The sequence below is a fragment of the Nonomuraea montanisoli genome, from assembly GCF_013363975.1.
Taxonomy (GTDB): Bacteria; Actinomycetota; Actinomycetes; order Streptosporangiales; family Streptosporangiaceae; genus Nonomuraea; species Nonomuraea montanisoli.
In genome coordinates, this window is record NZ_JABWGN010000012.1 from 202,603 (window position 1) to 256,535 (window position 53,933).

Here is a 53,933-nt window from a genome sequence, read left to right on the forward strand (position 1 = left end):
GCCGCGGTCCTGCGCCTGCTCGCCGATCTGCCCACGACCAGCGTCCGGGGGCCGGCCAAGGACCCGCTGGGCCGCAGCGGCCTCGCCGTGGACTTCCACAAGGGCAAGGAGTACACCAGGGAGTTCGGTGAGGACGACGAGGTGATCGAGGACCACACGACCATCCTCGACCCCCTGACCGGGGAGATCCTGGCCAGGGTCACCAAGGCGGGAGAGAGCACCGTGGGCCTCGTCAAAGGCGCGACCATGGATGCCGAGGTCTGGACCGCCGAGACGGGCTGGACCGACGACCGCCCGAAGCCGCCCGGGAACTGCCGCCGCGTCTGACGCACGCCACCCGGGCCGGCCGGGGATCCGCCCGCCGGCTCCTGACGTCAGGGCCCGTGCCCGAACCGCACGGTGATGGACAGGCCGCCCTCCGGGCGTGCGCCGGTGGTGAGGGTGGCGTGGTGAGCTCGCGTCACGGCATTGACGATGGCGAGGCCGAGGCCATGGCCGTCGCCGCTGCCGTGACGCTCGGGCGCCAGTCTCTGGAAGGGGTGGAAGAGCCGCCCGATCTGATGGCCGGGGACGACCGGCCCGCTGTTGGTGACCGTGAGGACCGCCTGCGGGCCGGAGGTCCGCGTGATGATCTCCACGTGCCCGTCCGCGTGGTTGTGGCGGATGGCGTTGTCGACGAGGTTGGCGACCAGGCTTTCGATCAATTTCGGGTCTCCGGCGGTCACGGCGGGCGTCAGGTGTCCGGCGAGGGCGACGCCCTTCCGCGTCGCCTGGTCGCGGCGGGAGGCGAGCACTCCTTCGACGACGTGGGCGAGGTCGAGGGTGTCCCAGCGGGTGACGCCGCGCTCGCTGGTGGCCAGGGCGAGCAGCGCCTGGACGAGACGCTCCTGGTGTTCGCCGAGAGCGAGGGCCTCCTGGCAGGCCGAGCGCAGGGTGTCGGCGTCGGCGTCGGGGTCGGCCAGGGTGACTTCGAGGAGGGTGCGCAGACCGGCGAGAGGGGTGCGCAGTTCGTGGGAGGCGTTGGCGACGAAGTGGCGATGGGCGTCGAAGGAGGCCTCAAGGCGGGCGAACAGGTCGTCGAGGGTGTGGCCGAGCTCGGTCAGCTCATCCGTGGGCTCGCCGAGGCCGAGCCGCCGGTGGAGGTCTCCGGCGGAGATGATCCGGGCGGTGGCGGTCATGGCGCGCAGCGGCTGCAGGAACCGGCCGGCGACGTACCAGCCCAGAGCCAGGGCGAGGGGGATCAGCAGGACCAGGGCGACGGCGGACCCGGCGAGGAGCTGGGGCAGGCTGATCCCGGTCCCCGTGCCGGCGGTCGCGCCCGGCGACGGATGGCCCACGGGGACGGCCGCCTCGATGCTGGCGAGCGGGACGTCGACGAAGACGACCACCAGGACCCCGGCGGCGTAGATGCCGGCGGCGTAGGCGAGCGCGAGCCGCGTCCGCAGGGACTTCCTGGCGAGCTTGCGGGAAGTCATGACGGTCCGATGCGGTAGCCGCCCTCGCGGACGGTCTCGATCACGGGCGGGTCGCCCAGCTTGGCCCGCAGCCGGTGCACGGTGTGCTTGACGGCGCTGCTGAAGGGGTCGGCGGCCTCGTCCCACACGCGCTCCAGCAGTTCCTCGGCGGAGATGACGAGGCCGGGCACGGCGAGCAGGCATTCGAGCAGGGCGAACTCCCGGGGGCTCAGGTCGAGGCGCCGCCCGGCGCGGGACGCGGTGCGGCGGGCCGGATCGAGGGTGATGTCCCCGCACGCCAGGGTGGGCGGCAGCGGCGGGGTGGCGCGGCGGGCCAGGGCGCGGACGCGGGCGACCAGTTCGGCGAACGCGAACGGCTTGGGCAGGTAGTCGTCGGCGCCGAGGCTGAGCCCGTCGACGCGGTCCTCGATCGTGCCGGAGGCGGTGAGCATCAGGACGCGGGTCTCGCAGCGGCCGTGCGCGAGTCGCCGGCAGATCTCGTCGCCGTGGACGCCGGGCAGGTCGCGGTCGAGGACCACCACGTCGTAGCGCGTGGCGGCCAGGCGGTCGAGAGCGGCGGTCCCGTCCAGCACGACGTCGACGGCCATGCCCTCGCGGCGCAGCCCGGTTCCGATGGAGCGGGCGAGGATCTCGAAGTCCTCGACGACGAGGACCCTCACCGTCGCTCACCGCCGGTCGTCGTGCGGGCGGAGCGGCCGCCGGGTCGAAGTGCCATGGGTCAACGGTGCCAGATCCCCGGTTCCAGCCGGGTCGCGGCCGCCGCGACCCGGCCGGAACCGGGCGCCGCGTACAACCGTCGGCATGAATTCATCCACGCCTCACCGGTCCGGCCAGGACCGGTTTCGTCAGTTGCTGCGCGCGGAGTGGGCCAGGTTCCGCGCCGGGCGCGGCCGGATGCTCGCCTTGGCGGCCTCCGTACTGGTCACCGTCTCGCTCGGGCTGCTGATCGCCGGGGGCGTCCGCACCACGTGCGTGACCGGGAAGGGCGAGGGCCCCTGCCCCGCCCCGCTGGTCGGTCCCGACGGCACGGCGGTCCAGGACAAGTACTACTTCGTGCACCAGCCGCTCAAGGGGAACGGCGGCATCACCGCCCGGGTGTCGGACATGACGGGGCAGATGCGGCTGCCGGACGCCGTCCCCGGGGTGCGCAACGTCACGGAGGGGGTGGTGCCGTGGGCGAAGGCCGGGCTCCTCGTCCGGCAGAGCCTCAAGCAGGGCACACCGTACGCCGCCGTCATGCTCACCGGAGCACACGGCGTGCGGATGCAGGACAACTTCACCCACGACGTGGCCGGCGGTCCGCACAACGGCCCCCAATGGCTGCGCCTGACCAGGTCGGGCGACACCATCACCGGCTACGAGTCGGACGACGGCAAGACCTGGACCGAGGTCAACACGGTCAGGCTGACCGGCCTGCCGGAGACGGTCGAGATCGGGCTGTTCACCGCCTCACCCGGCGCCCTGTGGGAGTCGGCGGAAGCCTTCGCCCAGGCCACCGCCACCTTCGACCGCATCACGCTGCGGGGCGCGAACGGTCCGTGGCGCCACGACGATGTCGGCGTCGTCATGGAGTCCGACGGCAAGACCCCGCATCACCCGGGCGGGGTCGTCGCGTCCGGCGACAAGCTCGTCGTGACCGGGGGCGGCGACATCGGGCCCGCCACGGTGGACGGCGGTGTGCGCGCCGACCTCATGCTGATCGGCGGGGCCTTGGGGCTGGTCCTGGTGCTCGCGGTGGCGGTCACGTCCTTCACCGCGGACCACCGGCGGGGGCTGACCGGGGCCGAGCGGCATCCCGCGCGGATGCTGGCGGCCAAGGCCGTGGTGGTCGGCGCGGTCGCGTTCGTGGCGGGGCTGGTGACCTCGGGGGTCGTGGTCCCTGTCGGCCTGGCGATGGTGCGCGCCCATCAGAACCCGGTTCAGCCGATCACCCTGGCCACCGAGCTGCGGGTGATCGTCGGCTACGCGGCGCTGACCGCGGCGGCCGCCGTGCTGGCTCTGGGCCTCGCCGCGCTGGTCAGGCGGGGCTTCGTCGCCGTCGGGCTGGCCGTCGCGCTGGTCGTCGTGCCGTACCTGCTGGCGACCTCGGGCCTGGCGCCATGGCTGCTGCTGATCACCCCTGCCGCCGGGTTCGCGATCACGCAGAGCGTCCCCACGTTCGCGCACGTGGACGTGGAGTCGTCCCTGATCGGCGGCTACTACCCGCTCCCGCCGTGGGCGGGTTTGGCGGTGACCTGCGGATACGCCGCCGTCGCCCTCGGGGCGGCGATGGCCGCGCACCGCGGGAGGGCGCGGGGATGACCACGGTTCGACACTTGGGGTTCCCTCAGGGAACTTCAAGCGTTAGGGTCATGGAGTCTCTTCAAGGAACTCCGAAAGGGTCACGCAGATGAGCAAGGTCCTCTCCGCCCTCGCGGTGTCGGTCGACGGATACATCACCGGACGCGACCCGGGCGCCGGGCGCGGGCTCGGCGACGGAACGATGCTGTTCGACTGGTACTTCGACGGCGACACCCCCAGCCAGGTCTTCGACGGGTTCAGGCTGAGCGAGCCCAGCGCCCGGGTCTTCGACGCCCTCGCCGGACGCGTGGGCGCGATCGTCGCGGGCCGCAACACCTACGAGGACTCCGACCACTTCGGAGGCGGCAGCCCGCACCCGGCGGCCCCGGTGTTCGTCGTCAGCCACCGGCCGGCACCCCAGATCAGCCAGGCGCAGACCCTCGTCGCCACCGGCATCCAGGACGCCGTCGCGGCGGCCCGCGAGGCCGCCGCGGGCAAGGACGTCGGCCTGATGGGCGGCGGCGTGGTGACCTCCGCGCTGGAGGCCGACCTGGTCGACGAGGTGGTCCTCCACCAGGTGCCCGTCCTGCTGGGCGGCGGTCGCCGCTTCTTCCAGGAGCTGCCGAGGCACGTGCGGCTCCGCCTGCTGGAGGCCGTCCCGGCCCCCGGCGTGACCCACCTCCGCTACGAGGTCGCCCGATGATCCTCGTCACCTGAGGGCCCCCTTCGAGAGCCACACCGGCTTCGCGCGGGCGACGCTATGCTGCTGCGTCATGCGGGAGAGGCGGCTCGACACCGCTCCGGAGACGCGGCTCGACACGGCTCGCATCCGGGCGGCTCGCCGGGTCATCGACCCGGTCTTCCTCGACACTCCGCTGTACCGCTGCGAGGCGCTGGAGCCCGACCTCGGGTGCGCGGTGAGCATCAAGCTCGAAACGGCGAACCCGGTCCGCAGCTTCAAGGCCCGCGGCACCGAGGTGGTCACGAGCCGGCTCGCCGGCAGTGGCTCGCCGGCCGTGGTGTGCGCCAGCGCGGGCAACCTCGGCCAGGCGCTCGCCTGGTCCGGCCGCGGCCGCGGGCTCGACGTCGCCGTCGTGGCATCCCGCTTCGCGCCCGCGGCCAAGCTGGATCGCATCCGCGCGCTGGACGCCCGGCTGGAGCTGGTGGACGGCGACTTCGACCTCGCCCGCGAGCGGGCGGCCGCCATCGCGCGGCACGACGGCATCCGGCTGGTGGAGGACAGCCTGGACATCGAGACCTGCGAGGGCGCCGCGACCATCGGCCTGGAGCTGGCGGAGTCCGCGCCGTCGTTCGACGCCGTCCTGATCGCTCTCGGCGGCGGGGCGCTGGCCACCGGCGTGGGGCATGTGGTGAAGTCCCTGGCGCCCGGTGTCGAGGTGATCTGCGTCCAGCCGCTGGGCGCGCCGGCGATGACCCGTTCGTGGCGCCGGCGTCGCGTCGTCACCACCGACTCGACCGACACCATCGCCGACGGCGTCGCCGGCCGGCGCCCCATCCCGGCGGTCCTGGACGACCTCCTCCTGGTCGCCGACGACGCCGTCCTGGTCCAGGAGGCGTCGATCATGGCCGGCATGCGGATGCTCCTCCACCACGCCGGCCTCGTCGCCGAACCGTCGGCCGCGCTCGGCATCGCGGCGATCCTCGAGGACCGTGACCGCTTCGCCGGCCGGCACGTGGCCACCATCGTGTGCGGCGGCAACGTCGACATGGACGCCTATCACCGCTGGGTCGGCGCGGCTCCCCCGCTCCGCTGAACCGCGGCCGCGACCAGGGGCCAGGCATCAGTTATGAATCCGTTACCGAAAGCAGGTGATACCAGGGCCTCCGGCGGGGATGGTGGATCTCGAAGTCCAGCAGAGGGCTTCCTCTCACGCGAATCGAGGCGTGCCTCTGCATGGGCTTTTTCTCATGGACGGGGCCGCCGGCACATCTGGGAGAAGCACGTGCCCCTCCTGACCACCACCGCATCCGACCAGCTCACCGCTGAGGACCTCCTCACCCGCCTGGCCGACCCGAGCACCTCCGACCTGGACGCGGCGCGCATCCGCGAGCGTCTGGTGGAGATGCACGAGGGACTGGTGAACGAGATCACCCGCCGCTACCGCTACCGCGGCGAGTCCATGGACGACCTGCGCCAGGCCGCCTACGTGGGTCTGATGAAGGCCGTCAACGGCTACGACCCCTCGCTCGGACACGAGTTCAGGGGATACGCCATGGTCACCGTGCTGGGCGAGGTCAAGCGGCACTTCCGCGACCGCACCTGGGCGGTCCGGGTGCCGCGCGTCTACCAGGAACGCCGCATCGAGATCAACAAGGCCACGGCCGAGCTGACGCAGGTCCTCGGCCACTCCCCGACCGTCGCCGAGCTGGCCGCCAAGCTGGGCATCTCCGAGGAGGACGTGCTGCTGGCGATGGAGGCGTCCACGGCCTACTCGGCGCTGTCGCTGGACGCGCCGGTCGGCGGCGGCGGCGACGAGGACGCGGCCGAGCTGGGCGACCTCCTGCCCGCGCAGGACCAGTCGCTCGACACCCTGCTCGACGCGCACGCGATCAAGCCGCTCATCGACGCCCTGCCGGCGCGGGAGAAGAACATCCTGCTGATGCGCTTCTACGGCAACATGACCCAGTCGGAGATCGCCCAGGAGTTCGGGATCTCGCAGATGCACGTCTCGCGCATCCTGCGTGCCGTGCTCACCAAGCTGCGCGCCGCGTTGACGGCCTGACGCCCGGCCCGCCGGCAAGGACGGCCCGCCGCCCGCTCACTCCCGGCGGGCCACCTTGCCGGTTCACGCCGTATGCGGGGGCGACATTCCGTCCACCGCCATCGACGAGCCCCTGACCGGGTCGACCTGGGTCACGGCCGTCCTCGCGTCCAGTCGCCAGCCCTCGCCGTACGCCGTGGCGAAGGCTTCCTCGCCCAGCGCGGCCCGCCCTCGGCGGGTGAGCTCGCGGACCTGCCGATCGGTGCGGTCGTGAGCGCCGCGCAGCCGGGAGGCGGCGCCGAGCAGGACGGCCGACGCGTGATGCCGCCCCCGTGCCTCGGCCAGCGCGGCCGCGTTCACCGCCACCAGCGCCAGGATCGGCAGGTCCCGGGTCTCCAGCGCCGCCGCGTACGCCTTCACCAGCGCCTGCTCCGCGCCGGCCAGGTCACCGGTCTCCAGGCAGAGCGCGGCCCGTACGGTGCCGGCCAGCGTCCGCGCGTGGTCGCCGGGGAACGGGGTGCCGCCGCGAAGACCGCGTTCGGCGTCGTCGAGCAGTCGCCGTGCCCGCTCCAGGTCGCCGAGCCGCACCCGGAAGACGGCCTCCCACGCGTCGACCAGGAACAGCGTCTCCGGCGAGGCCGCGCGCAGCGCCCGCTCCCGGGCCGAGTCGATCATGGCGATCACCGGATCGGTGTCGCCGCGCCGCAGGTACAGGTCGATCCAGCGCAGGTCGCCGAACACCTCGTCACGGAGGCTGAGCGAGCCGAACTCACCGGCCAGCGACCGGGCCTCGCGCAGGTCGGCCAGCGCGCCGTCGAGGTCGTCGTCGTACTGCCGGAGCTGGGCGCGCATCGGCAGCACGGCGGCCTGGCCCCAGCGGTCGCCCGCCTGCCGGAAACAGGCCAGGGCCCCCTCCACGTCGGCGCGCGTGCTGTCGAGCTCGCCCGCGTTCTCGGCGAGCTGGGCGCGGAACATGCGGGCCAGCCCGGACAGCCACACGTCGTCGCCGCCGGCCAGGCGCTCGATGATCGCGAGCGTGGTCCGCTGTTCCCGGAGGGTCTTCTCCTCCCGGAGGAACGCGAGCGGGAGCGCGGTGAGCGCGCCGTACGGTCCCGGCAGCTCCGGGTACGCCGGCAGCCGGTCGGCCAGCTCGCGCATCCGCGCCCGGTCGTCCGCGGCCTCCTCGGCGGTCGTCCCGGGCCGGGTGCCGGCCCGGTTGGACAGGTGGATCGCGCGGGCGCAGTCGCGCTCGGGACCCGGCTCGCCGCCGGGCACCGCCAGCGCCTCGCCCAGCCAGTAGGCGGCGTCGGACTGACGGCCGGACATCTGCCAGTACCAGGTCAGGTTCAGGGCGAGGGCGACCGCGCCGCGGGCGTCGCCGGTGTCGCACCGCCGGCGCAGCGCGGCCAGCACGTTGTCGTACTCGGCGCTGATGACGCGCATGGCCGCGAGCTGGCCGGCCCCGCGCAGGAGGGGGTCGTAGCGGGCCGTCAGCTCGGCGAAGTAGCCGGCGGCCAGGTCGCGGACGGCGCCGAGGTCGCCCTGCTCGGCCAGGCGGCCGGTGCCGTACTCGCGCAGCGTCTCCAGCATGCGGTAGCGGCCCGGATCGGGCGCGAGCTGCAGCAGCGACCGGTCCACCAGGCCGGCGAGCAGCTCGGGGATCTCGGCGGGCGGCACCGCGGTCCCGGCACAGAGCGCGGCGGCCGAGGCCGGCGTGACGCCTCCGGTCAGGATCGAGACGCGTTCGGCGACCGTGCGCTCGTGCTCGCTCAGCAGCTCCCAGCTCCAGGCGATGACCGCGCGCAGCGTGCGATGCCGGGGCAGCGCGGTGCGGCTGCCGGTGGTGAGCAGCCCGAAGCGGTCGGACAGCCCGTCGGCCAGCTCGGGCAGCGACAGCGTCCGCAGCCGTGCGGCGGCCAGCTCCAGCGCCAGCGGCATCCCGTCCAGCCCGCGGACCACCCGCCGGATCTCGGGCAGCGTCGTCCCGTCCACGTCGAAGCCCGGGCGCACCGCCGCGGCCCGCTCCGCGAACAGGCGCACCGACGCCGCCCGCCGGGCCTGCTCGACGCCGTCGTCCGGCCCGGGCAGCGCGAGCGGTCCGAGCGGCACCAGCGCCTCGCCGTCGATCGCGAGGGGTTCGCGGCTGGTGGCGAGCACGCGCAGCCCGGCGCATCGGGACAGCAGCGCCGTGACCAGGTGGGCCACGGCGTCGATGAGGTGCTCGCAGTTGTCGACCAGCAACAGGCTCTCCCGGCCGCCGAGCCGGTCGACGAGCACGTCCAGGTCGGCGCCCTCGACCCGCGTCCGCGCCTCGAACATCACGCCGCCGCGCGGCCCGATCCCGGCGAGCACGGCCGCGCCGACCTTGGCCGGCTCGGTGACCGAGGCGAGGTCGATCAGCCAGGCGCCGTCGCGGTACTCGTGGCGGTGGCGGCGGGCCGCCTCGACGGCCAGCCGCGTCTTGCCGGCGCCGCCGGGACCGAGGACGGTGACCAGGCGCCCGGCGGCGAGCAGCGTGTCGAGCCGGGCGAGGTCGTCGTCGCGCCCGACGAAGCTGGTCAGCGGCGCGGGCAGGTTGCCCGGCCCGGCCCGCGGGGCTTCCGGGGCCGGGGCGGGCCGCTCGGCGCGCAGCAGGCGCAGGTGGCGCTCGCGCAGGGCCGCGCCCGGGCCGGTGCCGAGGACGTCGGCCAGGGTTTCGCGGACCCGCTCGTACAGGGCCAGGGCGTCGGCCTGGCGCCCCTGGGCGGCGAGCGCGTCCATGAGCAGCGCGGCCGCCCGTTCCTGGACGGGGTGCTCGGCGAGCAGCGCGGTCAGGCGGGCGGCGGCCGCGTCGGCACGGCCCAGGGACAGCTCGGCGTCGGCGAGGTCGGCGACGGCCTCGACCGAGGCGTGAGCCAGCCGGGTGGCGGCGGCGGGCGCCACCGCGACGACGGCGGCGGGCTCGGCGCCGGGACGGTCGCCCCACAGCGCCACGGCCTCGCCGAGCACGACCGCCGCGGCATTCGGGTCGCCGGCCCGCAGGCGGTCACGGCCGGCCGCGGCGAGCTGCTCGAACCGCAGCGCGTCCACGTCGGCCGCGTCCACCTCCAGCCGGTAGCCGCCCGCGACCTGCGCGACGTCGCCCGCCGAGCCGAGGGTCCGGCGCAGCCGCGAGACGAGGGCCTGCAGGGCGTGGGCCGGGCCGGCCGGCGGGTCCTCCGCCCAGATCGCGTCCACCAGCACGCCCGGCTCGACCGCGCGCCCGCCGGCGAGCGCCAGCCGGACGACCAGACCCTGCAGCCGCGCGCCGGGAACGGGCAGATCGGCGTCACCGCGGGCCGCCTGGAAGGCGCCGAGCAGCGTGACGCGAAGCCGCGCATCCCCGTCCATCTCCCGATCTTCTCGCACGCGTCCGTGAGTCCCCAAATCCCGGCCCCCCGGCTCACGGGCGCCACCAGGGGAGGTCAGCGCCGTGTGAGCCCGCGTCAGCGTCATGTGCGCCCCGTGTGAGCGGCCCCCTTCAGTCTTCTTCGTACGTGCCTGAAGAGTCGGAAGGGAAGTTCTCGTGCATGACGTAGTGATCGTGGGCGCCGGCCCGGTCGGTCTGTTCCTGGCCTGCGAGCTGGGCCTCGCGGGCTGCTCGGTCCTGGTCCTCGAGCGGGAGCCGGAGCCCCGCACCCCGTGGAAGGCGGATCCGCTCGGGATGCGGGGCCTGTCCCCCGCGTCGGTCGAGGCGTTCTACCGCCGCGGGATGCTGGACCCGCTGCTGAAGGCGTCGGGCGCCGACGACCGGCCCGACCCGGAGGAAGTCGCGCCCCCTCGTGGCGCGGGCCACTTCGCCGGCATGATGCTCGATCCGGCCGACGTCGACGTCGCCGCCCTGCCGTTCCGGCTTCCCAGCCCGGCGGCGGAGGGCGTGATGACGAACCTCGAAGCGGTCGAGTCCGTGCTGTCCGAGCGGGCGTCCCTGCTCGGCGTGGAGGTCAGGCGCGGCGTCACGGTCTCGGCCCTCGTCCAGGAGGACGAGAGCGTGGTCGTGCGAGCCGGCGAGCAGGAGTACGCCGCGCGCTGGGTCGTCGGCTGCGACGGCGGACGCAGCGCGGTGCGCAAGCTCGCGGGATTCGGCTTCGTCGGCACCGAGCCGCAGTTCACCGGGTACGTCGCGCTCGTCACCGTCGCCGATCCCGGGAAGCTGCGCCCCGGCTTCAACCTGACGCCGACGGGGATGTACCTGCGGACGCCCGCGCCGGGGTACGTCGGCATGCTGGAGTTCGACGGCGGCGCGTTCGACCGCTCGCAGCAGCCGACCCGCGAACATCTCCAGGCGGTTCTGCGCCGCGTGTCCGGCACCGACGTGACGCTGAGCGACGTCCAGCTCGCTTCCAGCTTCACCGACCGGGCGATGCAGACGACGACCTACCGGCAGGGGCGCGTCCTGCTCGCGGGCGACGCCGCGCACATCCACTCCCCCCTCGGGGCCCAGGGGCTCAACCTCGGCATCGGCGACGCCCTGAACCTGGGATGGAAGCTCGCGGCGACCGTGCACGGGCACGCGCCGGACGGGCTCCTCGACACCTACACCCGCGAGCGCCATCCGCTCGGCGCCCAGGCGCTCGACTGGACGCGCGCCCAGGCGGCGGTCATGAGGCCGGACCCGCATGCCCAGGCGATCCAGGCGGTGATCCGCGACCTCATCGGCACCCGCGACGGAACGACCTACGTGTTCGGCAGGACCTCGGGGTCGTCGATCCGCCACGACCTCGGCAGCGAGCAGCCGCTGGTCGGCCGCAACGCCCCGGAGCTCCGTCTCGAGGACGGCACCCGCCTCGGCGACCTGATGCGGGACGGGCGAGGCGTCGCCCTCGACTTCACCGGCGACGGACGTCTGCGCGGCCCGGCGATGGTGTGGGAGGGCCGGATGCGTTACGCGGCCGGACCGGCGCGAGACGACCTCGGGCTGGGTGCCGTGCTCGTCCGGCCTGACGGCGTGGTCGCCTGGGCGGGCGATCGCGACCCCGACCGTGAGGCGTTCGAGCGGGCCGCCGCCCGTTGGTTCGGCGGCCCGGCCGTCTGAAGCAGATCTCCACGAGCAAGGAGCACACATGACGATCAACCTCCGACCGGGAAGCACCGTGATGTTCACCGGCGATTCGGGCACGGACTGCCGGCGGCTGCAGAGCGAACACGGGCTCGGCTTCGGCTATCCGCTGGGCGTCGCCGGCGAGTGGGGGCTCCGGCACCCGGACCGGGCCGTGACCTGGCTGAACTCCGGGGTCGGTGGTGACAAGGTGATGGACCTCGAAGCCCGCTGGCAGGCGGACGTGCTCGACGCGCGCCCGGACGTGGTGTCGATCCTCGTCGGCATCAACGACGTCGGCTGGCACACGTACGACCCGGACGGCCATGTGATCTCCGCGGCGGACTACGCGGCCGGTTACGACCGCCTGCTCGCGCGCCTCGCCGAGGCCGGCGCCGAGCTGATCCTCATCGAGCCGTTCCTCCTGCCGATCAGCGGCACCGTCGAGGTCGGCGCGGCGCACGTCGGCGTCGAGGTCCGGAAGGAGTGGCGCGCCGACCTGGACCCGAAGATCCAGGTCGTGCGCGAGCTGGCCGCGAAGTACGGCGCGCACCTGCTCGCCGCCGACGGCATGTTCGCCGGGCTCGCCGCGACGACCGGGCCGGAGTACTGGTCCGAGGACGGCGTGCACCTGACGCCGGCCGGTCACGCCGCCCTCGCGGCGGCCTGGCTGCGCCTGGTCGCGTGACCGTGCCCGCGACGCGGCGATCAGGTGGGCCGGCGCACCGAGGTCGTGTCGCTCGTCAGCGGTGATCCGTCCGGAGCCACGGGCAGCAGATCGGGTACGCGGGCGCCGTCGCCGTCGACCAGGACCGAATGCGGCTCGCCCGCCTCGAAGGCGTGGCGCTCGCCCCACTGCCGCAGCGTGACGATCACGGCGAACAGGTCCTTGCCCGCCTCGGTGAGCGCGTACAGCCTGCGTCGGCCCGACGGGGCCTCGACCTGGGTGAGCAGGCCGTGCGCGGTCAGCTTGCGGAGCCGGTCGGTGAGGATGTTGCGGGCTATGCCGGTGCGCTGCTGGAAGTCGGTGAACGAGTGGGCGCCGTCCATCGCGTCACGGACGACGAGCAGGCTCCACCGGTCGCCGACCAGATCGACCGTGCGGGCGACCGGGCAGCTCGGGTCCGTCCACGCGGTGCTGCGCCCGTCGGTGTCGTCGCGTGCCATCACCCCTCCAACGAGTTGCGTGATGAAACCATTCTGGCCTACCCTCCGATCAGTTGCAATCTGAAACCAATCGGAGGTGTGTCCGTGAACCGGAGGACGAGGCTGCTGCTGGCGGTGGTGTGCGGGGTCGCGGTGGCGAGCGTCTACGCCGGGCAGCCGGTGCTCGCCCCGATGGGGCGGGACCTGGGCGTTCCGGTCGACTCGCTCGGCTGGCTCGTGGCCGCCGGCCAGCTCGGTTATCTGGCGGGGCTGGTGCTGCTGGTGCCGTTGGGCGACGTGCTCGACCGCAGGCGCCTGATCGCCGGGCACCTCGCCCTGGTGGCCGCGGGGACGGCGGTCACGGCGGCCGCGCCGGTCGCCTGGGCGGCGTTCGCCGGACTGGCCGCGGCGGGCGTGTTCGCGGTGGTGGTGCAGAGCGCGGTCGCGTACACGGCGTCGATCTCCCCGTCCGCCGAGCGCGGGCGCAACCTGGGCGTCGTGACCTCCGGCGTGGTGATCGGCATCCTCGGCGCGCGCCTCGTCGCGGGAGTCCTCGCCGACCTGTGGGGATGGCGGAGCGTCTACCTGGCGCTGGCGGTGCTGGCCGCCGTCCTCGCGGTGCTCAGCCTCGTCCTGCTGCCCGCGGACGTCCGCCCGGACGCGGCTCGGTACGGGCAGGTCCTCCGGTCCTTCGGCGGGCTGTTCACCCAGCCGGTGTTCCTCGGCCGCGGGCTGATCGCGTTCTTCCTGTTCGCCTCGTTCGGCACGCTGTGGAGCGGCATGGCCCTGCCGCTGGCCGGCGCGCCGTGGCATCTCGGCGAGGCGCAGATCGGGCTCTTCGGCGTCGCGGGACTCGCCGGCGCCCTCGGCGCGGCCCGGTCCGGGCGCTGGGGCGACGCCGGGCACACGCGCCGGGTCACCGGCGTCGCGCTCGCGCTCCTGATCGCCTCCTGGGCCGCGATCGGACAACTCCCCTGGTCGTTGCCGCTGCTGGTCCTCGGCGTGATCCTGCTCGACTTCGCCGTCCAGGCCGTGCACGTGAGCAACCAGCACACGCTGACGGCCGCCTATCCCGACCGCCCGAGCACCACCGTCGGCGCGTACATGGTCTTCTACTCCCTCGGCTCCGCCCTGGGAGCGGCCGCGACGACGGCCCTGTTCGACGCCACCGGCTGGACCGGCCCCACCGCCCTCGGCGCGACGCTCGCGCTCTGCGCGCTCGCCACCTGGGCGGTCGGCACCCGTACGGCGGCTCGCGCGCACAGCGCGCCCGTGTGCGCGAGGTGATCTCCGGCAGCCACTCTGTCGTCATGGACGAACACGACGCACAGCCCCTCCCGCCCTCGCCCTCCTCGGCCGAGCTGCTGGGCTTTCCCCCGGACGCGCGGGTGCTCCTCGTCAACTGCGACGACCTGGGCATGCACCACGACATCAACCTCGCGGTGATCGACTCCATCGAAGCGGGGATCGCCACCTCCTGCAGCCTGATGACTCCCTGCCCGGCCGCGCACCACGCCATGCGGCTGCTCCGCCGGCGACCGGAGATCCCCTTCGGCATCCACCTCACCCTGGTCGGCCGGGCGACGGGCGTATCTGCACCAGGTGGTCGCCGGAGTGCCGCTGGCCCGCATCGCCGGGTGGACCACGCCGCGCGAGCTGGACACGATCGAGTGGTACGCCTCGCCCGCCCAGGTGTGCCATGCCTTCGCCCGCCTGTCCGAGCTGCCCGACCAGCGCGTCGGCGAGGCCCTGTCGGTCAACGACGCGGGGCTCGCGCTGGACAAGGCGCAGTGGCCGTCCGTCTGGTACAAGGGCGGGTCGGAGCCTGGAGTGAGCGACCTGGGCCACCTCGCCAGGACGGCGGACGGGCGGTCGTTCGTGGTGACGACCCTGGCACTGGACCCGACGATGCCGTTCGACGCGGCACGGACGCTCTCGGAGCAACTGGGGCTGAGCCGCGGCGCGTTCACACTGGTCAAAGGCTCCTGAAAGTCCAGGGCAACCCGGCGGTCAGGGCGGTGAGCTCGCCGATCCGGAGAAGGCGGGCGGCGAGCGCGTACAGGCAGGCGCCGGTGAGCGTCGCGGCGCAGACGACGGCGAGCGAACCGCCCGGCCCCGTCCCCACCGCCGGCCCGAGTCCCGAAGCGACGACCGCGGCGGCGAGCCCGGCGACGCCCGCGGCCACCAGCATGCGCGCATGGGAGCGGAGCAGGCGACGGCCGTCGATGCGGCCGATCCGGCGCCGCAGCGACTGCGCGGTGATCACGAGTCCCAGGGCGTAGGCGACGGCCGTGCATCCGGCGAGGGCGACGACCATGTCCGCGCCCGGGTGCAGCCGCGCGGCGACCAGGCTGGCGACGAGGAGCGCGGCGGAGACCGCCACACTGATCAGGGCCGGCGTGCGCGTGTCACCGAGGGCGTAGTGAACGCGCAGCATGATCTGGTAGCCGGCGAACGGGACCAGCGCCGGAGCGTAGGCGGCCAGCACGACGCCCGTGAGGTGCGCCGCGCCGGGTGAGGCGTTCCCGTGCGCGAACAACAGAGTGGTCAGCCGCGGGCCGAGCACGACGAGCGCGGCGGCCACGGGAACCAGCACCACGCCGGTCAGCCGCAGGCTCCGGGACAGGTCGGCGGTGACCTGGGACAGGTCGCGTTCGGTCGCCGCCCGGCTCATGCGGGGCAGCATGCCGGTGATCACGGTCACCGCGACGACCGCGTACGGCAGCTGGAACAAGGTGTACGCGTTGGAGAAGACGCTCACCGCGCCCGGCCCGGCCTGCGACGCGAGCCGGTTGACGACGATCAGCGCGGCCTGCGCGGCGGTCACCGACGCGACGGTCCATCCGGCCATCGCCGCGATCCTGCGCACCGCGATGCCGCGCGGGTCGGCGCGCAGGCGCAGCGGGAAACCGGCCCGTCGCGTGACCACCGCCAGGACGACCATCTGGGCGCCGACTCCGGCGCTGGTGCCGATCGACAGCAACAGCGTCTGGCCCTGCGTCAGCGTCTCCATCCGGCCGGTTCCGCCCGCCAGCAGAAACGTCCCGGCGGTGGCGATGACGACCAGGTTGTTGGCCACCGGCGCCCACATGGGAGCGGCGAACCGTCCCCGGGCGTTCAGGATCGCGGCCAGTGCCGCGCTGATGCCGTAGAAGAGGATCTGGGGCAGGAAGATCCGGGTGAAGTCGACGGCCAGCTCGCGCTGGGCGGCCCCGAACCCGGGGACGGTCAGCTCCACGATCAGCGGGGCGGCGACGATCGTCACCAGGACGACCGCCGAGAGCCCGTAGAGCACCAGGGACAGCAGCCGCTGCGTGAACAGCTCCGCGTCGACGTCCTCGTCAGCCGTGACGCGGACCAGCAGCGGAACCAGCACGCTCGCGGCCGCCCCGCCCATCACCAGTTCGTAGACGGCGTTGGGGGTGACGTTGGCGGCGGTGTAGGTGTCGAGCAGGTGCGTGCCGAGCCCGAGAGCGGAGACCAGCGCCAGCGTACGGAGGAACCCGGTGATCCGGGAGACCAGGGTGGCCACCGCCATCGCCCGGCCGGTCCGCTGGAAGCTCGGCTGGTCCGCCATGAAGGAGGCCTCTCTTGTCGGCGATCAACGGATCGATTATGTCCGTGAGATCACTCCTCGGGGCGATTTCCGGCGGAGATGTCATCGCCGTTTGAAGGTTTCCCGGAGCGATGCCAGCGACTTCGCGCGAAAGTTCACACCGAAAGTTCAACGATACCGTTGAAGGCATGGACATCAAGGACACAGCCCGGCCGTTCGACGGCGCGGGAGTCTCGGCCTTCCTGCGCTCGCTGCCCGCCAAGCCCCTGCTGCTCGGCCTGGGCGAAGCCCGGCACTTCGTGGACGAACTGGGCGAGCTGCGCAACGAGCTCTTCCGGCATCTGGTCGAGCACGAGGGCTACCGGTCGTTCGCCATCGAGAGCGACTGCCTCATGGGGCTCGTGGTGGACGACTACGTCACGACGGGCACGGGCACGCTCGACGACGTCATGGAACGCGGCTTCAGCCACAACTTCGGCACCTCGCCGGCCAACCGCGAGCTCGTACGCTGGATGCGGTCGTACAACGAGGAGCACGACGAGAAGCTCAGGTTCTTCGGCTTCGACGCCCCCCTGGAGTACTGGGCGGCGAGCCCGCGCCAGGCGCTCACCGGCCTCTACGGCCTGCTCGACGGCCCGCTCCCCTCCGCTGTGGTGACCGCGGAGACCCTCGACACGCTGCTCGGCCCGGACGACCGGTGGTCGAACGAGGCCACGGCCATGGACCCGTCCCAGTCGATCGGCCAGTCCGCCGACGCGCAGCGCCTGCGGCTGATCGCCGACGACCTGGTGGCGCTGCTGGAGACGCAGGCGCCGCAGATGAGCGCGAAGGACCGGGAGCTGGCGGAGCTGTACGGGCGCACCGCCGTCGGCCTGCTCCGCTACCACTACTGGATGGCCGATGCGTCCCCGGCGCGGTGGACCCGGCTGTCAGCCCTGCGGGACGCGATGATGGCCGCCAACCTGCGCGCCGTCGCCGAGCACGGCCCGGCCCTGGTCTTCGCCAGCAACCTGCACCTGCAGCGGAACAAGACCCTGATGGCGTTCGGCGACCAGCGGCTGGAGTGGTGGAGCGCGGGGGCGATCGCCGCGACGAGCCTGGGCGACCGGTACGCGTTCCTGGCCTCGGCCCTCGGCACGGCGGGCGACGACGCCCCGTCCCCGGACACCGTCGAGGGCATCCTGTCCACGCTCCCCTGGGACCACGCTCTCGTCGACGCCCGCCGCCTGGCCGAGGCCGTCACGGAGCCCGCCCCCCGCGTCTCCCAAGATTTCGCCTATTTCCCGCTGAAGCCGAACCAGCTCGACATGATGGACGGCGTCGTCTTCCTCAAGCAGGTCGTCAGGCTGGGAAAGCTGGGTTGACGGGCGGTCACACGTCCCAGGTGACCGGGAGGCTCTTGACCCCGTAGATGTCCGCGGTCTCCGGGCGCAGGGCGACCTCTTCGGCCGGTACGGCCAGCCGCAGCGTGGGGAAGCGGTCGAGCAGCGCGGGGAGCGCGACGCGCATCTCGACGCGGGCCAGCTGCTGCCCCAGGCACTGGTGGATGCCGTGGCTGAAGGCCAGGTGGCCGCCCTCCTGCCGGCGCACGTCGAGGACGTGGGGGTCGGTGAAGCGCTCGGGGTCGCGGTTGGCGGTGGCGTAGGACAGGACGAGCGTGGAGCCGGCCTTGACGGTCTGGCCGGCCAGCTCGACGTCCTCCAGCGCGACTCGCGTGAGCTGCTTGGCGACGGTGAGATACCGCAGCAGCTCCTCCACGGCCCCGTCGGTGAGCGCGGGCTCGGCGCGCAGCGCCTCCCGTTGCTCCGGGTTCTGGAGCAGGGCGAACGTGCCCAGCGCCAGCATGTTCGCGGTGGTGTCGAACCCGGCCGACAGCAGGATCAGGGCCATGCCCCGCAGTTCCTCATCGGTCAGGTCGCTGTCGAGCAGGTCGCTGAGCACGTCGTCGGTGGGGTTGGCGCGCTTAGCGGCCACCAGCTCGGCGAGGTACTGCTGGGTCGCGGTGTAGGCGGCGATCAGCTCATCGTCGCCGACCTCCCCGCCGAGGAACTTGTCGATGTTCTCCTGGAAGAGGCCCCGGTCCTCGTACGGCACGCCCAGCAGCTCGCAGATGATGACGGCGGGGATCGGCTTGGCGAACGCGGTCACCAGGTCCGCCGACGGCCCGGCCTTCTCCATCGCGTCCAGGTGCTCGGCGGTGACCTGCTCGACGCGCTCGGTCAGCAGCCGCATCCGCCGGACGGTGAACTTGCCCACCAGCGGCTTGCGGTAGCGGCTGTGCAGCGGCTCGTCCATGAGGAGGAACTCGCCGGGCGGCGCCGGGGGGACCTCGATGTCGCCGTAGTCGACCAGCGGGTGGTGGCGCATGAGCTCCTTGCGGGAGCTGAACCGAGGGTCGGCCAGGATCGCCCGCGTCAGGTCGTAGCCGGTGACCAGCCAGCCCTCGTGCCCGTCGGGGAAGGGCAGGCGGCTGATCGGGCCGTGCTCGCGGGCCTCGATCAGCTCCTTGGGCGGGTCGAAGGGACAGCCGGGCTGCCGCTCGGTCGGCAGCTTGGCGACGGTGTGTGCCATGGTCGTTCCTCTCCTCGGCCGGCCCAGGGGCGCTGAGCCGTTCATGACATCACCGTCGCCGACCGCGCTGACACGGGACCGTCGCCGTCCTGACACGGCACCGGCGGACCCGGCGGCGATCACCCGGCCGGCCGCCGCGCGCCGGGCCGGCAGGCCGGTAGCCGCTGTCGTAGGCCCTGGGCGACCAGCCGCCGGAGGTCCGTGACATCGTGGAACACGGGCGAGCGAAGGAAGCACCGAGATGAGCACCATCGGACTGATCGGCAGCGGACTGATCGGCGGCACCGTCGCCCGGCTGGCCGTCGCCGCCGGACACGACGTGGTCCTGAGCAACCGGCGGGGCCCCGAGACCCTGTCCGGCCTGGTCGCCGAGCTGGGCCCGCACGCCCGCGCCGCCACGCCGGCCGAGGCGGCCGCCGTCGGGGACGTCGTGGTGGTGACCATCCCGCTGCGGGCCTACCGCACGGTGCCGGTCGAGCCGCTGCGCGGCAAGGTCGTCATCGACACGAACAACTACTACCCCGAGCGGGACGGCCGCGTCCCCGAGCTGGACGCCGAGACCACGACGACCAGCGAGCTGCTCCAGGCCCACCTGCCCGAGTCGCACGTCGTCAAGGCGATGAACAACATCCTCTTCGCGCACCTCGGCGAGCTCGCCCGGCCCGGGGGCGACGCCGGACGGTCGGTGCTCCCGATCGCCGGCGACGACGCGGAGGCGAAGCGGGCCGTCGCCGCGTTCCTCGATTCGATCGGCTATGACGCGTTCGACGCCGGTCCGCTCGCCGAGGGCTGGCGTTTCCAGCGCGACACGGCGGCCTACGCCGATCCGTACTTCAGCGAGGGCCACAGCCTGGCCGCGACGATGGGGCAGGGAGCCGAGCCGGGACCGGGCCGGCCCGTCACCGCGGACACGATGCGCACCGCGCTGGCGGCGGCGAAGCGGTACCGGGACATGTGACACCGCCGCCAGCGCCCGCGTGTCGCCGGGCTGGTCCGCCCCCGTCCTACAGGCCGTGCCGCGATCCACTTCGACGTCGACGCCGCGGAAGGCCCGCTCGGCCTCGGCAAGGTCCCCGGCGGGCTGACCGGCGCCGAGGTGAACCGGATCGCGCGACTTGCGGGCGCGGCCGACGTGGTGGCCACCACGGTCGCCGATCAGTCCGACGGACTGCCGGTCCGCGCGGCTGTGGGTCGGCTCCCGAGCGCGGGCTCGTAATCGGGCAGGACGAGGGCGGTGTTCGCGGCGCGGCCCTCGCTGCCGGACGGCAGCGCCGCCTGGCCGCGCAACATCGCGTTCCGCGCGTCGAGGCGCTCCCGCGTGCGCGGGGCCACCACGCCGCCGCCCTCCGTGGCGAGGGCCTGGTTCCGCTCCACGAAGTCGCGGACCGTCTTCTCGTACGCCGCGAACGCCGTGACGTGGTCATCGTGGGTGGCCAGCTCGCCGGCCAGGACGTACGCCCCCACCAGCGACACGCTCGACCCCTGCCCTGACATGAACGACGTCGCGTAGGCGGCGTCGCCCACCAGGGCGACGCGACCGGCGGACCAGGCCGGCATGTGGATCTGGCTGACGACGTCGAAGAACAGGTCGTCGGCCGCGCGCATCGCCGCCACCATCCGCGGGACCTCCCACACCGTGTCGGGGAACGTCGAGGCCACGAGGTCGCGCTGCGCCTGCGGGGTGCGGAAGGCCGTGAACGGCGGTTCGTCCCGGGCGAAGGTCAGGAAGCCGTGCATCGGCTCGCCGGGATCGTGCGCGTAGAGGGCGGCGGCCCGGCCCGGAACGTTCCACAGCACTCCCTCGTGCGCGAGGCCGAGGTCGTTGGGCATGGTGAAGCCGGCGAAGCAGAAGCCGAGGTAGCGGTGGTAGCGCTCTTCCGGGCCGAAGGCCAGGGCGCGGGTGTTGGAGTGCAGCCCGTCGGCGCCGATCACCAGGTCGAACGCGCGCCGGACGCCGCTGTCGAAGGTGACCTCCACGTGGCCGCCGCGGTCGTCGAGAGTGGCGATGGAGTCGTCGAACAGGAACTCGACCTTGTCGCGGACCAGGTCGTAGAGGCAGTCGGCCAGGTCGCCCCTGCGTACTTCGAGGTCGAGGCCCTCGGCGCCGCCGGTGAAGGTCTCGGGGCGCAGGCCGGCGAGGACGGTGCCGTCGGCGTCGAGGAAGGTGATCCGGCGGGTGTCCACGTGGAGCCGCCGGAGAGGCGGGAGCAGGCCCATGCGTTCGACGACGTCGCGTGCGGTGCCGCGGATGTCGATGGCGTACCCTCCCCCGCGCAGGCGGGAGGCCTTCTCCACGACGGTGACCTCGAAGCCGTAGCGGTCCAGCCAGTACGCGAGCGACGGACCGGCGATGCTGGCCCCGGAGATGAGAATCGTGCGCTTCATGGGGGATCCTCCCTGGTCAGACCGATGGCAGCAATAGATGCATGCTTTAGGTATCCTTATTGCGGGCGCGGGGCGGCCACGAGCACCGCCCCGAACCCCACCATATAGATACATGTTTTAAGTATGCAACTGGAGCTGCGATGAACGCTGGGCCCGAGAGTCCCGCCGGTGGCGACGACGACCAGGTGCTGGCCGTGATGCCCCACCTCGCGCAGCTCAGCAACGCCATCAGCCGGGGCCGCCTGACCGAGCACGCCATGGAGTCCGCCGGGATCGAGGTGGACCGGCCGGCCTTCTCCGTCCTGGTCTCGGTGCACCTGACCGGCAGGCCGCTGCGGATCAGCGAGATCGCGGAGAAGATGCAGCTCGTCCAGCCGCACGTCACACGGCAGGTCCAGCAGTTGGAACGCCGCGGCCTGGTACGCCGCATCGGCGACCCGAACGACCGCCGCGTCAGCTACATCGAGCCGACCGACCAGGGCCGGGCGGCCGCCGACCGCTACGCGCGCACGCTCATCGGCTGGTTCACCGGCGCCATCTCCCACTGGTCCGAGCAGGACCGCGAAGACCTCGGCCGCCTGCTGGCCCGCTTCGCCGACGACGTCACGGCCCACCTGGCCACCCTGGAGGACACCTGACCGATCGGCGCGCTCGCCGTTCGGCCCGGCCAGGAGCTCACGCCTTCAGCGACGCGACGACCGCCATGGTCGTGTAGGGCAGGGTGAAGCCTCCTCCCGCCGCGTCGACGGCGGCCCCGACGGCTTCCAGCACCTCGGCCAACTGGTCCGGCGAGAGCCGGGTGAGTCCGCCCGTGGTGGGCAGCAGGTCGAGCCATTCGTCGCGGGTGTAGTGCTGCTCCCGGTCGAAGCGCCACTGTTCCGGCTCGCCGAACGCGCCGGCCTGCCGGATGCCCTCGCCGAACGTGGCGAACATCCGCTGGTAGATCTCCTGGGCCGACCTCGGCGGCCCGCCGCCGAACGGCGAGTCGGGCACCACGCGCCGCATCGCGGCGGCCAGCGCCTCCGTGATCGGGGCCGGGGCATCGTACGCGTGGGCGAACACCGCCAGCAGCCCGCCGGGCCGCAGCACCTGAGCCGCCTTGGCCGTGCCCGCGACCGGGTCCACCCAGTGCCAGGACTGACCGGCGACGACCGCGTCGAACGTGCGCCCGGCGGCGTCCCACTCCTCGAACGTGGCCACCTCGACCTCGACCCCGGTCCTGCGGGCGAACTCGGCCATCCGGGCGTCCGGCTCGACGCCCAGCACCTTGCAGCCGGCGGCCAGGAACTGCCGGGCTTCGATGCCGGTGCCGCAGCCGACGTCGACGACGTCGGGGCCGGGACTGGCGGCCACGATCCGCCGCACCAGGTCATCGGGATAGTCGAGTCGGGCCCGGTCGTAGCGCTCGGCGTCTACTCCGAACGACTCGGCCATCTGCCTGGCCTTGTGGGGGGCGTTCACGGGCGGCTGGGGTGGTTCTTGCGACATAGTGGGCATGCGCCCACTCTAGTGGGCGCACGCCCACTAGACAACCGGAACGGCCACCGGGACATGCCGGTACCTTCGGGCAGATGATCAGGAACCGCCCCACCGCACGAGTCGTCCTCGCCGACCCCGAAGATCGCGTGCTGATGTTCCGCTTCATCCCCCCTGCCCCTTGGCCGCGTGAGCCCGCGTGACATCTGCCCGGCGGCGGGATCGAGGCGGGCGAGTCGCCGGTCGAGGCGGCCGTCCGAGAGGTCCGCGAAGAGACCGGGTTCATCCTCGAACCCTTGGGCGTGGGCGAGCCGGTGGCCGTGAACGCGGGCGAGTGGTCCCTTCGAGGAAGCCGCTACTACACCGTGCACACGTACTTCTTCGCCCGGGTCGCCGAGGCGGACGCCTCCGGGACCAGGGACGACGGGTTCGGGCACCGATGGTGGACCCGGGACGAGCTCGACGCGACCACGGAGCGGATCTTTCCGCCCGGGCTGGCCGTCCTGCTGAACGACCTGTTCCAAGGAGTACGGCACGAGCGGCCCGTCACTCTCGACTGGTGAAGGGCCGTACGGCGCGCCCCCGTCATCCCCCCGATCGGACCGTGCGGTTCCAGTCGATGTGGTGGCGGAACATCCAGCTCATCTTCTCCATCTCCTGAGGGTCGTCGGCCTTGCGGAGGATGAACGGGAGGGCCAGGTCGCGGAGTGCGCGCCCGACAACGCCCTGCTTCTTGGTGTTGTTCATCCCGGCGCCCCACTTGACGATGCGCTCGACGCGTTCCCGGCGCAGCGCCTCGTAGCGGTCCAGCGCGGCGGGCACGGTGGGCAGGTCGCGCAGGCACTGAGCCAGGACGACCGCGTCCTCCGCGGCCATGGACGCCCCCTGCCCCGAGGACGGGGAGACCGCGTGGGCGGCGTCGCCGATCACCACCATGGCGCCGTCGTGCCAGGTGGGGACGGTCGGGAGGTCGTACTGGTTGGTCAGGCCGAAGTCGCCGGCGGTGTCGCGGACGATCTGCGCGGCCGGGCTGTCGTCGACGGCCAGCAGCTCGACCAGCCGAGCCCTGAGGTCGGCGGTGGTCAGCCGGCGCAGGTCGGTGCGGGACGGCTCCCGGCTCGCGGGCGGGTTGGCGAACCACCACAGCTCACCGTCGGGGGCGACGGTGTAGCCGAAGAAGCAGTCCCGGCCCCAGACCATCACGTAGTCGCCGGGCTCGGCGTCGACGTCCGCTGTACGGGTGAAGCCGCCGGTGTTGCCGAGGCCGGTGTAGCGCGGGCCGGGGTTGGCCGGGTCGATGGCGGTGCGGGCGACCGAGTGGACGCCGTCCGCGCCGATCAGCACGTCCCCTTCGGCGCTGGTGCCGTCGGCGAAGTGGGCGCGGACGCCGCCGCCGGGCAGTCTCTCGGCGCGGACCAGGCGCTTGCCGTGCTGGATGGGGATGCCGCGGTCGGCGACCAGCTTGTACAGGCCGCGGTAGAGGTCGGCGCGGCGGATGGTGTGGGTGCCGGCGCCGTCGTCCGGCATCGGGCCCAGCGGGACCGAGCCCAGGCGCTTGCCGCTGCCGCTGCGGAACTGGATGTGGCCGCTGGGGAAGCCCGCCTCCAGCACGACGGGGTGGGCGTCCACCGCGCGCAGCGCGTCCACGCCGTTGACGGCGACGGTCAGGTAGACGCCGTGGGTCAGGCCCGCGCTCTCGTCGTACGCCTCGAAGAGCTCGGGCGCGAGGCCGGCCTTCTGCGCTGCCAGCGCCGCCACGGTCCCCGCGACCCCGCCGCCGATGATCAGAACACGCATCGTGCACCTCCATTTATTTCGTTCGGCCGTACGAAACATAAGTCCGCGCAACGATGGGCGTCAAGTGGTTCGTTCGACCGAACAAAGTAGGTACTCTGGCGTCATGACAGACCGGGACGAGCTGCTGGGCCGGCTTTTCACGGCGGGGCGCGAGCTGAGCAACGCGGCGGTGATGTTCCACACCGCCCTGGCCGCGCACCAGGGCCTCACCGCCACCGAGGAGAAGGCCCTCGACCTGCTGGAGCGCCTCGGTCCGCTGACCGCGCGGCAACTGGGCGAGCGCTCGGGGCTGGCTCCGGCGTCGGTGACCGGGCTGATCGACCGCCTGGAGCGCAAGGGGTTCGCCCGCCGCGTCCGCAACCCCGAGGACAAGCGCAGCGTCCTGGTGGAAACCGTTCCCGACCGCCTCGCCGCGCTCGCTCCGCTGTTCGACGACTACGTGGCGTCGCTGACGGAGCTGGTCACCCGTTACGACGATCGGGAGCTGGCCGCGATCGTCGACTTCCTCGGCGAGGCCGCCGCCCGCCAGCGGCAGTCGACCCACCGCCTGCTGGACGGCTAGGCGGGCGCCTCACCGGCGAGAACGCGTCGTCCCCACCCCCGGCGCCCGCGCCGGAGGTGGGGCGACGGCCGGGCAGACGGTCCCGGGCACCCGCGTTCCCGGGAGAAGGACTACGGCCGGACCGGCTTGACGGAGCTCGTCTTGTTGTCGAACCCGTTGTTCGTCAGGTCGCTGTCCGACGACCGCGGCCTCGCCGCGTAGCCGTAGGCGCCGGAGCAGTTGGCGCTGTCGTAGAACTGCACCCTCGCGCCCGAGGGGTTGCGCATGGAGCTCGCCTTGTTGTTCAGGCTGAGCGACCGCACGCACACGTTGTAGTCGCCGAAGACGAACTCCTCCTCGGCGCCGCTGTAGTCGTCGTGCTCGTACAGGCAGAAGTCGCTGGCACAGGAGCTGGCGAGCCGCCCGGCGTCGGCCTGGGCAGTGGAACCGACCCCGATCAGGCTGGTCAGAGCCAGCGCCACGACACCGGCCCTGCGCATGGTCTGTCGCTTCATATCCACCTCGTCGTTCGAAGATCGTAATCGGCGCAAGATCCTAGCTGTCCGGTGTGCGGCTTCGGCGCGGAATCGGCCGAGGGGCCGGTCAGCCGCGGGCGAGGACGGCGCGCGCGGCCGCGAGCTGCTGGTCCTTGGTGGCCCGCAGCGCCCGGAACGCGGCCGGGTGAGCGTCGACGGCATCGTCCTGGATGCGTCTCTCCACGGCGGCCCAGGCGGGGACGAGGCCGGTCCTCTCCTTGCACCGCACGTCCGCCCGCGCGGCGCGGATCTCCTCCTGGGAGGCCGGGCCGTCGGTCATCCACCGCCGGTCGGTGATGGCGGCGAGCGGATCGGCGTACTGCCGGCCCTGCTCCCGCATGCACGCGCTCCAGGCCCGGAACACCCGGACGACGCGCGGATCCCGCTGGGACTGGGCGAAGGTCTCCGAGATGAGCCGGTTGAACAGGGCCTCGTCGACCTGCGGGGTGCCCTGCTCCAGGTGCGAGCGCGCCTGTTCCAGGCAGCCGTCCTTCTCGCCGTACGCGGCCCGCTGTTCCTCCGCCGACAGGCGCCGCGCACGGCTGTCGCGCGCGGCGGCGCGCCGGGCCACGGTAGGACGGTCCGGCGGGGAGTGATAGCCGAAGAGGCGGGCCACCTCCGGCTCGACGACACCGTAGCGACGGCGGTTGGGCGGCTCCAGGTCCTCCGCCGCGCTCCGCGGCAGCACTTCCCACGCCATGCCCCGCCGCCGCATGCAGTCGCGGACGAGGATCTCCTCGGCGCCCTCGAGGAGGCTGATGTCCGCGGTGGAGAAGTTGTACCGGTCGAACGGGATCGACAGCTCGCGCGCCTCCACTCCCGGCGGCGGCACCGCGACCCGCGTCGGCGCCTCCGTCGTCGCCGCCGCCGAAGTCGTCGCCCCGGTCGAAGTCGTCGCCGGCGTCGAACAGGCGGCCGTCGCCGCGGTCAGGAGGACCCCGACCGCTCCCCACAGCCGAAGCCGCACGCAGACCTCGCTTCCATGGCACCGGGATCGCTGAAGATCATAGTCATGGCCGGGAGATCCGCGATGATCCGGTCAGCCGGCCGACACGGTCACGTCTCCGGAGTCGGCGGTCACCGAGATCTTGTGCGGTGAGGAGTTGTCGTCCTTGACCGAGACGTGCTCGTCACCGGAATCCACCCTGGTGCTCACGTCATAGCTCCCGTCGGGAACGGTGAGCACGGCGTCGCCCGAGTCGACCGACAGCTCGACACTGTCGGGCGCGACCGCGTACCGCAGGTCGATGTTGCCCGACTCCGCCTCCGCGAGAATCCTCTTGCCGCCCAGGCCGTTGCCCTTGATGTCGCCGGAGTCGGCCTTGAGGTCCAGAGGACCGGTCAGTGACCTGAGCGTCAGGTCGCCCGAACCGGCGTCCAAGTCGACCTGCAGCCCCTTGGGGATCTCCACCTGGTAGTCCACCCCGCAGGAGCCCCACGACCTCTGGCAGTCGTAGTACACCGACAGCGTGTCGCCCGCCACCTTGTGCTCGGCCCGCGGCTTGTCGTTGCTCCAGTGGAGCGTCTCGGTCACGCTGACATACGCCACGTCCGACTCGGTGACGGCCACATCACCGCTCCCGCTCCTGAGATGGAGCTTCTGCACCTTGTCCTTGACCTGGTAGGTGACGGTGTCCTTGTGCGCAGGGCCGGCGATGCCGTCCAGGCCGCACCCCGTCAGCAGCACCGCCGAGGCCAGCAGCCCGCCCGCAATCGCAATGATCTTCATGGTGGTCCATCATGTCCGGCGGCACCCGGGCCTGCATCAGGGATGCCCCCGACGGCTCCCCGAGGGAACCCTCAGCCGCCGCTCAGGCGGGAAGCCGTCATCCCCCGACATGCATGCGGACTGTAGCCGCCGTGCAAGCGGCATCTGCTCGACTACCCCATCGGAACGGACGAGGCCGGCCCACCCGGGTCCGCCCATCAGCGTGAGGATGAAGGATGGCATCGATCGTCTTCGGGGCATTCGCCGTCATCGGACTGATCGTGGCCGTGGTGCTGTTCCTCGTGTTGAGGCGGAAGCCGCACACCCGGGCCGGGGCGTACGTCAGCGCGGCGTTCGTCCTCCTGGCCTCGGGGATGCTCGCCATGGGCTCCATCTCGTTCGCGAGCCTGGAGTCGGCCGGGCTGCGGACCTTCACGCCGGAGGAGCGCGCCGCGGCGGTGCGCTGCGACGCGGCGGTCCTGGGGGCCGAGCAGACGTCCAACAAGCTCAACGGACGCTACGTCTGGCTGTTGCGGCTCCGCGTGGCCCCGCAGACCGGCAGCCCGTACGAGATCGAGCGCACGGCCCGGCTCACCTCCTCCATGGGGGAACGCCTGGAGCGGGGCGATGCCGTGCTCTCCTGCCTGGTGGACCCCGCCGACCACACCCGGATCGAGATCGCGGACCTGGCCTGAGCCCACCGGATCACCTACGCTCCCGCCAGGTCCCGGCCAGCGCGAGGAAGGCCGCGTTCTCCTCCGGCAGACCCACCGTCACCCGTACGCCCTCCCCCGGGAACGCCCGCACGATGACCCCGTCGCCGTGGCAGTGCTCGGCGAAGGGCGCGCTGTCCCGCCCGAGCGGCAGCCACAGGAAGTTGGCCTGGGATCGCGGCACGTCATAGCCGAGGGCCCGCAGCTCAGCGGTGACGCGGTCGCGCTCCGCGACGGTGAGGGCGACCCGCCTGTCCACCTCGTCGTGCTCCCCGAGCGCCGCGATGGCCGCCTCCTGGGCGAGGGCGCTCACGCTGAAGGGCGTCTGCGTCTTGCGGACCTGGGCGATGATCTCCGGCGGCCCGACGCAGTAGCCGACACGCAGCCCGGCCAGCGCGTACGCCTTGGAGAAGGTCCTGAGCACGACGACGTTCGGCCGGTCGCCGAAGAGCGCGAGCGCGTCCGGCACGACGGACGGGTCGGCGTACTCGTGGTAGGCCTCGTCGACGGCGATCAGCACGTTCCCGGGCATCCGGTCCACGAAGGCGCGCAGGGCGGCCTCGTCGACGGGCGTGGAGGTGGGGTTGTTCGGGTTGCAGACGAACACCAGCCTGGTCCGCGGGGTGACGGCCGCCGCCATGCCCGCGAGGTCCTGGACGTGGTCGCGCAGCGGCACCCGTACGGGGACTCCGCCCGCCACCGTGGTCAGGATCGGGTACGCCTCGAACGACCGCCACCCGAAGACCACCTCGCTGCCCGGCTCGCACACCGTGTGCAGGATCTGCCCGCACACCTCGGACGAGCCCGCGCCCACGGCGATGCGGTCGGGGCTCACCCCGTGCCGCGCGGCCAGCGCCTCCAGCAGGCGGGTGGCCCCCATGTCCGGGTACCGGGACAGGCCGCCGGTCAGCTCGGCCAGGCGGGCGGCGACGTTCGGCAGCAGTCCGTACGGGCACTCGTTGCTGGCCAGGACGACGGCCCCCGGCGACTTGCGTCCCGGCACGTACGACTGGAGGTCGAGCAGGGACGAGCGTACGTCGACCACCTGATCTCACTTCCTTTCCATGGGTTCGTGGGCCGCCGCGCTAGACGTGGGCGACCAGGACGGCGGGGTTCTCCACGCAGTCGGCCACGAAGCGCAGGAAGCCGCCGGCCGCGCCGCCGTCGCAGACCCGGTGGTCGAAGGTGAAGGACAACTGGGTGACCTTGCGCGGCACGACCGCGCCGTCCGTCACCCACGGGCGGTCGATGATGCGGCCGACGCCGAGGAGCGCCGCCTCGGGGTGGTTGATGATCGGGGTGGATCCGTCCACGCCGAAGACGCCGTAGTTGTTGAGCGTGAACGTGCCCCCGGTCAGCGCCGCCGGAGGCAGCGCGCCCTCGCGGGCCAGGCCGGTGAGCCTCGTCAGCTCGGCGGCGAGCTGCGCGGTCGTCATCAGGTGCGCGTCGCGCACCACCGGCACGACCAGGCCGCGATCGGTCTGGGCGGCGAAGCCGAGGTTGACGTGACCGTGCCGGACGATCTCGGCGCGGGCGGTGTCGACCGAGGAGTTCAGCTCGGGGAAGCGGACCAGGCCGGCCACGCAGATGCGGGCCAGCAGCGCGAGCAGCCCGATGCCGAGGTCCGGGCGGTCGCGCCGGAGCGCGTCCTTGACCGCGAGCAGGCCGGTGGCGTCGGCGTCCACCCAGGTCGTGGCGTCGGGGATCTCGGTGCGGCTGCGGCTCAGCTTGTCGGCCACCGCCCGCCGCAGTCCGCGCAGGGGGATGCGCTCGGCCCGGAGCCCGGCGCTCCCGGTCGCGCCGGACGCCGCCTCGGCCGCGCGCGCCGCCGTCCCAGGCGCGCCCGACGCCGACAGCGGGGCCGTCGGGGCGGTGGTGTGGTCGGCGACACCGCGGTCAGAGATGGTGCGGTCAGAGATGGTGCGGTCGGCGATGGCACGGTTGCCGATGGAACGGTCGGCGATGGCGCGTTCGACGTCGCGGCGGAGGATCACACCGCGGGGTCCGGTGGGGCTGACCTCGCTGAGGTCCAGTCCGTGCTCCTGGGCGATCCTGCGCACGAGCGGTGAGATCACCCGAGGCGCGTGTGGCCCGTTCGGTGTCCGGCCGGCGCTCTCGGGAGCCGGCCGCGAGTCACGCCCGCCGGGCGTCTGGCCGGGACTCTCGGGAGCCTTCGGGGAGGCGCCGCGGCGGCGTCGGCCGGTGCGGGCGTGCCCGGTGCCGTAGCCGATGAGGACATTTCCGGATCCGGCGCGTTCCTCTTCCCGGTAACGGGCTGCCGCCGGGTCCTCGTCCCCAGGAGACCCGGCGTCCGCCGGGCCGACCTCGATGAGCGGCTCCCCCACCGACAGGACGGCCCCCGCCGGGGCGTTCAGGCTCAGCACCGTCCCCGCGTACGGGACGGGCACCTCCACCGCCGCCTTGGCGGTCTCGACCTCCACCACGATCTGGTCGATCTCGACGGTGTCCCCGACGGCGACCTTCCAGTCGACGATCTCGGCCTCCGTCAGCCCCTCGCCCAGGTCGGGCAGGCGGAACACGTTCCGCGTCATGACGCCTCCCCGGCCAGGTGCAGCAGATCGGGCTCGTCGTCGAACTGGAGCCGGTCCACCGCGTCCAGCACGCGGTCGGCGTCCGGCAGGTGCGAGTGTTCGAGGATCGGCGGCGGGTACGGGATGTCGAACCCGGTGACACGCAGCACCGGCGCCGCCAGCGAGTGGAAGCATCGCTCCTGCACGCGGGCCGCGATCTCCGCGCCCACCCCGGCGAACCCCTGGGCCTCCTGGATCACCACGCAGCGCCCGGTCTTGCGCACGGAGGCCACGACGGTCGCGTCGTCGAACGGGACGATCGTCCGCAGGTCCACCACCTCCAGGTCGCGGCCCTCCCGGGCCGCGGCCTCGGCGGCCTCGAGCGCCACCGGGACGGTCGGCCCGTAGGCGACCAGGGTCGCGTCGCCGCCCTCGCGCAGCACCGCCGCCCGGCCGAACCCCGCCGCGCGCCGGTCCCCGGCCGAGGTCTCGCCCTTGGACCAGTACAGGCGCTTGGGCTCCATGAAGATCACCGGGTCGGGGTCGGCGATGGCGTCGCGCAGCAGCCAGTACGCGTCGTCGGCCGTCGCGGGGGTCACGACCTTCAGGCCGGGCGTGTGCGCGTAGTAGGCCTCGCTGGAGTCGCAGTGGTGCTCGACGCCGCCGATGCCGCCCGCGTACGGGATCCTGATCACCATCGGCAGCGACAGCCGCCCGCGCGTCCGGTTGCGCAGCTTGGCCACGTGCGAGGCGATCTGCTCGAAGGCCGGGTAGGCGAACGCGTCGAACTGCATCTCGATCACCGGCCGGAAGCCGCCCATGGCCAGCCCCACGGCCAGGCCCACGATGCCCGCCTCGGCCAGCGGCGTGTCGAAGCACCGCTCCTCGCCGAACTCCTTGGTCAGCCCGTCGGTGATGCGGAAGACGCCGCCCAGCGGGCCCACGTCCTCGCCGAAGACGAGGACGCGCTCGTCCTCGCGCAGCGCGTCCCGGAGGGCGGCGTTCAGCGCCTGCGCCATGCTCAGCGTGGTCATCTCAGTCCTCCAGTTCGGACGCAAGGAGGGCCCGCTGCTCGCGCAACTGGGGCGTGGCCTCGGCGAAGACGTGCTCGAACAGCTCGTACGGATCGGCCTCCGGGTCGGCGTTCATGTCCTCACGCACCCGGGCGGCGAACTTCTCGGCGGCCTCGTGCGCCGCCTCGACGGCGTCCGCGCCGAGGACGCCGCGCCCGCGCAGGTAGGTCTCCAGGCGGGCGAGCGGGTCGGCCGCCTCCCACTGCTCGACCTCCTGCTTCTCCCGGTAGCGGGAGGCGTCGTCGGCGTTGGTGTGGGGGTCCATGCGGTACGTGTGCGCCTCCACCAGGAAGGGGCCGCCGCCGGTCCGCGCGTGCTCCACGGCCGCGTCGAGGACGGACAGCACCGCGACCAGGTCGTTGCCGTCCACCTGCTCGGAGCGGATGCCGTACCCGATGCCCTTGTACGCGAGCGCGGGCGCGGCGCTCTGCTTGGCCAGCGGCACGGAGATCGCGTACTTGTTGTTCTGCACGAAGAACACGACGGGCGCGTGCAGGACCGCGGCGTAGTTCAGCGCCTCGTGGAAGTCGCCCTCGCTGGTACCGCCGTCGCCGATGAAGGCCATGACCACGCCGTCCTCGCCCTTGCGGCGCAGGGCGTCCGCCATGCCGACCGCGTGGATGGTCTGGGTGGCCAGCGGGGTGCACTGGGGCGCGACCCGGGTCGCGGCGGGGTCGTACCCGCAGTGCCAGCCGCCCCGCAGCAGGGTCAGCACCTCGACGGGGTCGAGGCCGCGCGAGACCAGCGCCACCGAGTCCCGGTAGGTCGGGAACAGCCAGTCGTCCTCGCGCAGCGCGAGCACCCCGGCGATCTGGCAGGCCTCCTGCCCGCGGCTGGACGGGTAGACCGCCAGGCGCCCCTGCTTGGTCAGCGCGGTCGCCTGGCGGTCGAAGCGGCGGCCCACGACCATCCGGCGGAACGCCTCCAGCAGCCGCTCCTCCTCCGGCACCTGGTAGCCGGTGGGCGGCTGGACGGCCGTGCCGTCCTCGGCGACGAAGCGCACCGGCACGGGTGAGGGCAGAAGGACGTCGACGGACATGCGACGCTCACTTTCTCTGGACGTTTGTCAGGGAAAGCGTCCGCGCATGGAGCCAGACGTTCAAGACATCAGGCATGATGAGCGACAAAGAGGTTGAAACCCGGATTTTGGAGGGCCAATTGTCGTTCAACGACGGCGCCGGAGAGGGGCCGGCGGGACATTCGGCCGCACCCCTGGACGGGGTGGACCGGTCGATCATCGCCGAACTGCGGCGGGACGGCCGGATCTCGATGCGCACCCTCGCCGAGCGCGTGCACGTCTCCCGGGCCAACGTCTACGCCCGGATCACCCGGTTGATGGACGCCGGGGTGATCACCGGCTTCACGGCGCGGGTCGCCCCGCACCGGGCCGGCCTCGGGACCAGCGCGTACGTCTCGCTCACCATCGAGCAGAACTCCTGGCGCGCGGTGTCGGCCCGGCTCCGGGAGACCCCGTACGTCGAGCACTTCTCCCTGCTCGGCGGCGACTACGACGTCCTGGCCCTGGTCAGGACCCCGGACAACGCGACCCTGCGACACGTGGTGCTGGAGCTCATCCAGGACATCCCGGGCGTGCGCGCCACCCGGACGTGGCTGGTGTTCGAGGAGGCCCGCGGCGCGGGAGCCGAGTGAGCGGCCAGCGCGCCCGGAGCGCCGCGTACTCGCCGAGCAGCGCCTCCAGGCGCCGCACCATGAACGTGTCGTACTCGTGCATCTCGGACATGCGGGCGCGCTGCCGCGTCGCCGGCCATGCCCGCCTTCCTCGCCTGGGCCATTAAACTCGCGTGGCGAGCATAAAGGGCGGGCCGGGCGCATAGGATCGGCGACATGGCTTTGAGGCTTGTTCATCTCGCGCTGGACGCCGGGGACGACTCGGCGCTCGGCCGGTTCTGGGCGGAGGCGCTCGGCTGGGACGTCGCCGGCGACGAACCCGGCGAGACCGACGTCCAACCCGAGGGCTTCACCTATCCCGACCCCGTCGCCGTCTGCCTGGCCGTCCTCGCCGTGCCGGAACCCAAAACGGTGAAGAACCGCGTGCACATCGACCTCGCCACCACCTCCGCGGCCCACCAGGCGGACCTGGTCGCGCGCCTGCGGGCTCTCGGCGCGACGCCGGTCGACGTGGGCCAGGGCGACGTCCCCTGGACGGTCCTCGCCGACCCGGAGGGCAACGAGTTCTGCGTGCTGGAGCCTCGGGAGATCTACCGGGACACCGGGCCGATGGCCGCGGTGGTGGTCGACTGCGCGGACCCGCGGGCCATGGCCCGGTTCTGGGGCGAGGCCATGGACTGGACCGTGCACGAGGTCACCGACGATCAGGCGACGCTGCGCTCCGCCAAGGCGGTCGGGCCCTGTCTCGAATTCCTCCGCACGCCCGGCGCGAAGACCGTGAAGAACCGCCTCCATCTCGACCTGCGACCGTACCCCGGCGACGACCAGGCGGCGGAGGTGGCCCGGCTGAGGGCCCTCGGCGCCACCGACCTCGACGTCGGCCAGGGCGACGTGTCGTGGACGGTCCTCGCCGACCCCGAGGGCAACGAGTTCTGCGTCCTCACCCCACGCTGAGCCGCTTCGGCGTCGACGACGAGATCGCGGCCCCGCGGCAGAAACGGCGGAGGGCCCGACGGGTCGGGCCCTCCGCGGTTCAGCGTCCCTCGAAGGCGGGTTTGCGTTTGTCGAGGAACGCCTCCACCGCGCCCGCGTGGTCGGCGGTCAGCCCGAGGCGGGCCTGGGCGTGCGCCTCGGCGGTGAGCGCCGCGCCGAGGTCCTGGTCCCAGGCCCGCGCGATCAGCCGCTTGGACTCGGCGTAGGCGGCGGTCGGCCCGGCGGCGAGCCTGGCCGCCAGCTCACGCGCCACCGCCCCGACCTCCTCGCGCGGGACGACGCGGCCCGAGATCCCCCACTCCACCGCCTGCCGGGCGCCGAACGACTCGCCGAGCAGGACCAGCTCCTTGGCCCTGGCCTCGCCGACCGCCCGGACGAGCGTCAGGGACAGCCCGGAGTCGCAGGTCAGCCCGATGGCCGTGAACGCCGTGGCGAAGACGGCCTCCTCCGCAAGCACCCGCAGGTCGCAGGCCAGGGCGAGGGCCAGGCCGGCGCCGACGCAGGTGCCGTTGACGGCGGCGACGACCGGCTTGCCCATGGTGGCCAGCAGCCGGATGATCGGCGCGTAGTCCTCCTCGACGGTGTCGAAGGCGTGCCCGGCGTCCGAGCGGAGGGCAGCCGCGTGCTCGGCGAGATCCTGGCCGACGCAGAAGGCACTGCCCGCCCCGGTCAGCAGCACGGCGCGGACGGCGTCGTCGGCCGCGACCTCCTCCAGCGCCCGGCGCAGCGCCGTCTTCAGCGCGCCGTCCAGCGCGTTGCGGCGGTCCGGGCGGTCGAGGGTCAGCACGGCGACGGCGCCGTCATGCTCCAGCAGGAGGGACGCGCTGTCCACCTCAGCCCTCCTGCTCGGCCATCGGCCAGGTCTTGGCCACGAGAGTCAGCACGTCGTACGTGGCGACGGCCTGGCCGTCCTGGTTGGCGACGACGGCGTCCCAGCGGACCTCGCCGTAGTCGGCCGAGCTGCGCGGGGTGATCTGCTTGACGGTCAGCTTCACGTCGATCGTGTCGCCCGCCTTCACCGGGGTGAGGAAGCGCAGGGAGTCGACGCCGAAGTTGGCCAGGACCGGTCCGGGCGCCGGGTCCACGAAGAGCCCGGCGGCCAGGGACACCACGAGGTACCCGTGGGCGACGATGCCGCCGAACAGCGGGTTGCGCGCCGCCGCCTCGGCGTCGGTGTGCGCGTAGAAGGTGTCGCCGGTGAACTCGGCGAAGTGCTCGATGTCGTCGAGCGAGACCGTGCGCGGCGCGGAGGCGATCGTGTCGCCGATCCGCAGGTCCGCCAGGGACTTGCGGAACGGGTGGACGCCGGACTCGCCCCGTGTGGCGCCCGTGGTCCAGCGTCCGGTGACCGCGGTGAGCAGGTCCGGGGAGGCCTGGACGGCGGTGCGCTGCATGTGGTGCAGGACCCCGCGTACGCCGCCGAGCTCCTCGCCGCCGCCGGCCCGGCCGGGGCCGCCGTGGACGAGGACGGGCAGCGGCGAGCCGTGCCCGGTGGACTCCTTGGCGTCGTCCCGGTCCAGGACGAGGACCCGGCCGTGCCAGGGCGCGAGCCCGAGGACGACCGAGCGCGCGACGTCCGGGTCGTGGGTGGCGACCGAGGCGACGAGGCTGCCCTTGCCGCGCGCCGCGAGCGTGACGGCCGCGTCCAGGCCGTCGTAGGCGAGCACGGTGGCGACCGGCCCGAACGGCTCCACGTCGTGCGGCTCGGTGGCGCCGGGACGGGCGCGCAGCAGCAGCGGGGTCATGAACGCGCCGCGCTCGGCGTCGCCGTCGAGCAGGGAGGCGCCGGCCGGCTCGCCGAAGACGACCTCCGCGCCGGCCCGCAGCGCCTCGACGGCCTTGCGCACCTCGTCGCGCTGCCCGAGGCTGGCCAGCGCGCCCATCCGGACGTCCGGGTTGCGCGGATCGCCGACGGTCACCTTCGACAGGCGCGCGGCCAGCGCCTCGACGACCTGGTCGGCCATGGCCGAGGGCACGAGGACCCGGCGGATGGCGGTGCACTTCTGGCCCGCCTTGACCGTCATCTCGGTGACGACGCCCTTGACGAACAGGTCGAACTCCGGGTCGTCCGGCCGCACGTCCGGCCCGAGGATGGAGCAGTTCAGCGAGTCGGCCTCGACGCCCAGCACGACGCCGCCGTCCAGCACGTTCGGGTGGCGGCGCAGGATGCCCGCGGTGTGCGCGGAGCCGGTGAAGGCGACGGAGTCCTGGACGGTCAGCTCGTCGAGCAGCCCGCCGGCTCCGCCCGAGACGAGCTGGAGCGCCCCCTCGGGCAGGATGCCCGACTCGATGATCAGCCGTACGGCCAGCTCGGTCAGGTACGCGGTCTGGCTGGCCGGCTTGACGATCGTGGGCAGCCCGGCGAGGAAGGCCGGGGCCAGCTTCTCCAGCATCCCCCAGACGGGGAAGTTGAAGGCGTTGATCTGCACCGCGACGCCCGGCCGCGAGGTGTAGAGGTGCTGGCCGACGAACGTGCCGCCCTTGCTCAGGCGCTCCAGGCCGCCGTCGAGGAAGACGGTGTCGTTCGGGAGCTCGCGCACGCCCTTGCTCGCGTAGCTGAACAGCGTGCCGATGCCGCCGTCCACGTCGATCATCGTGTCGCGCGAGGTGGCGCCGGTGCGCACCGACAGCGCGTACAGCTCCTCCTTGCGCGCGGTCAGGTGCTTGGCCAGCGCCTTCAGCAGGGCGGCCCGCTCGTGGAAGGTCAGGGACCGCAGCGCGGGCCCGCCGGTGTCGCGGGCGTGGCGCACCATCGCGGCGACGTCCAGCCCCCGGCTGGAGATCCGCGCGACCTCCTCGCCCGTGGCGGCGTCGAGCAGGGGCTCTCCGTCGTCGGCCGCCCGGAACCATCGTCCGGCGGCGTAGCTCTCCAGCAGCGCGCTCACGCTGACCTCTCCTCTCCGCGGGGACCTTGCGCAGGAGCCCCGACACGTGCCACCGTATTACTGACCGAGCGATAAGTAAATAAGACGCCACGCCTGGGGAGGTAAAGATGACGACGACACCGGTGGAACCCGAAGCACTCGAAGCCGCGTTCGAGGCGACCATCGCGCGCCACGACCGGATCGAGCCCCGTGACTGGATGCCGGACGCCTACCGCCGGACGCTCGTACGCCAGATGGCCCAGCACGCGCACTCCGAGATCATCGGCATGCAGCCCGAGGGCGCGTGGATCGGCCGCGCGCCGTCCCTGCGCCGCAAGGCGATCCTGCTGGCCAAGGTGCAGGACGAGGCGGGGCACGGGCTGTATCTGTACTCGGCGTGCGAGACGCTGGGCGTCTCCCGGGCCGAGTTGACCGAGCTGCTGCTGACCGGGCGGCAGAAGTACTCCTCGATCTTCAACTACCCCACGCTGTCGTACGCCGACGTGGGGACGATCGGCTGGCTGGTCGACGGCGCCGCGATCTGCAACCAGGTGCCGCTCTGCCGCACCTCCTACGGCCCGTACGGCCGCGCCATGATCCGCATCTGCAAGGAGGAGTCCTTCCACCAGCGGCAGGGCTACGAGCTGCTGATGACGATGATGCGCGGCACCGACGCCCAGCGCGAGATGGTCCAGGAGTCGGTGAACCGGTTCTGGTGGCCGTCGCTGATGATGTTCGGCCCGCCGGACGCCGACTCCCCCAACAGCGCGCGGTCGATGGCCTGGGGCGTCAAGCGCAACTCCAACGACGAGCTGCGCCAGAAGTTCGTGGACATGACGGTCCCGCAGGCCGAGGCGCTCGGGGTGACGCTGCCCGACCCCGAGCTGCGCTGGAACGAGGAACGCGGCCACCACGACTTCGGTGAGCCCGACTGGGAGGAGCTCGCCGCCGTCATCCGGGGCGACGGGCCGTGCAACGCGCAGCGCATGGCGCACCGCCGGGCCGCGCACGAGGACGGCGCCTGGGTGCGCGAGGCCGCGTCGGCCTTCGCGGAGCGGGCGGGCGCGCGATGAGCGCCGACCGGCGGGAGTGGCCGCTGTACGAGGTGTTCGTCCGCGGCAAGCGGGGCCTCAACCACGTGCACGTCGGATCCCTGCACGCCGCCGACGACGCGATGGCCGTACGGCACGCCCGCGACGTCTACACCCGGCGCAACGAGGGCGTGAGCATCTGGGTCGTCCGCGCCGACGCCATCACGGCCTCCAGCCCGGACGAGAAGGACCCGATGTTCGCGCCGAGCGGCGACAAGGTCTACCGGCACCCGACGTTCTACGACATCCCCGACAACGTCCCGCACATGTGATCGGTTGGCCATCATGAACGACGAATACGCCGGCGACTCCTCCCAGTGGGCCTTCGGCACCGGCTTCGAGGACCCCCTGGCCGGGGTCGACACCACGGTGCCCCAGGGCGTGGACCCCGCCGAGCTGGCCGCGTACTGCCTCATGCTCGGCGACGACGCGCTGATCATGTCGCAGCGCCTGTCGGAGTGGTGCAGCCGCGCGCCCGACCTGGAAGAGGACATCGCGCTGGCCAACATGGCGCTCGACCTGCTCGGACAGGCCCGCCTGCTGCTGGCCCGGGCCGCCGCGGCCGACCCCGGCGTGGTGCCCGCCCTGCCCGAGGGCTCGCCGGTGCCCGCCGAGGACGCGCTGGCCTTCTTCCGCGACGCGGAGCAGTTCCGCAACGTGCGGCTCGCCGAGGTGGAGAACGGCGACTTCGCGCACGTCGTCGTCCGGCTGCTGCTGTTCTCGGTGGCCCGGCTCGCGCTGCTGGAGCGGCTGCGCACGAGCCCTGACCAGGTGCTGGCGGCGGTGGCGGCCAAGGGCGTGAAGGAGATCACCTACCACCGCGACTGGGCCGGACGCTGGTTCCTCACCCTGGCGCAGGGCACCGAGGAGTCGCGGCGCAGGCTGGAGACGGCGCTGGAGGCCCTGTGGCCGTACCAGGCCGAACTGCTCGCCCCGCACACCGGTTTCGGCGTGGACCCCGCCACCCTGCGCGGCGAGGTGGACGTCGTCCTCGACCAGGTCTTCGCCGTCAGCGGCGTCGAGCGGCCCGGCGACGCGCCGCCGTCCGACGCCGGCCGCGAGCCGATCGGCGGCACCGGCCGCGAGCTGCCCGGCGGCACCGGCCGCGACGGCGCGCACACCGCCGCCCTCGCCCCACTGCTCGCCGAGATGCAGGTCGTCGCCCGCGCCCACCCGAGCGGGCGCTGGTGAACGCCAGGGACCGGGCCGCCGAGGTCGCCCGGCAGGTGCGCGACCCCGAGATGCCCATGCTCACCCTCGCCGACCTCGGCGTGCTGCGCGACGTCGAGCTGGACGGCGGCGGGGAGGTGGTCGTGTCGATCACCCCGACGTACACCGGCTGCCCCGCCATGGCGACCATGCGCGACGACCTCGTCCACCGGCTGCGCGAGGCCGGGTTCGACCGCGTCGAGGTGCGGATCGTCCTGGACCCGCCCTGGTCGAGCGACTGGATCAGCGAGCGCGGCCGGGCGGCGCTGCGCGAGGCGGGGCTGTCGGCGCCCGGCCCGGCCCCCCGCCGGACCGGACCGATCCCGCTCACGCTCGGCCCGGCCAGGAGCGCCCCGCCCTGCCCGCGCTGCGGGTCGGCGGCGACCCGGCTGACCTCCGAGTTCGGGGCGACCGCCTGCAAGGCCCTCTACCGCTGCACCGGCTGCCAGGAGCCGTTCGAGCACGTCAAGGAGATCTGACATGCCCTCTTTCCACCCGCTCACCGTGGCGGCGGTGGACCACCTGTGCGAGGACGCCGCGGCGATCACCTTCGCCGTCCCGGACGAGCTGCGCGAGGCGTACGCCTTCCGCGCCGGGCAGTCGCTCACCCTGCGCCGCTTCGTGGACGGGCGGGAGGAGCGCCGCTCGTACTCGATCTGCGCGCCGGCCGGGGCGCAGCCGCGGATCGGCGTCCGCGAGATCCCGGACGGGCTGTTCTCATCCTGGCTGGTCCGCGAGGTCGCGCCGGGCACGCGGATCGAGGTCCAGACGCCGACCGGCTCCTGGCAGGCCGACCCCGCCATGGGCGAGCGGCACCTGTGCGTCGCCGCCGGATCGGGCATCACCCCGATGCTGTCGCTCGCCTCCACCGTGCTCACCCACCCCGAGGCCCAGGTGTCGCTGCTGTACGGCAACCGCACCAGCCGCACCGTGATGTTCGCCGAGGAGCTGGGCGACCTGAAGAACCGGTACGGCTCCCGGCTCCAGGTGGTCCACGCGCTCTCGCGTGAGCCGCGCGACGTCGAGCTGTTCTCGGGGCGGCTCGACGGCGACCGGCTGCGCCGCCTGCTGACCGAGCTGGTGCCGGTCGAGGTGTTCGACCACGTCTGGCTCTGCGGACCGCTGGCGATGATCCAGCAGGCGCGTACGGTGCTCGCCGAGCTGGGCGTTCCCGCGTCCCGCGTGCACGTGGAGCTGTTCTACGTCGACGAGCCGCCGCCGCAGCCGCGACGGGCGGCCGACTGGGCGCCGCCCGGCGCGACCAGCGAGCTGACGGTCGTGCTCGACGGCCTCCGCACGACCTCGACGGTCTCGCGCGGGACGACGCTGCTCGACGGCGCCCAGGCGGCGCGCGCGGACCTGCCGTTCGCCTGCAAGGGCGGCGTCTGCGGGACGTGCCGCGCGGTCGTGCGGGACGGCGAGGTGGACATGCGCCGCAACTACGCCCTGGAACAGCCCGAGCTGGACGCCGGGTTCGTCCTCACCTGCCAGACGTTTCCGGTCGGCGAGCGCGTCACCGTCGACTACGACGCATAAGGAGCCCTACACATGCCCGAATCCTTCGTCGTCTCCGGCGTGCGGACGCCGATCGGCCGCTACGGCGGCGCGCTCGCCCACGTCCGGCCCGACGACCTGGCCGCCCTCGTCGTGGGCGAGGCCGTCGCCCGCGCGGGGATCGCCCCGGAACTCGTCGACGAGGTGGTGCTCGGCGCGGCCAACCAGGCCGGCGAGGACAATCGCAACGTCGCCCGGATGGCCCTCCTGCTGGCGGGCCTGCCCGACTCGGTGCCCGGGTTCACCGTCAACCGGCTGTGCGCCTCGGGGCTCACCGCGGTCGCCACTGCACGGGCCATGATCGCCGCCGGTGACGCCGACGTGGTGGTAGCGGGCGGGGTGGAGTCGATGACCCGCGCGCCGTGGGTGACCGAGAAGCCGGCCAAGGCGTTCGCCAAGCCGGGGGCGTCGTTCGACACCTCGATCGGCTGGCGCTTCACCAACCCGCGCTTCGACGCCGCGACGACCGCCTCCATGCCGCAGACCGCCGAGACCGTCGCGCGCCGCTGGGGCCTGGCCCGGGAGGAGCTGGACGCGTTCGCGCTGCGCTCCCACGAGCGGGCCGTCGCGGCGGCCAAGGAGGGCCGCTTCACCGGGGAGATCGTCCCGGTTCCCACCGGTGAGGGCGTCGTGGACGCCGACGAGGGGCCCCGGCCGGACACGAGCCTGGAGCGGCTGGCGCGGCTGCGCCCGGTCAACGGCCCGGACGGGGTCGTCACCGCGGGCAACTCCAGCTCGCTCAACGACGGCGCCGCGGCCGTGGTCGTGGTCAGCGACCGCTTCCTCGAACGGCACGGCCTGACGCCCCGGGCGCGGCTGGTGGCGGCGGCCAACGCCGGGGTGGCACCGGAGATCATGGGCGTCGGCCCGGTCCCCGCGACCCGCAAGGCGCTCGACCGCGCCGGCTGGACCGTCGACGACCTGGACGCCGTGGAGCTGAACGAGGCGTTCGCCTCCCAGTCGCTGGCCTGCGTCCGGGATCTCGGGCTCGACCTCGACCGCGTCAACGCCGACGGCGGCGCGATCGCCCTCGGGCACCCGCTGGGCGCGTCCGGCGCCCGGATCCTCGTCACCCTGCTCGGCCGGCTCGAACGCTCCGGCGGGCGGCGCGGCCTGGCGACCATGTGCGTCGGCGTCGGCCAGGGCAGCGCTCTCCTGGTGGAGCGCCCATGACCAGCCTGATCGTCGAGGAGGCCGAGGACCGGGTGGTGTGGCGGCTCAACCGCCCGGAGGTGCGCAACGCCATCGACCGCGAGCTGGTCGCCCGGCTGCACGAGGCGTGCGCCGCCGTCGAGGAGAACCCGCGCGTCGTCCTGCTGACCGGCGAGGGCACGACGTTCGCGGCCGGGGCGGACATCGCCCAGCTTCGCGAACGCGGCCTGTACGACGCGCTGCGCGGCATCAACTCGAAGATCTTCGAGCGGATCCACCGGCTGCCGATGCCGACCGTGGCCCTGCTCGACGGGTACGCCCTGGGCGGCGGGGCCGAGCTGGCGTACGCCTGCGACTTCCGGATCGGCACGCCGGGCACCCGGATCGGCAACCCGGAGACGGGCCTCGGCATCATGGCGGCGGCCGGGGCGGCCTGGCGGCTGGCCGAGCTGGTCGGGGAGCCGCTGGCCAAGGAGATCCTGCTGGCGGGCCGCGTGCTGACGGCCGAGGAGGCGCACGCCGTACGGCTGCTCAACGAGGTCGTGGAGCCGGAGGAGCTGCTGGCGGCCGGGCATCGGCTGGCCGACCGGATCGCCGCCCGGGCGCCGCTGGCGACCCGGCTGACCAAGGCGGTCTTCCACGCCCCCCGGGCCGCGCACCCGTTCATCGACGACGTGGCTCAGGCGGTCCTGTTCGAGACGGAGGAGAAGCACATGCGCATGACGGCATTCCTGGAGCGGCGATCATGAGCCTGCCACGGACGGTCGGCGTCTTCGGCGGCGGGCGGATGGGGGCCGGGATCGCGCAGGCGTTCCTCACCGCGGGCAGCCACGTGATCGTCGTCGAGAACGGCCCGGAGGCGGCCGAGAAGGCCCGGGGCCGGGTGAGCGACGGCCTGGCCAAGGGCAAGGCCGACATGGGCGCCCTCACGCGGCTGCGCACCACCTCGGACCCCGGCGAGCTGGGCCCGTGCGAGCTCGTCATCGAGGCGGTCCCGGAGGACGCGGCGCTCAAGGCCCAGGTGTTCGCCCTGGTCGAGAAGGCGGCACCGGGCGCGGTGCTGGCCTCCAACACCAGCAGTCTGTCGATCGGCGCGCTGGCCGCCGGGCTGGCCGCGCCGGAGCGCTTCCTCGGGCTGCACTTCTTCAACCCCGTCCCGGTCAGCGCGCTCATCGAGATCGTCACCGGGCCGCGTACCGATCCGGCGCTCGTGACGCTGGCCCAGCAGTGGGCGGCCGAGCTGGGCAAGACGCCGATCACGGTCGCGGACTCGCCGGGCTTCGCCAGCAGCCGGCTGGGCGTCGGCCTGGCGCTGGAGGCGATGCGGATGCTGGAGGAGGGCGTCGCGAGCGCGGCCGACATCGACACGGCGATGACCCTGGGCTACCGCCACCCGATGGGGCCCCTGCGCACCACCGACGTGGTGGGCCTGGACGTGCGGCTGGCGATCGCCGAGCACCTGGCGCGCGAGCTGGGGCCCCGGTTCGAGCCGCCGCGCATCCTGCGCGACCTGGTCGCCGCCGGGCATCTCGGCCGCAAGACGGGCCAGGGCTTCTACACCTGGTGAGACCCCTCAGACTCGGGTCTCGTGCCGGGCCAGGCCGTCGAAGGCGATGGCGGTGACGGCGTCGGCGACCATCGCCCGGTCGTAGGCGCCGTCCGGCCGGTACCACTCGACCAGCGAGTTCACCATGCCGAACAGCAGCCGGCTGACCAGCGTCGCCGGCACGTCGTCACGGAGCGCGCCCTCCGCGACGGCGTCGGTGACGAGCGCGGCGAGGCGGTCGTCGAGCCAGCGGCGCCGCTCCAGCGCCGCCAGCTCGACCTCGCTGTTGCCGCGTACCCGCAGCAGGAGCGTGACGGAGGGCTGGTGCGCCACGAGGACCTCCACGCTGCGGCGCACCACCTCGCGCAGCCGTTCGTACGCGCTGCGGCCGGCCTGCTCCCGGAACGCCTCGGTCACGACGGCGGTCAGCTCGTCGAGCGCGTCGTCCAGGGCCTGGCCGAGGAGCTGCTCCTTGCCGGTGACGTGGTGGTAGATGGCCGGCTTGGTCAGGCCCAGCTCCTTGGCCAGGTCGCCCATGCTGGTGGCGTCGTACCCCTTGCGGTTGAACAGCTCCACCGCGGCGCGCAGGACCGCTGCCTGGTCGTGGCCGGGACGGCCACGCCCGCGGCGCGGGGGCGGTTCGGCAGGCTGGCTCGTCACGAAAGCAGCATCTCACAACGGATCAGGCACTCTTCCACGCTCACCCGCTGGACGTGGCCGGTCACCGAGGCCCGTCACCCGGCCCCAGGGTGACGTGCGGGGACAGCGCGCGGAGGAAGTCGGCCGCGTCGAAGATCTCGCCGGCCGAGGCGACGCCGGTCGTCCTGGTGCGTCCCGTCAGGATGCGGTCCACCGCCTCCACCACGAGCGGCGCGGTGACGGCGTAGATGTCGCGGCCGCTCGCCACGGCGCGCCGTTCGCTGCCGCCGGAGCGCACGACGACGTCCACGAGGAACGTCTGCTCGGACCGTCCCCGCTCGTCGGACGGGGCCGGCGTGGGCGTGTCCGGGGCCAGCACGTCCTTGGCCGCCTCGACCGTCATGTAGGTGCGCACCTCCGGGATGGACAGGTGGCTGGGAACGGTGACGACGTCGGCCATCGTGAACTCGCCGATGACGGCCCGGGGCCCCGTCGGGCCGGGGAAGGGCCACTCCAGGGTCGGCGGGGCGTCATGGCGGTGCTCCAGCCGGCCGTTCGTGAACACCAGGCGCCGGCCGCCCCGCCGCTGCCGGGAGACCGCGCCCGAGGCGCGCGTCCCGGGCGTGGGGTGCCAGCTGTTCAGCGCGTACGCGACGTGCGCCTCGTCGGCCGAGCTCCAGTCGCCCATCGCGGCGGTGACCAGCAGGTCGCCGAGGCCGCCGTAGAAGGCCATCGCGGGGACGATCACGGCCCCGGCGGCGCGGGCGCGGTCCGCGAAGTGCGTGAAGGTGTCGGCGTTGGCCTCGATCTCGGCCGCCACGTCCACGTACGGGATCCCGGCGCGCAGCGCCGCCTCGATCACCGGGGCGGTCGTCGTGGCGAAGGGCCCGGCGCAGTTGACCACGGCCGCCGCGCCGGCCAGCGCGGCGTCGAGGGAGCCGGGGTCGTCCACGGACGCCTGGCGGATCTCCAGCCCGGGTTCGGACGCCGCCAGCGCCTTCAGCTTCTCGGCGTCCCGGCCGGACGCGATCGGGACGAACCCGCGCTCCCGCAGCTCCGCCACCACGAAACGCCCGGTGTGCCCGTACGCGCCGAACACCGCCACCGTCAGTCCCGATGCCATGTCTCTCTCCCTGTCCTCACCTGTACTGCGTTGCCGACAATCCTGGCGAGGACCGGATCCCGCCGCGAGTGTCTGGAACGCCATGATGCGTACAATTCCGGACATGGACACTGTCGCGCTGGCCGTCACCGACGGCATGCTGCACTTCGAGCTGTCGCTGGCGTACGAGGTCTTCGGGACCGGCCTGACCGGCGCGGCGGACCGCCGCTACGACCTCGTGGTCTGCGGACCGGGCGCCGTGCGGGCCGGCCGGTTCCTGCTGGAGCCCGACCACGGCCTCGACCGGCTCCCGCGGGCCGACACCGTGATCGTCCCGGGCTGGGCCGATGTCGACGTCGATCCACCCGCCGACCTGGTCGACGCGGTGCGCGCGGCCCACGAGGCGGGCGCGCGCGTGGCGTCCCTCTGCACGGGCGCGTTCGTGCTGGCCGCCGCCGGCCTGCTGGACGGCAGGCGGGCCACCACGCACTGGGCGCACACCCGTGACCTGGCCGAGCGCCACCCCGAGGTGGAGGTGGACCCGGACGTCCTGTACGTGGACGACGGCAGCGTGCTCACCTCCGCCGGCAAGGCCGCGGCCATGGACCTGTGCCTGCACCTGGTCCGCCTCGACCACGGCTCCTCGGTCGCCAACGCGGTCGCCCGCCGCCTGGTGGTGCCGCCGCACCGGGACGGCGGCCAGGCCCAGTTCGTCACCGCCCCGGTGCCCGCCCCGGACAACCATCCGCTCGCCGAGCTGTTCCCCTGGGTGATCGAACGGCTGGACCAGCCGCTGACCGTGGAGGACCTGGCCCGCCGGGCCCGGATGAGCGCGCGTAATCTGAGCCGCCACTTCAGCGCGGTGACCGGCACCAGCCCGCTGCAGTGGCTGCTGACGCAGCGGATCCGCCATGCCCAGGAGTTGCTGGAGACGACCGACGACAGCGTCGAGGCCATCGCGGCGGCCACGGGCATGGGCACCGCCACGACGCTCCGCCGGCATTTCGGCCGTACGGTCGGCGTGCCGCCGGACACCTACCGCCGCACCTTCCGCTCCCGGCAGGACGCCCGCCGCCAGGCGGACGCGGCCCGTCCTGTCCGCAGCCAGGCGGACGCGGCCCGCCCCGTCCCCAGCCAGGCGGACGCGGCCCGTCCCGCGCCGGACGGTGGATGACCCGCCGTCGAGCGGACGCGCCGGATCCCCGGGGACGCGCTCAGCCGGCCGCGCGCGAGGTGTCCCGAGGTTCGGCGGCGGCGCTGGCGCGGGTGGGGCGCGGCAGGGTGAGCGTGATCAGGAGGCCCGTGATCATCGCGGCCGCGGTGAGCAGGACGACGACGAACTCGCCGTCGGCCGTGGCGGCGCGCAACGCCTGGCCGGTCCTGCCCGCGGTGCCGAGGTCGGCGATGACGGTGAAGACGGCCAGGCCGATCGCGTTGCCGATGTTGAGCGCGGTGGAGGCGATGCCGTTGGCCACGCCCTGCTCGTGGGCGGCGGTGCCGGTGGCGGCGGCGATCCACATGGCGGTCCAGACGATGCCCTGGCCGAGGCCGGAGACGACCAGGCCCGGCACCAGCAGGCCGTAGCCGGCCTCGGCGTCGAAGCCGAGGGCGAGGACGGCGGTGCCGGCCACGCCGACGGCGAAGCCGATCAGCAGCGTGGTGCGGGTGCCGTCCGGGTGGCCAGGCGTTCGCCGCTCTGGGTGCCGGCGGCGATGGCCAGGGAGGGGATGAGGAAGGCCAGCCCGGTCTGCAGGGCGCTGTAGCCGTGGATGCTCTGCAGCAGCACGGTCAGGAAGTACGGCAGGACGCCGAAGGTGGCCATGTAGAGGAAGGTCACCAGCATGCCGACGGTCAGGCTGCGGTTGCGGAAGAGCCGGAAGGGCATGAGCGGGTCGGCGCTGCGGGCCTCGACCAGCGCGAAGATCGCCAACAGGGCGGCGGCCGGCAGGAACGCGCCGGCCACCAGGGGGCTGCCCCAGCCCAGTTCCGGCCCCTCGACCAGGGCGAAGACCAGCAGGGTCGATCCGGCGGTGACGCTCAGCGCCCCCGGCATGTCGAACCTGCGCCGCTCGCCCCTGGCGGGGTCACGCGGGATGACGGCCAGGGCGGCCAGCGCGACCAGTGCGGCCAGGGGGACGTTGACGAAGAAGACGGCGGGCCAGCCGAAGTTCTGGGTCAGCAGGCCGCCGAGCAGCGCGAGCGTGGAGGGCAGCAGCAGCGCGCCGCCGATGCCCTGGACGGCGCGGGCGACGATGATGACGACGGGGCCGACCCATCACTGGCGGGTGCTGCGCGACAGCGGCGTCATCCGGCAGCGCCCCTCGGGGCGGGAGAACCTGCTCGTCCTGCGGCGCGAGGATCTGGACGCCCGCTACCCGGGGCTGCTCGACGCCATCCTGTCCGGCGCCCGCGCCGACGACGCCCTGGAGCACGGCGGCTGACGAGCGCCGCCCGACGAGCGTCGCCGGAAGGGGCATGTGACGCCCGTCACACCGGAACCGTGACAGGCGGCCCAGGAGCGCGAGCCCGGCCGCGCCCATGCTGGCGGGCATGGAACGCATCACACCCCACGCGGTGGCCCTCAGCGGCCTGCGCAAGAGCTACGGCGACCGGACCGCGGTCGCCGGGATCGATCTGCTGATCACGCCCGGCGAGGTCGTGGCGCTGCTCGGGCCCAACGGCGCGGGCAAGTCCACGACCGTCGACATGCTGCTCGGCCTCACCCCGCCGGACTCCGGCGCCATCACCCTGTTCGGCGAGGACCCGCACCGGGCGGTCGCGGGCGGCGTCGTGGGCGCGATGCTCCAGGAGGTCACACTGCTGGAGGACGCCACCGTGCGCGAGATCCTCACCATGATCGCCTCGATGCACCGCGCGCCGATGCCCGTGGCGCAGGCGTTGCGGCTGGCCGGGATCGGCGACCTCGCGGAGCGGCGGGCGGCCAGGCTGTCGGGCGGGCAGACACAGCGCGTACGGCTGGCCATGGCGCTGGTGCCCGACCCCGGCCTGCTGGTGCTGGACGAGCCCACGGCGGCGATGGACGTGACGGCGCGGCGCGAGTTCTGGCACGCGATGGGCGAGTTCGCCGCCACCGGCCGGACCGTGCTGTTCACCACCCACTACCTGGAGGAGGCCGAGGCCCACGCCGACCGGGTCGTGCTGATGCGGGACGGGACGATCGTCGCCGACGGGCCGGTGAGCGCGGTCATGGCGCGGGTGGGCGGCCGGACGGTGACCGCGCTCGTCCCCGGGGCGCGGCCGGCGGAGCTGCTGGCGCTGCCCGGCGTGGTGGACGCGGAGCCCGCCGGCGACGGCCACCGGGTCGTGTTGCGGTGCTCCGACTCCGACGGCGCGCTGCGCGCGTTGCTGGCCCGCCATCCCGGCGCCGGCGACGTCGAGATCCGCTCGGCGAGCCTGGAGGAGGCGTTCGTGCTGCTGACGGGCGCGGGCCTGGCCGGCGAGGGGGTGGCGGCGCGATGAAGGGCGGCTACCTGCGGTTCGAGGTCAGGCGGGCGGTGCGGGACTCCAGGTTCCTGGTGTTCGCCGTGGCGCTTCCGGTGGGCCTGTTCGTGCTGCTGTCGCACCTGTACCAGAGCCAGGGGGCCACGCCCGCGTACCTGATGGGCGGGCTGGCGGCGTTCGGGGCGTTCAAGGCGGCGCTGGACACCGGCGCGCGCACGGCCGTGGAGCGGGGCGCGGGCTGGCAGCGGCAGCTTCGGCTGACCCCGCTGTCCGGCGCGGGCTACCTGGTGGCCAAGGGGGCGGTGGCGATGTTGGTGGCGCTGCCGCCCGTGGTGGGAGTGGCGCTGGTGGCCGCGCTCACCGCCGACGTGCGCCTGACCGCCGCCCCGTGGGCGCTGACGGTGCTCGGCATCTGGCTGGGCACGGTGCCGTTCGCGCTGCTCGGGCTGCTCGTCGGGCAGCTCTGCTCGGCGCGCAACGTGCAGACCTACCAGGGCGGGGTGCTGATCCTGCTCAGCTTCGTCGGCGGGCTGCTGATCCCGGTCGACGCCTTCCCGCCGGTGCTGGCGGGAGTGGCCAGGGTGCTGCCCAGCTACTGGCTGGCCGAGATCGGGCACGGCGCCGTGTCCGGCTCCGGCGGGTCGGGCGCGGCGCCGGCGGTGCTCGCCGCGTACACGGTGGTGCTGGGCGTGGCCGTCATCGTGCGCTACCGGCGCGACGGCGCCCGCGCCTGATCGTCCCTAGGCTGACATCATGCGACGTGCGTGGCCCTCGTGGCGTCCGCAGCGCGGCGAGTCCCGGCGGTGGCGGTGGGCGCGCGGCCTGGCGGTGCTGGCCGGGCTGGTGGTCTGGCCGTTGTGGGAGGCGTTCCGGCCGGGGCGCGGGCCGCTGGCCGCCGTGCTGGCGCTGGCGTACGCCGCGAGCTGGATCGCCGTCATGGCGTACGGCGTGACCTGGACTCCCAGGACCCGGATCGCGGTGCTGCTCTGGCTGCTCGCCCTCGGCGTGGCCGTGCCGGCGGCCCACGGCGGCGACCCGCTGGTCCTGCGGGGCTTCACCCTGAGCGCGGCCGCCTGGGTGCTGCCCACCGTCTGGGCGCTGCTGCTGGCCGGGGCGGCGGTGGTGATCCGGCTGGGCACCCTGTACGGCGCGGCGGGCAGCCTGTCGTGGGAGCTGGTCCCGCGCGCGCTGGAGGAGATCGTGACCCCGGTCGCGGTGATGCTGCTGATCCGCCTGCTCGTCCAGCTCGGCCAGGCCAACAGGGAGATCGAGGCGCTGGCCACCGCCGCCGAGCGCGAGCGCCTGGCCCGCGACCTGCACGACGTGCTCGGCCACAGCCTCACCACGATCACCGCCAAGGCGGGGCTGGCCCGCCGCCTGCTGGAGCGCGGCGCCGACCCCGGGCAGGCGCTCGCCGAGGTCCGCGACGTGGAACGGCTCTCCCGGCAGGCGCATGCGGAGATCCGCGCCACGGTGTCGGGCTCCCGCAGGTCGTCGCTGACGGCCGAGCTGGTCGGGGTGCGGGCCGCGCTGCGGGCGGCCGGCATCGCCGCCGTGCTGCCCGGGGGCGTGGACCAGGTGCCCGAGGATCTCCGGGAGCCGTTCGCGTACGTGCTGCGCGAGGGCGTCACGAACGTCATCCGGCACAGCGGCGCCACCCGCTGCGAGGTCACCCTGACCGGAACCTGCCTGGAGATCCGCGACAACGGCCACGCCACGGCCGTCACCGGCAGCACCACCGCCGCCGTCGCCGGATCGACGGGCAACGGCCTGGCCGGGCTGGCGGAGCGGCTCCGCGCGGTGGGCGGCCTGCTGGAGGCGGGCCCGCTGCCGCAGGGTGGCTTCCTGCTCCGGGCGAGCCGCGCGTGATCAGGATCCTGCTCGCAGACGACCAGGCACTGGTACGAGGGGCGCTCGCCGCGATGCTCGCGCTCGAACCCGACCTCGAGGTGACCGCCCAGGCCGCGACGGGCCAGGAGGCGCTCGAAGCGGCGCTGCGCACCCGCCCCGACGTCGCGCTGATCGACGTGCAGATGCCGGGCATGGACGGACTGACCCTGACCGAACGCCTGCGCCGGGCGTTGCCGTCGTGCCGGGTGGTCATCTGCACCACGTTCGGACGGCCCGGCTACTTCACCCGGGCGATGCGGGCCGGCGCGTCCGGGTTCGTGGTGAAGGACTCCTCGCCCGAGCACCTGGTCGACACGGTGCGGCGGGTGCACGCGGGCCTGCGGGTCGTGGACCCGGCGCTGGCGGCCGAGTCGCTGACCAGCGGGGCCAGTCCCCTGACCGCCCGCGAGCGCGACGTGCTGCGCGTGGCGCGGCGCGGCGGGACGGTCTCGGAGATCGCCAGGGCGCTGAGCCTGTCCAACGGGACCGTGCGCAACCACCTGTCGGCGGCCATCGGCAAGGTCGGCGCCGCCACCCGCACGGAGGCCGCGCTGATCGCCGAGGAACGCGGCTGGCTGTAGCGCCGGACGAGCCGGATCGTCAGGAATACCCTGCACATCATGATCACATCGAATGCGCCCGGGGAGCCTGATCCCGTTCGAGGAGGCTCCTTCTACGACGCGCCCCACGTGCTGGAGCGCTACCTGCGGCACCGCCACAGCGGGGTGCGCAGCCCCAACCACGTCATGGAGGAGCCGGCGTTCCTCGACGAACTGGGCCCGGTCGCCGGCCTCCGCGTGCTGGACCTCGGCTGCGGGGACGCCGCCATCGGCCCGCCCCTGCTCGCGGCGGGCTGTCGCGGCTATCTCGGCATCGACGGCTCGACCGAGATGACCCGGGCGGCCGCTGCCACCCTCCGAGGCACCCCGGGCCGCGTGGAACGAAGGGACATCGAGACGTTCTCCGCCCCGCCGCACACCTTCGACCTGGTCATCTCCCGCCTCGCGCTGCACTACGTCGCCGATCTCGACCCCGTGCTGGCGGCCTGCCGGCGGTCGCTGTCGCCGGGCGGGCGGCTGCTGATCACGGTCGTCCACCCCGTCATCACCTCCCACGAAGCTCCACAGGCCACGAAGGAGGCACGCACCGACTGGGTCGTCGACGACTACTTCAGCACCGGAGCACGCCGGCGCGACTGGATGGGCGACACCGTCACCTGGTATCACCGCACCGTCGAGGACTACGTCACCGCCCTGACCCGCGCCCGCTTCGCCGTCACCGCGCTGCGCGAGTGCGCTCCCCGCTCCGATCGTTTCGACGGTGACACGGCCGAGTTCGCACGTCGCGCGCGTGTCCCCCTGTTCCTCCTCCTGGCCGGCTCACGGACATGAGCCGCGCCACCGCGTCACCTGCGCCGCGCTCCGTGTCAGCGGGCTGTGCGGACCGGCAGGATGACGGCGAGGGATGGTCGGGTCCGTGGTGCACCTGCTGGTCCGCGACGCGCATCTCGGTGGCGGTCAGGCGATGTCGCCCGGTGCCGAGGTTTGCGGTTGTAGAGAGGGAAGGCGCCGCTGGAGACCTGGACGCGGATCCGGTGACCGCGCCGGAAGAGGTAGGCGGTCGGTGTCAGGGTCACGTTGACGCAGGTTGAGTGGCACGCAGCGACAGCCGGGCCTCACCGTTGGTGGTATCGAATGTGAGGACTTCGCAGGTGATGCGCTCTCCCATCGAGACGATCTCGGACGGGTCCTCGAAGCTGCGCCAGGACAGCTCGGGCATGGTGATGAAGCCGACGCCGGGGAAGACGGGGTGCTTCGGCCCGTCGTCCAGAGCGACGAAGACGCCGAAACTCTCGATGGCCGCCACGATGCCGGACAAGCCTCTGGGCGTTCCTCAAGGCGTCGATCGGGAGAGCAGGACCCGCCTGCCCTGCGACTGCCAGGAATGATCAAGGGAGCCGATGACACCGACTGCAGTGGCAACGAAGCCATCGAGGAGCACCGTTGCCCCCGATCGCGTGACGTCGGCCACGGTACCGGCGAGGGTGTCGCCAACGTTCACGGTCGCCATGAACGCGGCAAGGGCCTGATCGTCTTCCACTGTCCCCGTGATTCCCAGGCTCTCAGGCGGGACTCGATGGCGCAGTGGCGTCGATCCCGCGTAGCCACTGGCCGATGATGAGGTAGTCGGCCTCGGTGAGGCCGGTGTGTGGGTCGACTCGGTGAAGGAGCGCCGGCCCTGGATGGTGCGCGGAGACCCATGCGCGATCTTTGGCGGTGACTTCGTCGTCGATCCAGGCGAAGGGGCGTCCTGCTGCCCAGGTGACGAGGGTGCGGATCTTCCAGTGCAGGCCGTCGCGTTCGTCCTGCCGCTCGGTCTCGGGCTCGTCCGGCCAGGTCACGATCGCCAGCGCGGGCAGCCCGAGGCGGGGTGCGATGCACTCGTTGGCGTCGTTCATCCAGCTGGTGGCCCAGACCAGCTCGCAGGGCAGCGTCTTCAACCGGGCTCCGTGGTCGGGATTGATCCTGGCCAAGAGCGGATTTGCTTCTGCTTGCGGCGGCGAGACGGTCTGGTAGGTCAGATAGTGCTGCGACGGAGCGCCGAAGGGAATGAGTGGTCCGTCGACGTCGAGGAAGAGCAGTGGACGCTGTGCGGATCCGGTCACGGCTGCACGATATCCGGAGTGGTGGAAGCGCCAGTGAGTCGTCCGGCCGTCTTGCGGATGCCGGGCATTCCGAGGTTGACGGTGCTCGTGCGGACAGCCGCTTCATGGGCGAGCCGGTCGATGCGGTTGGCGTGGATTTCTTCCGAGCACAAGGGGTTCCATCGTCGCGTCCGCGGCGAGCGGCTCGTACCGTCCACCTCCCCCCGGAATGGTCATCGACCTGCGGCGGGAGCGTCACCGCATCGTGGAGGCGATCAGCGGGCTCCGGACGTCCCAGCGGGCACTCGAGGCCATGCTCACCGCCGCCCTCCGGCAACCCGAGGACATGCGGCTGCGGGGAGTCCGGCTGGTCAACGCGACGGGGGTCCGCTGCCGGGCCGACCTCGAGCGGGCAGGCGGGTCAGTCGTCGATGGCCTGGTAGAGGGTGGTCCAGAAGTCGTGGATGGCACGCGCCGAGTCCGGGGTGGACATCCCGGTCTGGGTGAGCAGGATGCCGACGAGCCGGTTTTCCGGGTCGGCGTAGGTCGTGGTGCCGGCGCCGCCGTCCCAGCCGAACTGGCCGACGGGCG

60 protein-coding genes and 1 pseudogene (2 of these 61 only partly in view) are annotated in these 53,933 nt (G+C 73.2%); 33 read left to right on the forward strand and 28 right to left on the reverse strand.

The genetic code is table 11. From position 1 onward, the window contains the following. On the forward strand, positions 1–327 hold the 3' portion of the coding sequence (locus tag HTZ77_RS30620; RefSeq protein WP_175593177.1) for a hypothetical protein. 702 nt of this gene lie to the left of the window's left edge; the window shows 327 of its 1,029 coding nt (coding positions 703–1,029); the start codon falls outside the window, past its left edge; it ends in the stop codon at positions 325–327. A 47-nt stretch (positions 328–374) separates the two neighbouring features. On the opposite strand, the gene HTZ77_RS30625 is transcribed toward HTZ77_RS30620, so the two are convergent. Further along, positions 375–1,475: a sensor histidine kinase gene (locus HTZ77_RS30625; protein ID WP_175593178.1), complete on the reverse strand. Its 1,101-nt coding sequence runs from the start codon at positions 1,473–1,475 to the stop codon at positions 375–377. Then, positions 1,472–2,134, reverse strand: a complete 663-nt coding sequence (locus HTZ77_RS30630) for a response regulator transcription factor (RefSeq protein WP_175593179.1) — start codon at positions 2,132–2,134, stop codon at positions 1,472–1,474. Before HTZ77_RS30630 ends, HTZ77_RS30625 begins: the two co-directional genes overlap by 4 nt. A 142-nt stretch (positions 2,135–2,276) precedes the next feature. Here HTZ77_RS30630 and HTZ77_RS30635 point away from each other — a divergent pair, with 142 nt between their 5' ends. The 4 genes from HTZ77_RS30635 to HTZ77_RS30650 all read left to right on the forward strand — a co-directional run bounded on the left by HTZ77_RS30635 (position 2,277) and on the right by HTZ77_RS30650 (position 6,499). Beyond that, positions 2,277–3,776 carry a DUF1349 domain-containing protein gene (locus tag HTZ77_RS30635; RefSeq protein WP_175593180.1) on the forward strand — a complete coding sequence of 500 codons (1,500 nt, stop codon included), beginning with the start codon at positions 2,277–2,279 and terminating at the stop codon, positions 3,774–3,776. Positions 3,777–3,864: 88 nt separating this feature from the next. Continuing rightward, positions 3,865–4,458, forward strand: coding sequence for a dihydrofolate reductase family protein (locus tag HTZ77_RS30640; RefSeq protein ID WP_175593181.1), 594 nt, complete (start codon positions 3,865–3,867; stop codon positions 4,456–4,458). Between the two features lie 70 nt (positions 4,459–4,528). Continuing rightward, a complete protein-coding gene (locus HTZ77_RS30645) occupies positions 4,529–5,530 on the forward strand; it encodes a threonine ammonia-lyase (RefSeq protein ID WP_175593182.1) in 1,002 nt (333 codons plus the stop codon). Positions 5,531–5,719: 189 nt separating this feature from the next. Beyond that, on the forward strand, positions 5,720–6,499 hold the full coding sequence (locus tag HTZ77_RS30650; RefSeq protein WP_328808856.1) for a SigB/SigF/SigG family RNA polymerase sigma factor: 780 nt from the start codon (positions 5,720–5,722) through the stop codon (positions 6,497–6,499). A gap of 63 nt (positions 6,500–6,562) precedes the next feature. Here HTZ77_RS30650 and HTZ77_RS30655 read toward each other — a convergent pair whose 3' ends face one another. Then, positions 6,563–9,847: a BTAD domain-containing putative transcriptional regulator gene (locus HTZ77_RS30655; protein ID WP_175593184.1), complete on the reverse strand. Its 3,285-nt coding sequence runs from the start codon at positions 9,845–9,847 to the stop codon at positions 6,563–6,565. A gap of 175 nt (positions 9,848–10,022) precedes the next feature. Between HTZ77_RS30655 and HTZ77_RS30660 the strand changes: the two genes are divergently transcribed. Together HTZ77_RS30660 and HTZ77_RS30665 are read left to right on the forward strand one after the other, a co-directional pair. Next, complete coding sequence (locus tag HTZ77_RS30660; RefSeq protein ID WP_175593185.1) at positions 10,023–11,531, forward strand: FAD-dependent monooxygenase; 1,509 nt, start codon at positions 10,023–10,025, stop codon at positions 11,529–11,531. A 28-nt stretch (positions 11,532–11,559) separates the two neighbouring features. Next, on the forward strand, positions 11,560–12,222 hold the full coding sequence (locus HTZ77_RS30665; protein WP_175593186.1) for an SGNH/GDSL hydrolase family protein: 663 nt from the start codon (positions 11,560–11,562) through the stop codon (positions 12,220–12,222). Positions 12,223–12,242: 20 nt separating this feature from the next. On the opposite strand, the gene HTZ77_RS30670 is transcribed toward HTZ77_RS30665, so the two are convergent. Further along, positions 12,243–12,701: a winged helix-turn-helix transcriptional regulator gene (locus tag HTZ77_RS30670; protein ID WP_175593187.1), complete on the reverse strand. Its 459-nt coding sequence runs from the start codon at positions 12,699–12,701 to the stop codon at positions 12,243–12,245. Positions 12,702–12,785: 84 nt separating this feature from the next. Here HTZ77_RS30670 and HTZ77_RS30675 point away from each other — a divergent pair, with 84 nt between their 5' ends. The 3 genes and pseudogenes from HTZ77_RS30675 to HTZ77_RS30685 all read left to right on the forward strand — a co-directional run bounded on the left by HTZ77_RS30675 (position 12,786) and on the right by HTZ77_RS30685 (position 14,669). Further along, entirely contained in the window at positions 12,786–13,967 is a 1,182-nt protein-coding gene (locus HTZ77_RS30675; protein WP_175593188.1) for an MFS transporter, read from the forward strand. A 23-nt stretch (positions 13,968–13,990) separates the two neighbouring features. Continuing rightward, positions 13,991–14,266 (forward strand): annotated as a pseudogene (locus tag HTZ77_RS48815) (ChbG/HpnK family deacetylase); the annotation flags it as partial. 16 nt (positions 14,267–14,282) lie between these two features. Next, on the forward strand, positions 14,283–14,669 hold the full coding sequence (locus HTZ77_RS30685) for a hypothetical protein (RefSeq protein WP_175593189.1): 387 nt from the start codon (positions 14,283–14,285) through the stop codon (positions 14,667–14,669). Here HTZ77_RS30685 and murJ read toward each other — a convergent pair. Next, the gene (gene murJ / locus HTZ77_RS30690) at positions 14,656–16,257 is read right to left on the reverse strand and encodes a murein biosynthesis integral membrane protein MurJ (protein WP_205303944.1); all 1,602 of its coding nucleotides are present in this window, start codon (positions 16,255–16,257) and stop codon (positions 14,656–14,658) included. The two genes, HTZ77_RS30685 and murJ, sit on opposite strands and share 14 nt — an antisense overlap. A gap of 167 nt (positions 16,258–16,424) precedes the next feature. Here murJ and HTZ77_RS30695 point away from each other — a divergent pair, with 167 nt between their 5' ends. Next, positions 16,425–17,600, forward strand: coding sequence for an erythromycin esterase family protein (locus tag HTZ77_RS30695; protein WP_175593190.1), 1,176 nt, complete (start codon positions 16,425–16,427; stop codon positions 17,598–17,600). A gap of 7 nt (positions 17,601–17,607) precedes the next feature. On the opposite strand, the gene HTZ77_RS30700 is transcribed toward HTZ77_RS30695, so the two are convergent. Then, on the reverse strand, positions 17,608–18,807 hold the full coding sequence (locus HTZ77_RS30700; protein WP_175593191.1) for a cytochrome P450: 1,200 nt from the start codon (positions 18,805–18,807) through the stop codon (positions 17,608–17,610). A 241-nt stretch (positions 18,808–19,048) separates the two neighbouring features. Between HTZ77_RS30700 and HTZ77_RS30705 the strand changes: the two genes are divergently transcribed. Beyond that, entirely contained in the window at positions 19,049–19,765 is a 717-nt protein-coding gene (locus tag HTZ77_RS30705) for an NADPH-dependent F420 reductase (protein WP_175593192.1), read from the forward strand. A gap of 197 nt (positions 19,766–19,962) precedes the next feature. Here the strand turns inward: HTZ77_RS30705 and HTZ77_RS30710 are convergent, their stop codons facing one another. Continuing rightward, entirely contained in the window at positions 19,963–21,192 is a 1,230-nt protein-coding gene (locus HTZ77_RS30710) for a Rossmann-fold NAD(P)-binding domain-containing protein (RefSeq protein WP_175593193.1), read from the reverse strand. 140 nt (positions 21,193–21,332) lie between these two features. On the opposite strand from HTZ77_RS30710, the gene HTZ77_RS30715 reads away from it, so the two are divergent. Beyond that, entirely contained in the window at positions 21,333–21,830 is a 498-nt protein-coding gene (locus HTZ77_RS30715; protein ID WP_175593194.1) for a MarR family winged helix-turn-helix transcriptional regulator, read from the forward strand. A 37-nt stretch (positions 21,831–21,867) separates the two neighbouring features. Here the strand turns inward: HTZ77_RS30715 and HTZ77_RS30720 are convergent, their stop codons facing one another. Beyond that, a complete protein-coding gene (locus tag HTZ77_RS30720) occupies positions 21,868–22,689 on the reverse strand; it encodes a class I SAM-dependent methyltransferase (protein WP_175593195.1) in 822 nt (273 codons plus the stop codon). A 185-nt stretch (positions 22,690–22,874) separates the two neighbouring features. On the opposite strand from HTZ77_RS30720, the gene HTZ77_RS30725 reads away from it, so the two are divergent. Continuing rightward, positions 22,875–23,231, forward strand: a complete 357-nt coding sequence (locus tag HTZ77_RS30725; RefSeq protein WP_175593303.1) for an NUDIX domain-containing protein — start codon at positions 22,875–22,877, stop codon at positions 23,229–23,231. Positions 23,232–23,253: 22 nt separating this feature from the next. Here HTZ77_RS30725 and HTZ77_RS30730 read toward each other — a convergent pair whose 3' ends face one another. Next, on the reverse strand, positions 23,254–24,465 hold the full coding sequence (locus tag HTZ77_RS30730) for an FAD-dependent monooxygenase (protein ID WP_175593196.1): 1,212 nt from the start codon (positions 24,463–24,465) through the stop codon (positions 23,254–23,256). 103 nt (positions 24,466–24,568) lie between these two features. On the opposite strand from HTZ77_RS30730, the gene HTZ77_RS30735 reads away from it, so the two are divergent. Next, positions 24,569–25,027 (forward strand): MarR family winged helix-turn-helix transcriptional regulator, encoded by a 459-nt coding sequence (locus HTZ77_RS30735; RefSeq protein ID WP_175593197.1) that lies wholly within the window; start codon positions 24,569–24,571, stop codon positions 25,025–25,027. A 110-nt stretch (positions 25,028–25,137) separates the two neighbouring features. On the opposite strand, the gene HTZ77_RS30740 is transcribed toward HTZ77_RS30735, so the two are convergent. The 3 genes from HTZ77_RS30740 to HTZ77_RS30750 all read right to left on the reverse strand — a co-directional run bounded on the left by HTZ77_RS30740 (position 25,138) and on the right by HTZ77_RS30750 (position 27,271). Beyond that, on the reverse strand, positions 25,138–25,521 hold the full coding sequence (locus tag HTZ77_RS30740) for a peptidase inhibitor family I36 protein (RefSeq protein WP_175593198.1): 384 nt from the start codon (positions 25,519–25,521) through the stop codon (positions 25,138–25,140). Between the two features lie 88 nt (positions 25,522–25,609). Then, positions 25,610–26,509, reverse strand: coding sequence for a hypothetical protein (locus HTZ77_RS30745; protein ID WP_205303946.1), 900 nt, complete (start codon positions 26,507–26,509; stop codon positions 25,610–25,612). Positions 26,510–26,581: 72 nt separating this feature from the next. Further along, entirely contained in the window at positions 26,582–27,271 is a 690-nt protein-coding gene (locus HTZ77_RS30750; protein WP_175593199.1) for a DUF4097 family beta strand repeat-containing protein, read from the reverse strand. A gap of 215 nt (positions 27,272–27,486) precedes the next feature. Between HTZ77_RS30750 and HTZ77_RS30755 the strand changes: the two genes are divergently transcribed. Beyond that, a complete protein-coding gene (locus tag HTZ77_RS30755; RefSeq protein WP_175593200.1) occupies positions 27,487–27,945 on the forward strand; it encodes a hypothetical protein in 459 nt (152 codons plus the stop codon). 10 nt (positions 27,946–27,955) lie between these two features. Here HTZ77_RS30755 and hisC read toward each other — a convergent pair whose 3' ends face one another. The 4 genes from hisC to pdhA are packed head-to-tail and all read right to left on the reverse strand — an operon-like array spanning position 27,956 to position 32,606. Then, complete coding sequence (gene hisC, locus HTZ77_RS30760; protein WP_175593201.1) at positions 27,956–29,008, reverse strand: histidinol-phosphate transaminase; 1,053 nt, start codon at positions 29,006–29,008, stop codon at positions 27,956–27,958. Between the two features lie 40 nt (positions 29,009–29,048). Beyond that, the gene (locus HTZ77_RS30765) at positions 29,049–30,515 is read right to left on the reverse strand and encodes a dihydrolipoamide acetyltransferase family protein (protein WP_175593202.1); all 1,467 of its coding nucleotides are present in this window, start codon (positions 30,513–30,515) and stop codon (positions 29,049–29,051) included. Next, complete coding sequence (locus HTZ77_RS30770) at positions 30,512–31,528, reverse strand: alpha-ketoacid dehydrogenase subunit beta (RefSeq protein WP_175593203.1); 1,017 nt, start codon at positions 31,526–31,528, stop codon at positions 30,512–30,514. The genes HTZ77_RS30765 and HTZ77_RS30770 overlap by 4 nt, the downstream gene beginning before the upstream one ends. Before the next feature lies 1 nt (position 31,529). After that, positions 31,530–32,606: a pyruvate dehydrogenase (acetyl-transferring) E1 component subunit alpha gene (gene pdhA, locus HTZ77_RS30775; RefSeq protein ID WP_175593204.1), complete on the reverse strand. Its 1,077-nt coding sequence runs from the start codon at positions 32,604–32,606 to the stop codon at positions 31,530–31,532. Between the two features lie 119 nt (positions 32,607–32,725). Between pdhA and HTZ77_RS30780 the strand changes: the two genes are divergently transcribed. Together HTZ77_RS30780 and HTZ77_RS30785 are read left to right on the forward strand one after the other, a co-directional pair. Next, positions 32,726–33,217 (forward strand): Lrp/AsnC family transcriptional regulator, encoded by a 492-nt coding sequence (locus HTZ77_RS30780; RefSeq protein ID WP_235995420.1) that lies wholly within the window; start codon positions 32,726–32,728, stop codon positions 33,215–33,217. Between the two features lie 195 nt (positions 33,218–33,412). Further along, positions 33,413–34,150 carry a VOC family protein gene (locus tag HTZ77_RS30785; RefSeq protein WP_175593205.1) on the forward strand — a complete coding sequence of 246 codons (738 nt, stop codon included), beginning with the start codon at positions 33,413–33,415 and terminating at the stop codon, positions 34,148–34,150. Between the two features lie 79 nt (positions 34,151–34,229). On the opposite strand, the gene HTZ77_RS30790 is transcribed toward HTZ77_RS30785, so the two are convergent. Both HTZ77_RS30790 and paaZ read right to left on the reverse strand, forming a co-directional pair. Beyond that, positions 34,230–35,021, reverse strand: a complete 792-nt coding sequence (locus HTZ77_RS30790; protein WP_175593206.1) for an enoyl-CoA hydratase/isomerase family protein — start codon at positions 35,019–35,021, stop codon at positions 34,230–34,232. 1 nt (position 35,022) lies between these two features. Further along, entirely contained in the window at positions 35,023–37,074 is a 2,052-nt protein-coding gene (gene paaZ, locus HTZ77_RS30795) for a phenylacetic acid degradation bifunctional protein PaaZ (RefSeq protein ID WP_175593207.1), read from the reverse strand. A gap of 107 nt (positions 37,075–37,181) precedes the next feature. On the opposite strand from paaZ, the gene paaA reads away from it, so the two are divergent. From paaA to HTZ77_RS30835, 8 genes are read left to right on the forward strand one after another with little or no spacing between them, the layout of a single operon-like run. After that, positions 37,182–38,126: a 1,2-phenylacetyl-CoA epoxidase subunit PaaA gene (gene paaA / locus HTZ77_RS30800; RefSeq protein WP_175593208.1), complete on the forward strand. Its 945-nt coding sequence runs from the start codon at positions 37,182–37,184 to the stop codon at positions 38,124–38,126. After that, positions 38,123–38,416 carry a 1,2-phenylacetyl-CoA epoxidase subunit PaaB gene (gene paaB, locus HTZ77_RS30805; protein WP_175593209.1) on the forward strand — a complete coding sequence of 98 codons (294 nt, stop codon included), beginning with the start codon at positions 38,123–38,125 and terminating at the stop codon, positions 38,414–38,416. The genes paaA and paaB overlap by 4 nt, the downstream gene beginning before the upstream one ends. Before the next feature lie 13 nt (positions 38,417–38,429). Further along, positions 38,430–39,335, forward strand: a complete 906-nt coding sequence (gene paaC, locus HTZ77_RS30810; RefSeq protein ID WP_175593210.1) for a 1,2-phenylacetyl-CoA epoxidase subunit PaaC — start codon at positions 38,430–38,432, stop codon at positions 39,333–39,335. Then, the gene (paaD, locus tag HTZ77_RS30815; protein WP_328808859.1) at positions 39,332–39,832 is read left to right on the forward strand and encodes a 1,2-phenylacetyl-CoA epoxidase subunit PaaD; all 501 of its coding nucleotides are present in this window, start codon (positions 39,332–39,334) and stop codon (positions 39,830–39,832) included. The genes paaC and paaD overlap by 4 nt, the downstream gene beginning before the upstream one ends. A 1-nt stretch (position 39,833) precedes the next feature. Next, positions 39,834–40,889: a 1,2-phenylacetyl-CoA epoxidase subunit PaaE gene (paaE, locus tag HTZ77_RS30820; protein WP_175593211.1), complete on the forward strand. Its 1,056-nt coding sequence runs from the start codon at positions 39,834–39,836 to the stop codon at positions 40,887–40,889. 12 nt (positions 40,890–40,901) lie between these two features. After that, entirely contained in the window at positions 40,902–42,080 is a 1,179-nt protein-coding gene (locus tag HTZ77_RS30825; protein ID WP_175593212.1) for a thiolase family protein, read from the forward strand. Further along, positions 42,077–42,808, forward strand: coding sequence for an enoyl-CoA hydratase/isomerase family protein (locus tag HTZ77_RS30830; protein ID WP_175593213.1), 732 nt, complete (start codon positions 42,077–42,079; stop codon positions 42,806–42,808). The genes HTZ77_RS30825 and HTZ77_RS30830 overlap by 4 nt, the downstream gene beginning before the upstream one ends. Next, entirely contained in the window at positions 42,805–43,626 is an 822-nt protein-coding gene (locus HTZ77_RS30835) for a 3-hydroxyacyl-CoA dehydrogenase family protein (RefSeq protein WP_175593214.1), read from the forward strand. Before HTZ77_RS30830 ends, HTZ77_RS30835 begins: the two co-directional genes overlap by 4 nt. 6 nt (positions 43,627–43,632) lie before the next feature. On the opposite strand, the gene HTZ77_RS30840 is transcribed toward HTZ77_RS30835, so the two are convergent. Together HTZ77_RS30840 and HTZ77_RS30845 are read right to left on the reverse strand one after the other, a co-directional pair. Next, entirely contained in the window at positions 43,633–44,265 is a 633-nt protein-coding gene (locus HTZ77_RS30840) for a TetR/AcrR family transcriptional regulator (RefSeq protein WP_175593215.1), read from the reverse strand. A gap of 61 nt (positions 44,266–44,326) precedes the next feature. Continuing rightward, positions 44,327–45,367: a saccharopine dehydrogenase family protein gene (locus tag HTZ77_RS30845; RefSeq protein WP_175593216.1), complete on the reverse strand. Its 1,041-nt coding sequence runs from the start codon at positions 45,365–45,367 to the stop codon at positions 44,327–44,329. Between the two features lie 103 nt (positions 45,368–45,470). Between HTZ77_RS30845 and HTZ77_RS30850 the strand changes: the two genes are divergently transcribed. Continuing rightward, complete coding sequence (locus tag HTZ77_RS30850) at positions 45,471–46,520, forward strand: helix-turn-helix domain-containing protein (RefSeq protein ID WP_175593217.1); 1,050 nt, start codon at positions 45,471–45,473, stop codon at positions 46,518–46,520. A gap of 40 nt (positions 46,521–46,560) precedes the next feature. Here HTZ77_RS30850 and HTZ77_RS45490 read toward each other — a convergent pair whose 3' ends face one another. Further along, a complete protein-coding gene (locus HTZ77_RS45490) occupies positions 46,561–46,977 on the reverse strand; it encodes an MFS transporter (protein WP_205303948.1) in 417 nt (138 codons plus the stop codon). A gap of 17 nt (positions 46,978–46,994) precedes the next feature. Further along, positions 46,995–47,558 carry an MFS transporter gene (locus HTZ77_RS45495; RefSeq protein ID WP_328808871.1) on the reverse strand — a complete coding sequence of 188 codons (564 nt, stop codon included), beginning with the start codon at positions 47,556–47,558 and terminating at the stop codon, positions 46,995–46,997. On the opposite strand from HTZ77_RS45495, the gene HTZ77_RS45500 reads away from it, so the two are divergent. The 6 genes from HTZ77_RS45500 to HTZ77_RS30885 all read left to right on the forward strand — a co-directional run bounded on the left by HTZ77_RS45500 (position 47,440) and on the right by HTZ77_RS30885 (position 52,089). Next, positions 47,440–47,787 (forward strand): hypothetical protein, encoded by a 348-nt coding sequence (locus HTZ77_RS45500; protein ID WP_235995465.1) that lies wholly within the window; start codon positions 47,440–47,442, stop codon positions 47,785–47,787. The two genes, HTZ77_RS45495 and HTZ77_RS45500, sit on opposite strands and share 119 nt — an antisense overlap. Positions 47,788–47,896: 109 nt before the next feature. Next, positions 47,897–48,826, forward strand: a complete 930-nt coding sequence (locus tag HTZ77_RS30865) for an ABC transporter ATP-binding protein (RefSeq protein WP_235995421.1) — start codon at positions 47,897–47,899, stop codon at positions 48,824–48,826. Beyond that, a complete protein-coding gene (locus HTZ77_RS30870) occupies positions 48,823–49,542 on the forward strand; it encodes an ABC transporter permease (protein WP_175593219.1) in 720 nt (239 codons plus the stop codon). Before HTZ77_RS30865 ends, HTZ77_RS30870 begins: the two co-directional genes overlap by 4 nt. A gap of 19 nt (positions 49,543–49,561) precedes the next feature. After that, positions 49,562–50,677: a sensor histidine kinase gene (locus HTZ77_RS30875; protein WP_175593220.1), complete on the forward strand. Its 1,116-nt coding sequence runs from the start codon at positions 49,562–49,564 to the stop codon at positions 50,675–50,677. Beyond that, complete coding sequence (locus tag HTZ77_RS30880) at positions 50,674–51,279, forward strand: response regulator transcription factor (RefSeq protein WP_175593221.1); 606 nt, start codon at positions 50,674–50,676, stop codon at positions 51,277–51,279. The genes HTZ77_RS30875 and HTZ77_RS30880 overlap by 4 nt, the downstream gene beginning before the upstream one ends. A gap of 39 nt (positions 51,280–51,318) precedes the next feature. Beyond that, entirely contained in the window at positions 51,319–52,089 is a 771-nt protein-coding gene (locus HTZ77_RS30885) for a class I SAM-dependent methyltransferase (protein WP_175593222.1), read from the forward strand. Positions 52,090–52,124: 35 nt separating this feature from the next. On the opposite strand, the gene HTZ77_RS48820 is transcribed toward HTZ77_RS30885, so the two are convergent. The 6 genes from HTZ77_RS48820 to HTZ77_RS30915 form a co-directional block, all read right to left on the reverse strand. After that, positions 52,125–52,334 (reverse strand): CocE/NonD family hydrolase C-terminal non-catalytic domain-containing protein, encoded by a 210-nt coding sequence (locus tag HTZ77_RS48820; RefSeq protein ID WP_205303954.1) that lies wholly within the window; start codon positions 52,332–52,334, stop codon positions 52,125–52,127. After that, positions 52,331–52,576 (reverse strand): S1 RNA-binding domain-containing protein, encoded by a 246-nt coding sequence (locus HTZ77_RS46755; protein WP_235995422.1) that lies wholly within the window; start codon positions 52,574–52,576, stop codon positions 52,331–52,333. Before HTZ77_RS46755 ends, HTZ77_RS48820 begins: the two co-directional genes overlap by 4 nt. A gap of 15 nt (positions 52,577–52,591) precedes the next feature. Next, positions 52,592–52,798, reverse strand: coding sequence for a hypothetical protein (locus HTZ77_RS46760; protein ID WP_175593223.1), 207 nt, complete (start codon positions 52,796–52,798; stop codon positions 52,592–52,594). Between the two features lie 22 nt (positions 52,799–52,820). Then, on the reverse strand, positions 52,821–53,363 hold the full coding sequence (locus HTZ77_RS30905; RefSeq protein WP_175593224.1) for an HAD domain-containing protein: 543 nt from the start codon (positions 53,361–53,363) through the stop codon (positions 52,821–52,823). Continuing rightward, positions 53,360–53,515, reverse strand: a complete 156-nt coding sequence (locus tag HTZ77_RS30910) for a hypothetical protein (protein ID WP_175593225.1) — start codon at positions 53,513–53,515, stop codon at positions 53,360–53,362. Before HTZ77_RS30910 ends, HTZ77_RS30905 begins: the two co-directional genes overlap by 4 nt. A gap of 248 nt (positions 53,516–53,763) precedes the next feature. Then, positions 53,764–53,933 carry the final stretch of a serine hydrolase domain-containing protein gene (locus tag HTZ77_RS30915; protein WP_175593226.1) on the reverse strand. The gene runs 1,060 nt beyond the window's last position, so only the last 170 of its 1,230 coding nucleotides appear in the window; its start codon lies beyond the right edge, outside the window; it ends in the stop codon at positions 53,764–53,766.

What these genes read in the sequence shown, in the direction of transcription:
- HTZ77_RS30720 (WP_175593195.1), bottom strand. Translation starts at nt 22,689, where the DNA reads ATGCCCACTATGTCGCAAGAACCACCCCAGCCGCCCGTGAACGCCCCC.
- HTZ77_RS30785 (WP_175593205.1), top strand. Translation starts at nt 33,413, where the DNA reads ATGGCTTTGAGGCTTGTTCATCTCGCGCTGGACGCCGGGGACGACTCG.
- HTZ77_RS30695 (WP_175593190.1), top strand. Translation starts at nt 16,425, where the DNA reads ATGGACATCAAGGACACAGCCCGGCCGTTCGACGGCGCGGGAGTCTCG.
- HTZ77_RS30705 (WP_175593192.1), top strand. Translation starts at nt 19,049, where the DNA reads ATGAGCACCATCGGACTGATCGGCAGCGGACTGATCGGCGGCACCGTC.
- HTZ77_RS45500 (WP_235995465.1), top strand. Translation starts at nt 47,440, where the DNA reads ATGACGGCCAGGGCGGCCAGCGCGACCAGTGCGGCCAGGGGGACGTTG.
- HTZ77_RS30700 (WP_175593191.1), bottom strand. Translation starts at nt 18,807, where the DNA reads ATGGCACACACCGTCGCCAAGCTGCCGACCGAGCGGCAGCCCGGCTGT.
- HTZ77_RS30655 (WP_175593184.1), bottom strand. Translation starts at nt 9,847, where the DNA reads ATGGACGGGGATGCGCGGCTTCGCGTCACGCTGCTCGGCGCCTTCCAG.
- HTZ77_RS30765 (WP_175593202.1), bottom strand. Translation starts at nt 30,515, where the DNA reads ATGACGCGGAACGTGTTCCGCCTGCCCGACCTGGGCGAGGGGCTGACG.
- HTZ77_RS30640 (WP_175593181.1), top strand. Translation starts at nt 3,865, where the DNA reads ATGAGCAAGGTCCTCTCCGCCCTCGCGGTGTCGGTCGACGGATACATC.
- HTZ77_RS30635 (WP_175593180.1), top strand. Translation starts at nt 2,277, where the DNA reads ATGAATTCATCCACGCCTCACCGGTCCGGCCAGGACCGGTTTCGTCAG.
- HTZ77_RS30845 (WP_175593216.1), bottom strand. Translation starts at nt 45,367, where the DNA reads ATGGCATCGGGACTGACGGTGGCGGTGTTCGGCGCGTACGGGCACACC.
- HTZ77_RS30865 (WP_235995421.1), top strand. Translation starts at nt 47,897, where the DNA reads ATGGAACGCATCACACCCCACGCGGTGGCCCTCAGCGGCCTGCGCAAG.
- HTZ77_RS30835 (WP_175593214.1), top strand. Translation starts at nt 42,805, where the DNA reads ATGAGCCTGCCACGGACGGTCGGCGTCTTCGGCGGCGGGCGGATGGGG.
- murJ (WP_205303944.1), bottom strand. Translation starts at nt 16,257, where the DNA reads ATGGCGGACCAGCCGAGCTTCCAGCGGACCGGCCGGGCGATGGCGGTG.
- HTZ77_RS30715 (WP_175593194.1), top strand. Translation starts at nt 21,333, where the DNA reads ATGAACGCTGGGCCCGAGAGTCCCGCCGGTGGCGACGACGACCAGGTG.
- HTZ77_RS30740 (WP_175593198.1), bottom strand. Translation starts at nt 25,521, where the DNA reads ATGAAGCGACAGACCATGCGCAGGGCCGGTGTCGTGGCGCTGGCTCTG.
- paaE (WP_175593211.1), top strand. Translation starts at nt 39,834, where the DNA reads ATGCCCTCTTTCCACCCGCTCACCGTGGCGGCGGTGGACCACCTGTGC.
- HTZ77_RS30825 (WP_175593212.1), top strand. Translation starts at nt 40,902, where the DNA reads ATGCCCGAATCCTTCGTCGTCTCCGGCGTGCGGACGCCGATCGGCCGC.
- HTZ77_RS30870 (WP_175593219.1), top strand. Translation starts at nt 48,823, where the DNA reads ATGAAGGGCGGCTACCTGCGGTTCGAGGTCAGGCGGGCGGTGCGGGAC.
- HTZ77_RS30885 (WP_175593222.1), top strand. Translation starts at nt 51,319, where the DNA reads ATGATCACATCGAATGCGCCCGGGGAGCCTGATCCCGTTCGAGGAGGC.
- HTZ77_RS30735 (WP_175593197.1), top strand. Translation starts at nt 24,569, where the DNA reads ATGACAGACCGGGACGAGCTGCTGGGCCGGCTTTTCACGGCGGGGCGC.
- HTZ77_RS30830 (WP_175593213.1), top strand. Translation starts at nt 42,077, where the DNA reads ATGACCAGCCTGATCGTCGAGGAGGCCGAGGACCGGGTGGTGTGGCGG.
- HTZ77_RS30730 (WP_175593196.1), bottom strand. Translation starts at nt 24,465, where the DNA reads ATGCGTGTTCTGATCATCGGCGGCGGGGTCGCGGGGACCGTGGCGGCG.
- pdhA (WP_175593204.1), bottom strand. Translation starts at nt 32,606, where the DNA reads ATGTCCGTCGACGTCCTTCTGCCCTCACCCGTGCCGGTGCGCTTCGTC.
- HTZ77_RS30770 (WP_175593203.1), bottom strand. Translation starts at nt 31,528, where the DNA reads ATGACCACGCTGAGCATGGCGCAGGCGCTGAACGCCGCCCTCCGGGAC.
- HTZ77_RS30750 (WP_175593199.1), bottom strand. Translation starts at nt 27,271, where the DNA reads ATGAAGATCATTGCGATTGCGGGCGGGCTGCTGGCCTCGGCGGTGCTG.
- HTZ77_RS30710 (WP_175593193.1), bottom strand. Translation starts at nt 21,192, where the DNA reads ATGAAGCGCACGATTCTCATCTCCGGGGCCAGCATCGCCGGTCCGTCG.
- HTZ77_RS30670 (WP_175593187.1), bottom strand. Translation starts at nt 12,701, where the DNA reads ATGGCACGCGACGACACCGACGGGCGCAGCACCGCGTGGACGGACCCG.
- HTZ77_RS30875 (WP_175593220.1), top strand. Translation starts at nt 49,562, where the DNA reads ATGCGACGTGCGTGGCCCTCGTGGCGTCCGCAGCGCGGCGAGTCCCGG.
- HTZ77_RS30665 (WP_175593186.1), top strand. Translation starts at nt 11,560, where the DNA reads ATGACGATCAACCTCCGACCGGGAAGCACCGTGATGTTCACCGGCGAT.
- paaA (WP_175593208.1), top strand. Translation starts at nt 37,182, where the DNA reads ATGACGACGACACCGGTGGAACCCGAAGCACTCGAAGCCGCGTTCGAG.
- HTZ77_RS30850 (WP_175593217.1), top strand. Translation starts at nt 45,471, where the DNA reads ATGGACACTGTCGCGCTGGCCGTCACCGACGGCATGCTGCACTTCGAG.
- HTZ77_RS30645 (WP_175593182.1), top strand. Translation starts at nt 4,529, where the DNA reads ATGCGGGAGAGGCGGCTCGACACCGCTCCGGAGACGCGGCTCGACACG.
- paaC (WP_175593210.1), top strand. Translation starts at nt 38,430, where the DNA reads ATGAACGACGAATACGCCGGCGACTCCTCCCAGTGGGCCTTCGGCACC.
- HTZ77_RS30755 (WP_175593200.1), top strand. Translation starts at nt 27,487, where the DNA reads ATGGCATCGATCGTCTTCGGGGCATTCGCCGTCATCGGACTGATCGTG.
- paaB (WP_175593209.1), top strand. Translation starts at nt 38,123, where the DNA reads ATGAGCGCCGACCGGCGGGAGTGGCCGCTGTACGAGGTGTTCGTCCGC.
- HTZ77_RS30625 (WP_175593178.1), bottom strand. Translation starts at nt 1,475, where the DNA reads ATGACTTCCCGCAAGCTCGCCAGGAAGTCCCTGCGGACGCGGCTCGCG.